This is a genomic window from Arthrobacter ipis (genome assembly GCF_014694315.1).
In the GTDB taxonomy this organism is placed as follows: domain Bacteria; phylum Actinomycetota; class Actinomycetes; order Actinomycetales; family Micrococcaceae; genus Arthrobacter; species Arthrobacter ipis.
The window spans coordinates 672,712-721,140 of the sequence record NZ_JAAOXD010000007.1 but is presented as its reverse complement, the minus strand read 5'-3'; the positions used below and the strand labels follow the sequence as shown (position 1 = coordinate 721,140).

General features: G+C 64.6%; 50 protein-coding genes (1 of these 50 only partly in view). 24 read left to right on the top strand and 26 right to left on the bottom strand.

Annotated features, from left to right (window positions below):
* Positions 1 to 217 precede the first annotated feature (217 nt).
* Complete coding sequence (locus tag G9E11_RS18310) at positions 218 to 757, bottom strand: DUF2306 domain-containing protein (protein ID WP_190608304.1); 540 nt, start codon at positions 755 to 757, stop codon at positions 218 to 220.
* Between the two features lie 99 nt (positions 758 to 856).
* Between G9E11_RS18310 and G9E11_RS18305 the strand changes: the two genes are divergently transcribed.
* On the top strand, positions 857 to 1,480 hold the full coding sequence (locus G9E11_RS18305; protein ID WP_190608302.1) for a MerR family transcriptional regulator: 624 nt from the start codon (positions 857 to 859) through the stop codon (positions 1,478 to 1,480).
* Positions 1,481 to 1,585: 105 nt separating this feature from the next.
* On the opposite strand, the gene G9E11_RS18300 is transcribed toward G9E11_RS18305, so the two are convergent.
* The 9 genes from G9E11_RS18300 to G9E11_RS18260 all read right to left on the bottom strand — a co-directional run bounded on the left by G9E11_RS18300 (position 1,586) and on the right by G9E11_RS18260 (position 15,178).
* Positions 1,586 to 2,671: an inositol-3-phosphate synthase gene (locus G9E11_RS18300; protein ID WP_190608299.1), complete on the bottom strand. Its 1,086-nt coding sequence runs from the start codon at positions 2,669 to 2,671 to the stop codon at positions 1,586 to 1,588.
* 180 nt (positions 2,672 to 2,851) lie between these two features.
* Positions 2,852 to 3,892, bottom strand: coding sequence for an L-glyceraldehyde 3-phosphate reductase (mgrA, locus tag G9E11_RS18295; protein WP_190608296.1), 1,041 nt, complete (start codon positions 3,890 to 3,892; stop codon positions 2,852 to 2,854).
* Positions 3,893 to 3,979: 87 nt separating this feature from the next.
* Positions 3,980 to 5,788, bottom strand: coding sequence for a malto-oligosyltrehalose trehalohydrolase (treZ, locus tag G9E11_RS18290; protein WP_190608294.1), 1,809 nt, complete (start codon positions 5,786 to 5,788; stop codon positions 3,980 to 3,982).
* The gene (treY, locus tag G9E11_RS18285; protein ID WP_190608292.1) at positions 5,788 to 8,112 is read right to left on the bottom strand and encodes a malto-oligosyltrehalose synthase; all 2,325 of its coding nucleotides are present in this window, start codon (positions 8,110 to 8,112) and stop codon (positions 5,788 to 5,790) included. Before treY ends, treZ begins: the two co-directional genes overlap by 1 nt.
* Entirely contained in the window at positions 8,109 to 10,601 is a 2,493-nt protein-coding gene (gene glgX / locus G9E11_RS18280) for a glycogen debranching protein GlgX (RefSeq protein ID WP_190608290.1), read from the bottom strand. The genes treY and glgX overlap by 4 nt, the downstream gene beginning before the upstream one ends.
* Before the next feature lie 111 nt (positions 10,602 to 10,712).
* Positions 10,713 to 12,242 (bottom strand): NAD(P)H-hydrate epimerase, encoded by a 1,530-nt coding sequence (locus tag G9E11_RS18275; protein WP_190608288.1) that lies wholly within the window; start codon positions 12,240 to 12,242, stop codon positions 10,713 to 10,715.
* 20 nt (positions 12,243 to 12,262) lie between these two features.
* Positions 12,263 to 12,610, bottom strand: a complete 348-nt coding sequence (locus G9E11_RS18270) for a holo-ACP synthase (RefSeq protein WP_066277757.1) — start codon at positions 12,608 to 12,610, stop codon at positions 12,263 to 12,265.
* Positions 12,611 to 12,614: 4 nt separating this feature from the next.
* Positions 12,615 to 14,507: a glutamine--fructose-6-phosphate transaminase (isomerizing) gene (gene glmS / locus G9E11_RS18265; RefSeq protein ID WP_190608285.1), complete on the bottom strand. Its 1,893-nt coding sequence runs from the start codon at positions 14,505 to 14,507 to the stop codon at positions 12,615 to 12,617.
* A 47-nt stretch (positions 14,508 to 14,554) separates the two neighbouring features.
* Positions 14,555 to 15,178 carry a signal peptidase I gene (locus G9E11_RS18260; RefSeq protein WP_190608283.1) on the bottom strand — a complete coding sequence of 208 codons (624 nt, stop codon included), beginning with the start codon at positions 15,176 to 15,178 and terminating at the stop codon, positions 14,555 to 14,557.
* Between the two features lie 146 nt (positions 15,179 to 15,324).
* Between G9E11_RS18260 and coaA the strand changes: the two genes are divergently transcribed.
* Complete coding sequence (gene coaA, locus G9E11_RS18255) at positions 15,325 to 16,290, top strand: type I pantothenate kinase (RefSeq protein WP_190608281.1); 966 nt, start codon at positions 15,325 to 15,327, stop codon at positions 16,288 to 16,290.
* Positions 16,291 to 16,300: 10 nt separating this feature from the next.
* Here coaA and G9E11_RS21665 read toward each other — a convergent pair whose 3' ends face one another.
* Positions 16,301 to 16,720 carry a hypothetical protein gene (locus tag G9E11_RS21665; protein ID WP_414635206.1) on the bottom strand — a complete coding sequence of 140 codons (420 nt, stop codon included), beginning with the start codon at positions 16,718 to 16,720 and terminating at the stop codon, positions 16,301 to 16,303.
* Here G9E11_RS21665 and G9E11_RS21660 point away from each other — a divergent pair.
* Both G9E11_RS21660 and mscL read left to right on the top strand, forming a co-directional pair.
* Complete coding sequence (locus tag G9E11_RS21660; protein WP_414635205.1) at positions 16,710 to 17,279, top strand: M15 family metallopeptidase; 570 nt, start codon at positions 16,710 to 16,712, stop codon at positions 17,277 to 17,279. The genes G9E11_RS21665 and G9E11_RS21660 overlap by 11 nt on opposite strands.
* 35 nt (positions 17,280 to 17,314) lie before the next feature.
* Positions 17,315 to 17,716 carry a large conductance mechanosensitive channel protein MscL gene (mscL, locus tag G9E11_RS18245; RefSeq protein ID WP_190608277.1) on the top strand — a complete coding sequence of 134 codons (402 nt, stop codon included), beginning with the start codon at positions 17,315 to 17,317 and terminating at the stop codon, positions 17,714 to 17,716.
* Positions 17,717 to 17,821: 105 nt separating this feature from the next.
* Here the strand turns inward: mscL and glmM are convergent, their stop codons facing one another.
* The 3 genes from glmM to rplM form a co-directional block, all read right to left on the bottom strand.
* On the bottom strand, positions 17,822 to 19,183 hold the full coding sequence (gene glmM, locus G9E11_RS18240; protein ID WP_190608275.1) for a phosphoglucosamine mutase: 1,362 nt from the start codon (positions 19,181 to 19,183) through the stop codon (positions 17,822 to 17,824).
* A 195-nt stretch (positions 19,184 to 19,378) separates the two neighbouring features.
* The gene (gene rpsI / locus G9E11_RS18235) at positions 19,379 to 19,882 is read right to left on the bottom strand and encodes a 30S ribosomal protein S9 (RefSeq protein ID WP_190608273.1); all 504 of its coding nucleotides are present in this window, start codon (positions 19,880 to 19,882) and stop codon (positions 19,379 to 19,381) included.
* A 38-nt stretch (positions 19,883 to 19,920) separates the two neighbouring features.
* Positions 19,921 to 20,364 (bottom strand): 50S ribosomal protein L13, encoded by a 444-nt coding sequence (gene rplM / locus G9E11_RS18230; protein ID WP_011692756.1) that lies wholly within the window; start codon positions 20,362 to 20,364, stop codon positions 19,921 to 19,923.
* A 307-nt stretch (positions 20,365 to 20,671) separates the two neighbouring features.
* On the opposite strand from rplM, the gene G9E11_RS18225 reads away from it, so the two are divergent.
* The 18 genes from G9E11_RS18225 to G9E11_RS18140 all read left to right on the top strand — a co-directional run bounded on the left by G9E11_RS18225 (position 20,672) and on the right by G9E11_RS18140 (position 36,578).
* Complete coding sequence (locus G9E11_RS18225) at positions 20,672 to 21,334, top strand: prepilin peptidase (RefSeq protein ID WP_311764406.1); 663 nt, start codon at positions 20,672 to 20,674, stop codon at positions 21,332 to 21,334.
* A gap of 271 nt (positions 21,335 to 21,605) precedes the next feature.
* Entirely contained in the window at positions 21,606 to 21,833 is a 228-nt protein-coding gene (locus tag G9E11_RS18220) for a Flp family type IVb pilin (protein ID WP_190608268.1), read from the top strand.
* A gap of 87 nt (positions 21,834 to 21,920) precedes the next feature.
* A complete protein-coding gene (locus G9E11_RS18215) occupies positions 21,921 to 22,310 on the top strand; it encodes a TadE family protein (RefSeq protein ID WP_311764405.1) in 390 nt (129 codons plus the stop codon).
* A complete protein-coding gene (locus tag G9E11_RS18210) occupies positions 22,298 to 23,314 on the top strand; it encodes a pilus assembly protein TadG-related protein (protein ID WP_190608264.1) in 1,017 nt (338 codons plus the stop codon). Before G9E11_RS18215 ends, G9E11_RS18210 begins: the two co-directional genes overlap by 13 nt.
* 59 nt (positions 23,315 to 23,373) lie before the next feature.
* Positions 23,374 to 24,102 carry a Flp pilus assembly protein CpaB gene (gene cpaB / locus G9E11_RS18205; RefSeq protein WP_311764404.1) on the top strand — a complete coding sequence of 243 codons (729 nt, stop codon included), beginning with the start codon at positions 23,374 to 23,376 and terminating at the stop codon, positions 24,100 to 24,102.
* Entirely contained in the window at positions 24,099 to 25,304 is a 1,206-nt protein-coding gene (locus G9E11_RS18200) for a CpaE/TadZ family protein (protein WP_190608259.1), read from the top strand. Before cpaB (G9E11_RS18205) ends, G9E11_RS18200 begins: the two co-directional genes overlap by 4 nt.
* Positions 25,301 to 26,791, top strand: coding sequence for a TadA family conjugal transfer-associated ATPase (locus G9E11_RS18195; protein ID WP_190608257.1), 1,491 nt, complete (start codon positions 25,301 to 25,303; stop codon positions 26,789 to 26,791). Before G9E11_RS18200 ends, G9E11_RS18195 begins: the two co-directional genes overlap by 4 nt.
* Before the next feature lie 2 nt (positions 26,792 to 26,793).
* Complete coding sequence (locus G9E11_RS18190) at positions 26,794 to 27,738, top strand: type II secretion system F family protein (protein WP_311764403.1); 945 nt, start codon at positions 26,794 to 26,796, stop codon at positions 27,736 to 27,738.
* A 16-nt stretch (positions 27,739 to 27,754) separates the two neighbouring features.
* Positions 27,755 to 28,633 (top strand): type II secretion system F family protein, encoded by an 879-nt coding sequence (locus G9E11_RS18185; RefSeq protein WP_190608253.1) that lies wholly within the window; start codon positions 27,755 to 27,757, stop codon positions 28,631 to 28,633.
* A gap of 141 nt (positions 28,634 to 28,774) precedes the next feature.
* Positions 28,775 to 29,110: a Flp family type IVb pilin gene (locus G9E11_RS18180; RefSeq protein WP_246469013.1), complete on the top strand. Its 336-nt coding sequence runs from the start codon at positions 28,775 to 28,777 to the stop codon at positions 29,108 to 29,110.
* A gap of 75 nt (positions 29,111 to 29,185) precedes the next feature.
* Positions 29,186 to 29,560, top strand: coding sequence for a TadE/TadG family type IV pilus assembly protein (locus G9E11_RS18175; protein ID WP_190608251.1), 375 nt, complete (start codon positions 29,186 to 29,188; stop codon positions 29,558 to 29,560).
* Positions 29,548 to 30,573: a pilus assembly protein TadG-related protein gene (locus tag G9E11_RS18170; protein ID WP_190608249.1), complete on the top strand. Its 1,026-nt coding sequence runs from the start codon at positions 29,548 to 29,550 to the stop codon at positions 30,571 to 30,573. Before G9E11_RS18175 ends, G9E11_RS18170 begins: the two co-directional genes overlap by 13 nt.
* A 98-nt stretch (positions 30,574 to 30,671) precedes the next feature.
* A complete protein-coding gene (cpaB, locus tag G9E11_RS18165) occupies positions 30,672 to 31,391 on the top strand; it encodes a Flp pilus assembly protein CpaB (protein WP_194718343.1) in 720 nt (239 codons plus the stop codon).
* Complete coding sequence (locus G9E11_RS18160) at positions 31,388 to 32,581, top strand: CpaE/TadZ family protein (protein ID WP_190608245.1); 1,194 nt, start codon at positions 31,388 to 31,390, stop codon at positions 32,579 to 32,581. The genes cpaB (G9E11_RS18165) and G9E11_RS18160 overlap by 4 nt, the downstream gene beginning before the upstream one ends.
* 231 nt (positions 32,582 to 32,812) lie before the next feature.
* Positions 32,813 to 34,165, top strand: coding sequence for a TadA family conjugal transfer-associated ATPase (locus G9E11_RS18155; RefSeq protein ID WP_246469012.1), 1,353 nt, complete (start codon positions 32,813 to 32,815; stop codon positions 34,163 to 34,165).
* Positions 34,166 to 34,170: 5 nt separating this feature from the next.
* The gene (locus G9E11_RS18150; RefSeq protein ID WP_190608241.1) at positions 34,171 to 35,103 is read left to right on the top strand and encodes a type II secretion system F family protein; all 933 of its coding nucleotides are present in this window, start codon (positions 34,171 to 34,173) and stop codon (positions 35,101 to 35,103) included.
* Between the two features lie 7 nt (positions 35,104 to 35,110).
* Complete coding sequence (locus G9E11_RS18145; protein ID WP_190608239.1) at positions 35,111 to 35,998, top strand: type II secretion system F family protein; 888 nt, start codon at positions 35,111 to 35,113, stop codon at positions 35,996 to 35,998.
* Between the two features lie 106 nt (positions 35,999 to 36,104).
* The gene (locus G9E11_RS18140) at positions 36,105 to 36,578 is read left to right on the top strand and encodes an Hpt domain-containing protein (protein ID WP_190608237.1); all 474 of its coding nucleotides are present in this window, start codon (positions 36,105 to 36,107) and stop codon (positions 36,576 to 36,578) included.
* Positions 36,579 to 36,585: 7 nt separating this feature from the next.
* On the opposite strand, the gene G9E11_RS18135 is transcribed toward G9E11_RS18140, so the two are convergent.
* Complete coding sequence (locus G9E11_RS18135; protein ID WP_190608235.1) at positions 36,586 to 37,377, bottom strand: response regulator transcription factor; 792 nt, start codon at positions 37,375 to 37,377, stop codon at positions 36,586 to 36,588.
* A 251-nt stretch (positions 37,378 to 37,628) separates the two neighbouring features.
* On the opposite strand from G9E11_RS18135, the gene G9E11_RS18130 reads away from it, so the two are divergent.
* Complete coding sequence (locus G9E11_RS18130) at positions 37,629 to 39,296, top strand: sensor histidine kinase (RefSeq protein WP_190608233.1); 1,668 nt, start codon at positions 37,629 to 37,631, stop codon at positions 39,294 to 39,296.
* An 82-nt stretch (positions 39,297 to 39,378) separates the two neighbouring features.
* Positions 39,379 to 41,259, top strand: coding sequence for an HNH endonuclease signature motif containing protein (locus G9E11_RS18125; RefSeq protein WP_190608231.1), 1,881 nt, complete (start codon positions 39,379 to 39,381; stop codon positions 41,257 to 41,259).
* Between the two features lie 42 nt (positions 41,260 to 41,301).
* Here the strand turns inward: G9E11_RS18125 and G9E11_RS18120 are convergent, their stop codons facing one another.
* The 11 genes from G9E11_RS18120 to map form a co-directional block, all read right to left on the bottom strand.
* A complete protein-coding gene (locus tag G9E11_RS18120) occupies positions 41,302 to 41,787 on the bottom strand; it encodes a sensor histidine kinase (protein WP_190608229.1) in 486 nt (161 codons plus the stop codon).
* A gap of 142 nt (positions 41,788 to 41,929) precedes the next feature.
* Positions 41,930 to 42,844 carry a response regulator transcription factor gene (locus G9E11_RS18115; RefSeq protein WP_190608227.1) on the bottom strand — a complete coding sequence of 305 codons (915 nt, stop codon included), beginning with the start codon at positions 42,842 to 42,844 and terminating at the stop codon, positions 41,930 to 41,932.
* Positions 42,845 to 42,924: 80 nt separating this feature from the next.
* Positions 42,925 to 43,815, bottom strand: a complete 891-nt coding sequence (gene truA, locus G9E11_RS18110) for a tRNA pseudouridine(38-40) synthase TruA (RefSeq protein ID WP_190608225.1) — start codon at positions 43,813 to 43,815, stop codon at positions 42,925 to 42,927.
* A gap of 31 nt (positions 43,816 to 43,846) precedes the next feature.
* Positions 43,847 to 44,443 carry a 50S ribosomal protein L17 gene (rplQ, locus tag G9E11_RS18105; RefSeq protein ID WP_190608223.1) on the bottom strand — a complete coding sequence of 199 codons (597 nt, stop codon included), beginning with the start codon at positions 44,441 to 44,443 and terminating at the stop codon, positions 43,847 to 43,849.
* Between the two features lie 78 nt (positions 44,444 to 44,521).
* Positions 44,522 to 45,532, bottom strand: a complete 1,011-nt coding sequence (locus tag G9E11_RS18100; RefSeq protein ID WP_190608220.1) for a DNA-directed RNA polymerase subunit alpha — start codon at positions 45,530 to 45,532, stop codon at positions 44,522 to 44,524.
* Positions 45,533 to 45,663: 131 nt separating this feature from the next.
* Entirely contained in the window at positions 45,664 to 46,065 is a 402-nt protein-coding gene (gene rpsK, locus G9E11_RS18095) for a 30S ribosomal protein S11 (RefSeq protein WP_102973678.1), read from the bottom strand.
* Between the two features lie 71 nt (positions 46,066 to 46,136).
* On the bottom strand, positions 46,137 to 46,511 hold the full coding sequence (gene rpsM, locus G9E11_RS18090; RefSeq protein WP_003803743.1) for a 30S ribosomal protein S13: 375 nt from the start codon (positions 46,509 to 46,511) through the stop codon (positions 46,137 to 46,139).
* Between the two features lie 171 nt (positions 46,512 to 46,682).
* Positions 46,683 to 46,796, bottom strand: a complete 114-nt coding sequence (gene rpmJ, locus G9E11_RS18085) for a 50S ribosomal protein L36 (RefSeq protein ID WP_009358722.1) — start codon at positions 46,794 to 46,796, stop codon at positions 46,683 to 46,685.
* Positions 46,797 to 46,865: 69 nt separating this feature from the next.
* Positions 46,866 to 47,087, bottom strand: coding sequence for a translation initiation factor IF-1 (gene infA / locus G9E11_RS18080; RefSeq protein WP_011775571.1), 222 nt, complete (start codon positions 47,085 to 47,087; stop codon positions 46,866 to 46,868).
* 169 nt (positions 47,088 to 47,256) lie between these two features.
* Positions 47,257 to 48,267, bottom strand: coding sequence for a P1 family peptidase (locus G9E11_RS18075; protein WP_190608217.1), 1,011 nt, complete (start codon positions 48,265 to 48,267; stop codon positions 47,257 to 47,259).
* 129 nt (positions 48,268 to 48,396) lie between these two features.
* A protein-coding gene (gene map / locus G9E11_RS18070) for a type I methionyl aminopeptidase (protein ID WP_190608215.1) crosses the window boundary here: on the bottom strand, positions 48,397 to 48,429 show its 3' portion. The gene runs 795 nt beyond the window's last position; the window shows 33 of its 828 coding nt (coding positions 796-828); its start codon lies beyond the right edge, outside the window; the stop codon is at positions 48,397 to 48,399.

Sequence of the window (48,429 nt, the reverse complement as noted above, 5' to 3'; positions counted from 1 at the left end):
CGTGCCGCAGTAACGGAAAGCCCGGCAGCCTCCGCCGCCACCTCATCGGACAACCCGGAAGACCTCGCCTCCCAGAACACCCGCACAACCTCACCCAACACCTCAGGCCGACCAAAACGTCCCACAACAACACCAATCACTCAGGTGTTGCAACGACCCCTTGAACCTGCCCCGCGTGCAGCGACGAAAGATGAGGAAGCGTTTGGGGGTGCGGGTACTACTGGCTTCGGCCCGCCACAGCCCCTGCCGAAGCTGCAGCCACCGTGGCTTGGTCAGCCTTGCGCCCTGTGTCCTGGACGCGACGGCCCTCGCCGCGCCGGAGCGAAATGAAGACGACGGCGACGCTGAGCGCCACCAGCGCGGCAACGTACAGCGCAGTTGGCAGATCCTCGGCCAGAAGGTGAGGAATGGCGCGCCCCGGAGCCGCGACGGCGAAGCCGAACGCCACAGCGATGCCGATGTAGCTGCCGATCATGTTCCCCCTATGCGCCGGGATGTTCCGGCGCACCGCACTGATCAGTCCAAGGGTGACCGTCACGATCGTGAACGCGGACAGCCCGTGAAGCCAGCTGAAATGCCCTTCACTGACGATCCAGAAACTGCTCAAGCAGACGTAGTACATCGCCGCGACCCACAGGTGTCCCATGGTCCGGTGGATGCGGTCCCGGCGGCGGCGAAGGATCTGCACCGGACCAATAGCAAGAACAAAAAGGGCGGCAATGACGTGGCTGGCAAGCAGTACATTCCAAGGCTCCATGCGACTAGGATAGAGCCACTATCCAGTGGGTGTAAATCAAGATAGCCAGCGGCGCGACAGCTATCCAAGAGGCTGCCATCCGTAGAGGAAGGAGCGAGCATGCAGCTGAAGGAACTCAGCGAGAGGACGGGAGTCTCCCCCGCCAGCATCAAGTTCTACCTCCGCGAGGGGCTGCTGCCCCCAGGCCGCTCGGTCCACGCAACCCGGGCGGAGTACTCAGAGCATCATCTGAGCCGGCTGGAACTCATCCAGGCGCTGCGGCGCGTGGTCGGACTGAATATGGCCAAGATCGGTTCCCTGCTCAAAATGGCCGACGACGGCGTCCCCCGCCTTGAGCTTTTGGCTGCGGTCCAGCGCGCGGTGCTGGGGCTCGACGACGTGGGGACGGAGCACGGCGACCTCCGCACTCCGGCGGGCGACGCCGTCGTACGGTTCCGGAACTGGCCGGATGTACCGAGCGACGCCAGAAACTCACTCAATGCCCACCTGGCCCTAATGGAAAGTCTGGGCGTGCCAGTGACCGAAGACCTGCTCAACGCGTACAGCCAGGCGGTGGACGCCATAGCCGCAGTGAATATTTCGGCCACAACGGCGCCGGAAGACGTCAATCAGCTGATCATGACGGCGGCCGTCGGCATGCATCTGCATGGCCAGCTGGTCCTGAAGCTGCTGGCACTCGCGCACGCAAGCCACGCGATTCGGCGCTACGACAAGGACGCTTAAGCGGCGATGCTCCCCCACCAAAGGTGAGGGAGCATCGAGTCAAAACCTGCAGGACCTGAGGACGCGTCCGGTCAAAACCTGCAGGACGTGAGGGAGGGTCCGAGGTCAGCGGTCGAGGTCGCCGCGGATGAAGGCCTCGACCTTTTCGCGGGCGAGGTCGTCGTTGAACTGCTCCGGCGGGGACTTCATGAAGTAGCTCGACGCCGAAAGCAGCGGGCCCCCGATGCCACGGTCCAGGCCGATCTTCGCAGCACGGATCGCATCGATGATCACACCGGCGGAGTTCGGCGAGTCCCAGACCTCCAGCTTGTACTCCAAAGACACCGGCGCGTCACCGAAGTTGCGGCCCTCCAGGCGAACGAAGGCCCACTTGCGGTCATCGAGCCACTGCACGTAGTCGGACGGGCCGATGTGGACATCCTTCGCAGCCAGCTCGGCCTCGACGTTGGAGGTCACGGCCTGGGTCTTGGAGATCTTCTTCGACTCCAACCGGTCCCGCTCGAGCATGTTCTTGAAGTCCATGTTCCCGCCCACGTTCAGCTGGTACGTGCGGTCCAGCGTCACACCGCGGTCCTCGAACAGCTTGGCCATGACGCGGTGCGTGATGGTGGCACCGATCTGGCTCTTGATGTCATCACCCACGATCGGCACACCCGCGGCGGTGAACTTGTCAGCCCACTCCTTGGTGCCCGCGAGGAACACCGGCAGCGCGTTCACGAACGCCACCCCGGCGTCGATCGCGCACTGCGCGTAGAACTCCGCGGCCTCTTGGGACCCGACCGGAAGGTAGCAGACCATGACATCAGCCCGGGCGTCCTTCAGGGCCTGGACAACGTCGACCGGTTCCTTGGTGGACTGCTCGATGGTCTCCAGGTAGTACCGGCCCAGCCCGTCCAGGGTGTGCCCGCGCTGGACCGTCACACCGGTCGGCGGGACCTCGGCAAGCTTGATGGTGTTGTTTTCGCTGGCCAGGATCGCGTCCGCGAGGTCGACGCCAACCTTCTTGCCGTCAACATCGAACGCGGCCACGAACTGCACATCATTGACGTGGTACTTGCCGAACTCCACGTGCATCAGACCCGGAATCGTGGCCTGGGGGTCGGCATCCCGGTAGTAATGGACACCTTGGACCAGCGAAGCGGCACAGTTACCCACGCCGACGATAGCAACACGAATCGGATTTGAAGACACGGAACTCCTTTGAGAACAAACTTCATGTGCCCTGCGCGCGCGTACGTTGTTGTACGACGGCGTCTGACGGGCACCGCGCCACGCGGCGCGCTTATCAGTCTAACCAAACGCCGCCGGGGCCGGCTTTGTTCCCGCCGGCCCCGGCGGCTTGATTACGTGGCACTCTTTGACGTGCCGGGTTCAGACCCGCTGCGCCCAGAGGTTGATGTCGGATTCGACGGCGAACTCATCGATCGCGGTCAGCTCCTCAGCGCTGAACTCAAGGTTGTTGATAGCGGCCAGGGTGTCCTCGAGCTGCCGGACGCTGGACGCCCCGACGAGTGCGGAGGTCACCGGGGAGCCCTTGGGCTGGTCACGCAGGATCCACGCGATGGCCATCTGCGCCAGCGACTGTCCGCGGCCGGCGGCGATGGCGTTGAGCCCGCGCACCCGGTCCAGCTTTTCTTCTGTCAACGAAGATTCGGACAGGAACCTGGCCTTGGCGGCGCGGGAGTCGGCCGGGACACCGTTGAGGTAGCGGTCGGTGAGCATGCCCTGGGCCAGCGGGGAGAACGCGATGGAGCCGGCGCCCACCTGGTCCAGCGCCTCGTAGAGGTTGGGCGAACCGTTCTCGGTCCAGCGGTTCAGCATGGAGTAGCTGGGCTGGTGGATGAGCAGCGGGGTGCCGAGCTCCTTCAGGATGCGGGCGGCCTCGAGTGTCTGCTCCGGGGTGTAGGAGGAGATGCCCGCGTATAGCGCCTTGCCGGAGCGGACGGCGTAATCCAGCGCGCCCATGGTCTCCTCCAGCGGCGTCTCCGGGTCCGGCCGGTGGCTGTAGAAGATGTCCACGTAGTCCAACCCCATCCGCTGCAGCGACTGGTTGAGGCTGGAGATCAGGTACTTCCGGGAGCCCCACTCGCCGTACGGGCCTGGCCACATGTAGTAACCGGCCTTGGTGGAGATGACCAGTTCGTCCCGGTAAGGCCTGAAGTCGTCCTGCAGGTGCCGGCCGAAGTTGGTCTCCGCGGAGCCGTCCGGCGGGCCGTAGTTGTTGGCGAGGTCGAAGTGGTTGACACCGAGGTCGAAGGCGCGCCGCAGGATGGCGCGCTGTTCGTCGAAGCGCTTGTCGTCTCCGAAGTTGTGCCACAGGCCCAGCGAGATGGCCGGCAGCTTCAGGCCGCTGCGTCCGACGCGGCGGTACGGCATGGTTTCATAGCGGGTGTCCGAGGCCACATAAGTCATGTGTTCCATCCTGCCAGCCGCGCCAAGGCTGCGGGGCTGGCGTCCACCATCCGGTCACCGGCGGTGGACGCCGCCCCAGCAGTTCACTCAGTCACTGACGACGGCGGCGCTCAGCGGGCCGAGCTCCGCGCGCTCACCTTCCAGCCGGACGGCGTCGTCGGTGGCCAGCAGCAGGGCCGTCCCCGCACCCTCCAGACTTACCGGCTGCTCCGAGAAGTTGAGCAGCACTTGCACGCCGCCGCGCCGGAACCGTAGCCAGCGGGCATCGTCGTCGAACTCCACCTGCGTGTCCTCAAAGCCCAGCTTGGTGAGGTCCGGCGTGGAGCGGCGCAGCGCGGTGAGCGAACGGTACAGCTCCAGCAGCCGGGCGTGATCGCCTTCGGCGGCCTCCGCCCAGTCCAGCTTGGACCGTCGGAAAGTCTCCGGATCCTGCGGATCGGGCACGACGGCGGGATCCCACCCCATGCGCTCGAACTCCTTGATCCGGCCTTCCGCAGTGGCCTTGCCGAGTTCCTGCTCCGGGTGCGAGGTGAAGAACTGCCACGGCGTGCTGGCCCCGTACTCCTCGCCCATGAACAGCATGGGCGTGAAGGGCCCGGTCAGGGTCAGCACCGCGGCTAGCGCCAGGCTCCCGTACGGCAGGGTCTGCGAGAGCCTGTCCCCGGTGGCGCGGTTGCCGATCTGGTCGTGGTTCTGCGAGCAGACCACGAGGGCGGCCGGGTGGACCGCGCTGAAATCGATCGGCCTGCCGTGGTGGCGTTCCCGGAAGCTGGAGTAGCTGCCGTCGTGGAAGAAACCGTCCCGGAGCACCTTGGCGAGGGCCCCGAGGGAGTCGAAGTCGCTGTAGTAGCCCGTGGTCTCGCCGGTGACGTTGACGTGGACGGCGTGGTGGAAGTCGTCGCTCCACTGCCCTTCCAGCCCGTACCCGTTGACGTCCCGGGGATACAGCAGCCGCGGGTTGTTGAGGTCGGATTCGGCAATGAGCGTCAGCGGCCGTCCCACCTCGGCGGAGATCTGGCTGGCCAGCGCCCCGAAATCCTCCAAAATGTGTACCGCGCGCTCGTCCTTCAGGGCGTGGACGGCGTCCAGCCGCAGGCCGTCAACGCGGTAGTCGCGCAGCCACATGGCCAGGTTGTCCAGGATGAACCGGCGCACATGGTCTGAGCCGGGACCGTCCAGGTTTACGGAGTCGCCCCACGTGTTGCCCTCGCCCTGCTTGAGGTAGGGCCCGAACCGCGGGAGGTAGTTCCCGCTGGGACCGAGGTGGTTGTACACCACGTCCTGGATCACGCCGAGGCCCGCGGCGTGTGCGGCGTCGACGAACCGCTGGTACGCCTCCGGTCCGCCGTACGCCTCATGGACGGCGAACCACTGCACGCCGTCGTAGCCCCAGTTGTGCGTGCCGTTGAACGCGTTCACGGGCAGCAGCTCGATGAAGTCCACGCCCAGGCCGGCCAGGTAATCCAGCTTGCCCGCGGCCGCATCCAGCGTCCCTTCGGGCGTGAACGTACCGAGGTGGAGCTCGTATATGACCGCCCCCTGCAGTTCCCTGCCCTGCCAGCCGTCCTCCTGCCACGTGTGTGCGGCGGGGTCGAAGGTGCGGGACAGTGCGTGGACGCCGTCGGGCTGGCGCCGGGTCCTGGGATCCGGCAGCGGGGTTTCGTCGCCGTCCAGAAGGTACCCGTAGTCGACGTCGCCGCCAGCGGGTGCGTCGGCGGCGGTCCACCAGCCCTCGTTCTCGGGTCCGGTGCCGGACCTGCGCTGCATGGCGTAGCGCTCCCCCCCGGCCAGCAGCGTCACGGATCCGGCGTCCGGGGCCCAGACGTCGAAGCGTTCCGGTCCCTGCACGGGCTTTGCGGCTTCGCGGGGGTAGGTTGCCTGGCCTGTGTGCGTCATCACTCTTCTCCCGTCTGCGGCACCAGCAGCGCCACCGGGTAGGTCCGGAAGATGTCAGTGATCTTCACGGTTCCCGGTGCGAAGCCGGCGCCTGTCAGTTCGTCCTTCATGGCGGTCTCAAGTTCGACGGCGGTGTCCCGCCAGCCGCCGTCGCGTTCCAGTCCGTAGGGAAGCCGGGTCGCGAGCGTCAGCGCACCCGGCGTTGCCGGGGTGCCGCGGTGGAACGCGAGCAGGTGCCCGGCGGCCTGGCCGCTGGCCTGGACCGGGCGGTAGCCGGTGAACAGCTCGGGCCGGTCCCGGCGCAGCCGCAGTGCACGCGAGGTCACCAGCAGCTTGGTCCGCTCATCCGTGAATGAGGGGGGCAGGTCGCCGGCATCAAGCTGCTCCAGCGCGGCGCGGCGGTCGTTGAAACTGAACGGGCGCCGGTTGTCCGGGTCCGTCAGCGAACGGTCCCAGAACTCCGTGCCCTGGTACACGTCCGGGACGCCGGGCATGGTCAGCTGAACGAGCTTCGCTGCGAGGGAATTCGAGGCGCCGTACGGCTCCAGAAGTTCCACGAGCGACTCGACTTCAGCCCGGACCGCAGGGTTGTCGAACGCGGCATCGACGGCGGCGGCCAGCTTCTCCTCGAACGCCGGATCCGGATCGGTCCAGTTGGTCGAGTTTCCGGCCTCCCGCGCGGCCTTCAGCGCGTAATACTGCAGGCGCTCCCGGCTGGCGGGCCAGGCGCCGGCGATGGCCTGCCACAAAAGTGCAGACAGCGGGCCGTCCGGCAGCGGAGCCAGTTCGCGCAGCCGGTTCAGGGTTTTCTCCCATTCGCTGGCAACCTCGGACATGACCGAGATCCGCGCCCGGGTGTCCTCGCTGCGTTTGGTGTCGTGTGTGCTGAGCGTGGTCATGGACAGCGGCAGCTCGGCCTGCCGGCGGGCCATCCGGACATGGAACTCGTCGGGATCCACAGCGAACTCCGTGGGGTCGGCGCCCACTTCCGTAAGGGTGCCCAAACGGTTGTAGCGGAAGAACGCGGTGTCCTCCACGCCCTTGGCCATGACCATTCCCGAGGTCTGCTGAAAGCGCCGGGCAAGTTCCAGGTCGGTGTCCAGCAAAAGAGGCTGCAAAGCCTGGATGGCCTGGTCGAGTTCCGGCCGCCTGCGCGCGGCAAGCTCGCACGCCTCCTTCAGGACTTCCGCACCCTCCGGCAGGTATGTCCGGTAGACCGGGAAGGCGGCGATGATTTCGGCGATCGCGTCGGCCGTGGCATCGGCGGGGAGTTCGGCCTCGTCCGGAACCAGCCGGGCCAGCCGCAGGATCTCAGAGTGGAGGATGCCGTCGGTGATCCGGCGCTTGGTTCCGCGGATCATGTCCTCGTAGTCGGCAGGCTCGCCGCCGCGTAGCGAGGCATCCAGCCGGTCCAGAGCTTCCTGGCCGCGAGGGTCAACGAGAACCCGGTCGACGTCGGCGAGGGCGTCGTAGCCCGTGGTGCCCTCGCATTCGAAGCTGGCGGGCAGCTGCTCCCCCGGCTCGAGGATCTTTTCCACCAGCAGGTAGGCCCCGCCGGTGGCTTCCCGGAGCCGCTTCAGGTACCCCTCGGGGTCGGCGAGGCCGTCCGGGTGGTCGATCCGCAGGCCGTCCGCGAGGCCCTCACGGAACCAGCGCACCACTTCCTCATGGGCCTCGTCGAAGACAGCGGGGATCTCCACGCGGACGCCGGCGAGGGTGTTCACCGCGAAGAAGCGGCGGTAGTTCAGCTCGTTGTCCGCGCGCCGCCAGCCCATCAGTTCGTAGTGCTGCCGGGCGTGGACGTCGCGCGGGGAGTCACCTTCGGTGTAGCTGCCGTCGGCCAGCGGGAAGCGGTGGTCGTAGTACCGGAGCTCCCCGTCCTTGATTTCGAGCTGGTCCAGGTCATCGTCGCTGCCGAGAATCGGGAGCCGGATGCGCCCCCCGCCAAGGTCCCAGTCGACGTCGAACGCCTCAGCGTAACGGGACTGGCGCCCCTCCTTGAGCAGAGACCACCACCAGGGGTTCTGCGCCGGAGTGGCAACGCCGACGTGGTTGGGCACGATGTCGATCAGCACGCCCATGCCGGCGGCGCGTACCGCCTTGGAAACGGCCGCCAGCCCCTCCGGGCCGCCCCGTTCGGGGTCGACGGCGGAGGGGTCGGTGACGTCGTACCCGTGGTCGGAGCCCTGCTCAGCGGTCAGGACCGGAGAGAGATAGACCCAGTCGACGCCGAGCGAGTGCAGGTACGGCACGGTTTCGGCGGCGTCGAACAGCGTGAATCCCTTCCGGATCTGCAGCCGGTAGGTGGAAATTGGCGTTCTCATGCGTCCTCCCCTTCGGGCTTGACCGCCTTCAAGTGGTTGTTCCGCCGCCCGGCAGGCTTTTGCGCCGGTTTCTCCGCCGGCTGCTCCTTCGTGGCCTTCGCAGGCTCCACGGCAGGCCCAGCAGCAGACTCGGCGGCCGGCTCGGCTTTCGCAGGCTCCACGGCAGGCTCAGCAGCAGACTCCGCAGCCGGCTCGGCTTTCGCAGGCTCAACAGCCGGCTCAGCGGCCGGCTCGGCCGCAGACTCTGCAACCGGATCAGCCGGCTGCTTCGTCTTGGCCGGATCCGGGATTGCAGGCGAGGTGAGCGCTGCCGTCTCAGCGGTGGCTGTCTGGGTCAGAGCCGCCAGCGAGGCGGCAACGGAATGATCCGGTTCCTCCTCGGGGGCGCTGTGGGCGCGGAGCACCACGAGGGACTTCGCGGCGACGGACAGCAGGCTGCCCGCGTTGGCCGGCTCAGAGTCGGCGCCTTCACCGGCTGTGTCGATGATGACGTCCCAGGCCGGTGCGTATTCGTCCGGCGGCAGGGTGAACTCGACGTCGCCGTCGTGGGCGTTGAAGTACAGCAGGAAGTTCACGTCGGTGATCCGGCGGCCGCGGTCGTCATGGCCCTGGATGCCGTCACCGTTGAGGAACATGCCCACCGAGCGGCCGAAGCCGCTGTCCCAGTCCTCCGGGGACATGAGGTTGCCGTCGGGATCGAGCCATACGATGTCCGGCAGCCGCTCGCCTTCGCCTCGCCGGACGGGCCGGCCGTCGAAGAACCGGCTGCGCCGGAAGGTGGGGTGCTTGGCGCGCAGGGAGTTGACGGCCGCGGTGAATTCGATGAGCGGCTGGTCCACGCTGTCCCAGTTGACCCAGGTCAGCTCCGAGTCCTGGCAGTACCCGTTGTTGTTGCCCTGCTGGGTGCGGCCCATCTCGTCGCCGTGCAGGATCATGGGCACGCCTTGTGAGAGGAGCATGGTGGCGATGAAGTTGCGCTGCTGCCGCGCCCTGAGCGCCAGGACCTTGGGATCGTCCGAGGGGCCCTCCGCTCCGCAGTTCCAGGAGCGGTTGTGCGACTCGCCGTCCTTGTTGTCCTCGCCGTTGGCGTCGTTGTGCTTCTCGTTGTAGGACACCAGGTCACGCAGCGTGAAGCCGTCGTGCGCGGTGACGAAGTTGATCGACGCCACCGGGCGGCGGCCGGAGTGCTCGTAGAGATCCGCCGAGCCGGTGATGCGCGAGGCGAACTCGCCGAGCGTGGCAGGTTCGCCGCGCCAGAAGTCGCGCACGGTGTCGCGGTACTTGCCGTTCCATTCGGTCCACTGCGGCGGGAAGTTGCCCACCTGGTAGCCGCCGGGCCCGACGTCCCACGGCTCGGCGATGAGCTTGACCTGGGACACCACCGGGTCCTGCTGGATGAGTTCGAAGAACGTGGAGAGACGGTCGACGTCGTAAAATTCGCGGGCCAACGCGGCGGCGAGGTCAAAACGGAACCCGTCAACGTGCATCTCGGTGACCCAGTAGCGCAGCGAGTCCATGAGCAGCTGCAAGGAGTGCGGCTGGCGGACGTTCAGGGTGTTGCCCGTGCCCGTGTAGTCCATGTAGTACTGCTTGTCGTCCTCCACCAGGCGGTAGTAGGCCTCGTTGTCGATGCCCTTGAAGCTCAGGGTGGGGCCGAGGTGGTTGCCTTCGGCGGTGTGGTTGTAGACGACGTCGAGGATGACCTCAATGCCTGCCCGGTGCAGCGAACGGACCATCGCCTTGAAGTCCTGGACCTGCTGGCCGGTGTCCCCGGTGGAGCTGTAGGTGTTCTGCGGCGCGAAGAACCCGATGGTGTTGTAGCCCCAGTAGTTGCTCAGGCCCTTCTCCTGCAGCGTGCCGTCGTTGACGAACTGGTGCACGGGCATGAGCTCGATCGCGGTGACGCCCAGCTTCTGCAGGTGGGAGATCACGGCCGGGTGCGCCACGCCGGCATAGGTGCCGCGCTGCTCCTCGGGAATCTCCGGGTGCAGCTCGGTGAGCCCCCTGACGTGCGCCTCATAGATGACCGACTTGTGGTACGGGATGCGCAGATTCTGGTCGTTGTCCCAGTCGAAGAACGGGTTGATGACCACGCCCATCATCATGTGCGCCGCTGAATCGGCGTCGTTCTTGGATGACGGGTCGCCCATGTTGTACGAGAACAGGGCGGGATCCCAGTCGATCTGGCCAGCGACTGCCTTGGCGTACGGGTCAAGAAGCAGCTTGTTGGCGTTGAAGCGCTGGCCGTTGTCCGGGTCGTAAGGACCGTGGACGCGGTAGCCGTACTTCTGCCCCGGCTGGATCTGGGGCAGGTAGCAGTGCCACACATAGCCGTCGACCTCGCGGAGGGTGACCCGCGTCTCGGTCCCCTCCTCGTCGAAGAGGCAGAGTTCCACCTTTTCCGCGTGCTCGCTGAACAACGCGAAGTTGGTTCCGGTGCCGTCAAACGTGGCTCCCAGCGGGTAAGCCGATCCGGGCCAGATTTCCATTCGTGCTCCTATACCTCGTCCAACACTGCGTCCGGCAGGTCTTCACGCACGACCTGCAAGGAACTTGGTCTTACCGTAGCGGGTGGGTATGACTATTTCGTGACCCACACGCTAATTACTAAGCGTGCTGACTTTATCCCATATTTCGGGTAGGGCGTTACCAATCCGCCCCGCCGTCAGCGGGCCACCGGCTGCAGCCGAGGCTCCGGCCAGGCCGTGCAGGCTCGCCCCCGAAGCCGCAATGGCCGCCCAGCGTTCGTCCGGATCGATGCCCATCCCCCGGAAGCGTCCGACGTCGGACCCCACCTGGGCGAGCAACGCACCGATGATTCCGGCCAGCACATCACCGCTTCCGGCGGTGGCCAGCCACGGCGTTCCTTCAGACTGGCTGTAGAAATCCTGGTACGGCGATGCCACCAACGTGCTGGCGCCTTTCAGCAGCACGGTGGCCTCGGTCAGGCCGGCCGCACGGCGCACGGCGGCGAGGGTGGAGGCCTCGACGGCCTCGCGGTCAAGGTCGGCCCCGAGGCGCTGCAGCAGGGTGGCCAGCTCCCCGGCGTGCGGCGTCAGCACCACCTGCGGGGCCAGCACGTCGGGCAGCACGGGCAGGGCGCCAGCGTCGGCCACGGTGGGCAGGCCGGAATCAACGGCGTCGCGGACGCGCTGCATCTCTTCCTCGTCCTTGCCGTCCATCCCGGAGCCGACCAGCCAGCCCTGGACGTGCGTCTCCGCCACGGTGCCGGTACTGCAGACCACCTCGGGGCAGCTGTGGCGGATGAGGTCCGCTACCTCCGGCGGTCCGACGTAGCGGACCATCCCGACGCCGGCGGCAAGCGCCCCGCGGCAGGCGAGCACGGCGGCGCCGGGGTAAGCCGGGGATCCGGCCACCACACCGAGGACACCGCGCGAATACTTGTGGGCGCGCCGCGAGGGCCGTGGGAGCAGGACGGCCAGGTCGGCGGCTTCCAGGCGGCGCAGGGCGGGCCACGGGAGCGAGTCCTCGATCCCGATCCGGACCACCTCTACCCGGCCGGCGAAGTCCGCTCCCGGGTCCGCCAGCAGACCTGCCTTGGCCCCGCCGAACGTGACGGTGATGTCGGCCGGCAGAACGGGTCCGGCGGCCTCTCCCGTGTCCGCATCCACGCCGCTGGGCACGTCGCACGCCACCACGAGGCCGCGGGTGCTGGCGGCAAGCTGCGACACGAGTTCCGCCGTCGCTCCCCGGAGTCCGCCCTGGGCGCCGGTTCCGAGAAGCGCGTCAAAAACGACGTCGGCCCTGCCGGCCAGCGCTGCCAGCTCACCGGCGTTCGCGTCAGTCAGCGCCAGCACCCGGCCGCCGGCGCGCCGAAAGGCCGCCAGGCCGTCCGGGTGGGCCGTGGCGGAGGCGAGCACCGCCGTCGTCCGCATTCCCCGTCCGGCAAGGTGCGCGGCGGCGAAGAGGCCGTCGCCGCCGTTGTTGCCCTTGCCGGCCAGGACAACAACACTGGAGCCGTAAAGGCGGCGTCCGCGGCTGCGCAGCTCCGCAATGGCGGCGTTGGCCATGCCGCGGGCCGCCCGCTGCATGAGAACAGCGCCCATACCTGAATCCAGCAGGGGCTTTTCAGCCTCCCTGATCTGGGTTCCGGTGTAGGCGCTGATCATCTTGGTCAGTCGGTCCGGGGTCAGCCCTCGGCCAGGACGGTGGCCGTGGCGATGCCGCCGTCGTGACTCATGGACAAGTGCCACCGTTTGACGCCCTTGGCTTCGGCCACGGCGAGCACCGTTCCCTTGACCTGGACGGTGGGGCCGTTCTGGTCCAGCCCGATCCAGCAGTCCTGCCAGTTCATGCCGGCCGGCGCGCCGAGGACCTTGGCCACGGCCTCTTTGGCGGCAAACCGCGCGGCCAGGGAGCGGGTGTTCAGTTCCCGCTCGGCCGGCACGAACAGCCGGTCCCGGAGTCCGGGGGTGCGCTCCAGCTGCCGTCCGAAGCGCTCGATGTCCACTACGTCTACGCCGATGCCAACAATCATGCGCTTACTCTACTGTGACGCTCTTGGCCAGGTTGCGCGGCTGGTCCACGTCGTAGCCCTTGGCGGCGGCAAGTTCGCACGCGAAGATCTGCAGCGGAACGGTGGTCAGCAGCGGCATGAGCAGCGTCGGGGTTTCCGGGACGTAGAAGACGTGCTCGGCGTAGTCCCGGACCGCTTCGTCGCCTTCCTCGGCGATCACCAGGGTGCGGGCACCGCGGGCCCGGATCTCCTGGATGTTGGAGACCACCTTCGAGTGCAGCGAATCGCGGCCGCGCGGGGACGGGACCACCACGAACACCGGCTGACCCTCGTCGATCAGCGCGATCGGGCCGTGCTTGAGCTCACCGGCGGCGAAGCCCTCGGCATGGATGTACGCGATTTCCTTCAGCTTCAGCGCACCCTCGAGCGCCACCGGGTAGCCCACGTGGCGGCCCAGGAACAGCACAGACTTCTCGTCCTTCATGCTCCGGGCCAGCTCGCGCAGTTCCTCGGCCGAGTCCAGGATCTTCTGGATCTTCGCCGGGATCTTGCCCAGGTCAGCCAGCACGTCCTTGACCTGCCCGGAGAAGATGTTCCCGCGCAGCTGCGCCAGATACAGCCCCAGCAGGTACGCCGCAGTGATCTGGGCCAGGAACGCCTTGGTGGACGCCACCGCGATCTCCGGACCGGCGTGCGTGTACAGCACAGCGTCGGACTCACGCGGAATCGTCGAGCCGTTGGTGTTGCAAATGGACACCGTCTTGGCCCCCTGCTCGCGGGCGTACCGGACGGCCATCAGCGTGTCCATCGTCTCGCCGGACTGGCTGATGGAGACCACCAGGGTGTTCTCAGTGACGATCGGGTCGCGGTAACGGAACTCGTGCGCGAGCTCCACCTCCGTGGGGATCCGGCACCAGTTCTCGATCGCGTACTTCGCCACCAGGCCCGCGTACGCGGCCGTGCCGCAGGCAAGCACAATGATCTTGTCGACCTTCTTCAGCAGCTCCGGATCAATCCGCAGCTCATCCAGGGTCAGCCGGCCGTTCAGGTCCGAGCGTCCCAGCAGCGTCTGCGCCACGGCGTCGGGCTGGTCATGGATTTCCTTCTCCATGAACGAGGCGAAGCCGCCCTTCTCAGCAGAGGCCGGGTCCCAGTCAACGTGGTACTCCTTGCCCTCCGCCGGGGCGCCGAAGAAGTCAGTGATCTCCACCGTGTCAGCGGTGATCGTCACGATCTGGTCCTGGCCCAGCTCCACCGCACGGCGGGTGTAGTCAATGAACCCGGACACGTCCGAACCCAGGAAGTTCTCGCCCTCGCCCAGGCCCACCACCAGCGGGGAGTTCCGGCGCGCGGCCACGACGACGTCGGGCTGGTCAGCGTGCACCGCCAGGAGCGTGAACGCGCCCTCAAGCCGCTGGCAGGCCAGCTCCATGGCCTTGGTCAGGCCGCCGTCGGAGACGTCCCCGCCCAGCTTGTTCCGGAAAATGTCGCCCAGCAGCGCCGCGGCAACCTCGGTGTCCGTCTCCGACGCGAAGACAACACCCTTGGCCAGCAGCTCTTGCTTCAGCTCAGCAAAGTTTTCAATGATGCCGTTGTGGATCACCGCAAGCTTCCCGCCATCCGACAGATGCGGGTGGGCGTTCTGATCCGTCGGGCCACCATGCGTGGCCCACCGCGTGTGCCCAATACCGGTCAGCGAATCCGGCAACGGCCGCTCCTCCAGCTCGGCCAGCAGGTTGCTCAGCTTTCCGGACTTCTTCCGCGAGGAAATCTCCCCGTCAGCCACGACAGCGACACCGGCCGAGTCATAGCCCCGGTACTCCAGGCGGCGCAGCCCCTCAAGAACAACATCCAACGCGCCGTGCCCGGCATCAGCCCGGCCCGACGTACGGCCAACATAACCCACGATTCCACACATGGGTATAAGCCTAACCGGCTTTGCGGGGAACTCCCGCCCCGGCTACGTCACGCTTCCCGCCGTCGACGGCGGGCGGTCAGGACGATCAGCAGCGCACTCATGAGGCTCAGACCACCGGCCGCCACCGTCATCCACAAGCCGCGGTCGGCGCTGCCGACCGCCTCGGTCACGTATCCCGCGAACGGAACCGCATACCAGAGCTTTCCCTTAATCTGCCGGGCACGGACAGGGGCGGCGTCGTTGGCCTCGTGGTTGTCGCCCTTGGTGATCAGAGTCCGTTCCCCCGCCTGAACGCGGCCGAAGCCCACAATCCTGTGAGTCGTTACTTCGAAACGGTCCGGCGCGGGCTGGTAGGTAACGAGGTCGCCGAACTTCAGTTGGCTGAAGGCCACGGGTTTCACTACAAGGAAGGTGCCCGGCGGATACTTCGGGGCCATGGATTCGGTGTGCACCGTGTAGGTCCGGGATCCGGTGGCCTGCGGAACTGCGACGAGGACCAGCGCTGCCAAGGCGATAACCAGGAGCACGCTGAAGTTTGCCCAGCGTCTTGCCGCGGCGAACCGGCGCCTGCGCCGTATCTGCAGGACACGCGTGGCCGCTCCCCCACCGCGCCTGCCACCGAAGTCGCGGCCCGTCAGATGGGGCAGCTGCGGTGGAACTACCTTCCCCATGTTGAGACCCCTCGAATATGCATCGGTTCTTCCTTTTCCCTGAACGGTCCCCCGGCAGGCTCAGGAATCGGTATTGCATAGGGTCAAGACTCGCTCAAGAATGGCCGCATTTCGCTCTCGGCGCTGGTCGGGGCAGAATCTCTAGGGTGACTTTGCAACGCAACGAAGCGAACGGAGAGGGTGTTTCCCCGTTCGTGGAGCTGGACAGGCAGACGTGGTCTCGCCTTTCAGCCCAGATGGAGCAGCCCCTTAATGAAGAGGACGTACTGCGCCTTCGCGGTCTCGGCGACCCTCTCAACATCGACGAGGTGCGTGAGGTCTACCTTCCCCTGTCCCGGCTGCTTCACCTGTACGTGGAAGCCGCCGGCCAGCTCCATGCGGCCACCACCACATTCCTTGGCGAGCAGACCCAGCGCACGCCTTTCGTGATCGGCGTGGCCGGTTCCGTGGCGGTGGGCAAGTCCACCATCGCGCGCGTGCTCCGCGAGATGCTGCGGCGCTGGCCGGGCACGCCAAACGTAGAGCTCATCACCACCGACGGCTTCCTTTATCCGCTGGCCGAACTCAAGCGCCGCCAGCTGCTGGACCGCAAGGGTTTCCCGGAGTCCTACGACCGCCGCGCGCTGCTGCGCTTTGTCAGCGCAATCAAGGGTGGCGCCGAGGAAGTCCGGGCACCCTGGTACTCGCATATCACCTACGACATCGTCCCCGGCAAGGAAGTGGTGGTCCGGCGTCCGGACGTCCTCATCGTCGAAGGCCTGAACGTGCTCGCTCCCGCGCGGCCGCGGCACGACGGCCGCCAGGGGCTGGCGGTCAGCGACTTCTTCGACTTTTCCATCTACGTGGATGCCAAGACGTCACACATTGAGGAATGGTATGTGGACCGGTTCCGGAAGCTCCGTTCCACCGCGTTCGCGCAGCCGGAGTCGTACTTCCACCGCTACGCCACGCTTTCCGACTCCGAGGCCGAAGCGACTGCCCGCGACATCTGGAAGCGCATCAACGAACCGAACCTGGAAGAGAATGTGCTGCCCACCCGGGGGCGGGCCCAGCTGGTGCTCACCAAGGAAGCGGACCATTCCGTCCGCCGGATGCTGCTGAGAAAGGTCTAGCACGCATGTGCTACAACTGCCCTTCCGAGCCCACCGCGGAGGCCCGGCCTGGGGATCGGCCCAGCCGCCGCGCGGTGGCGCGGCTGTTGATGGCGGGCGCCGGCCTGTCTGCCCTGGCGGCCTGTACCCCTGGCCCTGCGCCGGAAGCTTCCGGAACCATTTCGCCGGCTTCGGGCACGGCGTCCCCGGCCGCTTCCGGTGACGCCTCTCCGGTCCCGTCCGGGTCCGGATCCGCCTCCACGGGCTCCTCTGCAAGGACCAGCGGCGCGGCCTCCCCCACAGCCCCCGCGTCCCCGGCCAGCGCATCCGCCACGTCGCCGTCCACAGCCGCACCAACCACGACGGCGGCGGCAGCCCCGCCGTCGGCCGCCTCCCGCCTGCCCAAGCAGTACTCGCTCACCGCGCCCGCTAGCCCCTGGGTGATCGTCAATAAGCACCGCCCGCTCAAGCCGGCCAACTACGTCCCGGCCGATCTGGTCCAGCCCGGCGTTGCCCTCGCCGTCACCGGCGAGGCGTCGCAGCTGAACAGCACGACGGCGGCTGCCGCAGAACGGATGTTCGCCGCGGCGGCGGCGGACGGGGTCACAATGACCCTGGCGAGCGGTTACCGTTCCTACGCGACGCAGGTGGTCACGTACAACGGCTGGGTTAGCTCCGAGGGGCGTGCGGCGGCGGACACCGCCTCGGCGCGCCCGGGCTATTCTGAACACCAGACAGGCTGGGCATTCGACATCGGCGACGGCGGCGGCGCCTGCAGCTTCCAGCCATGCTTCGCGGAGCAGTCCGCCGCCGTCTGGGCCAAGGCCAACGCGCACCGCTTCGGCTTTGTGGTGCGCTACCCGTTTATGCAGCACACCATCACCGGGTACTTTTACGAATCGTGGCACTTACGGTACGTCGGTGTGGAGGCGGCCACGGACATGCGGAAACGCGGCATCGCCACCCTGGAGCAGTATTTCGGCCTGGAAGCCGCTCCCGGCTACCGGTAGCCGGCCCGCCGAACCTGTGCGGTAGTTTGGTTGGCATGCTTACCGGATTCAAAAAGTTCATTCTCAAGGGAAACGTCATCGATCTGGCCGTGGCGGTGGTCATCGGATCGGCGTTCAGCGCCGTGGTTGATGCGCTGGTCAAGAGCGTCCTGATGCCGCTGATCTCGCTGCTGGTCGGAGAGCCGAACTTTGACGATTTCCTGGCGTTCGGCGACGTGCGGTTCGGCGTGCTGCTCACCGCGGTGGTCAACTTCCTGCTGGTTGCCTCCGCCCTTTACTTCGTCATCGTCGCCCCGATGAACCGGCTCATCGAGCACCGCAACCGCAAGCTGGGAATCGGGCAGGACGCGAAGAAGGAAGCGGCCGAGGACCCACAGATCGCCCTGCTCAAGGAGATCCGCGACGCCCTGCAGGCACAGAACCAGCCGGCGAAGTAGCGCGCCCGCCACGCGCCAAGCGAAGTGAAAAAAGCAGCCCGCCTCCGTCGGGGAGGCGGGCTGCTTCTTGCTTTTTGGGCGGAGCTTTCCGGGGCCAGGCGGAACCTAGTCGCCGACGAGTTCGAGTGCCAGTTGGGTCTTCACAACCTGGGCGAGGCGCTCGGCGATGAGCTGGGCTGTCTGCTGTTCGCCGGCCTCCACCATGACGCGCACAACGGGCTCCGTGCCAGAGGGGCGCAGGAGCACCCGGCCTGTGTCCCCCAGTTCGGTCTCAGCTGCCTGCACGGCTGCCGCCAGGATTGCGTCACCCTTTACCCGGTTCCTATCCACATCCTTCACGTTGATCAGGACCTGGGGCAGTTTGGTCATGACCGTCGCGAGTTCCTTCAGCGGGCGGCCGGTCAGGGCCACCTGCGCGGCCAACTGCAGGCCGGTCAGCACGCCGTCGCCCGTGGTGGCGTAGTCGGCGAGAATCACATGGCCGGACTGTTCGCCGCCCAGGTTGTAGCCGCCGTCGCGCATTTGTTCCAGCACGTATCTGTCCCCCACGCCCGTTTCCCGGATGGCGATGCCAGCGTCGCGGAGTGCGATCTTGAGGCCGAGGTTACTCATCACGGTGGCCACGAGGACGTCGTCCTTGAGCTTGCCGGCCTTCTTCAGCGCGACGGCGAGGATAGCCATGATCTGGTCGCCGTCCACCTCGTTGCCCTCGTGATCCACGGCCAGGCAGCGGTCGGCGTCGCCGTCGTGGGCGATGCCGAGGTTGGCGCCGTGCTCCACCACGGCGGCCTTGAGCGGGCCAAGGTGCGTGGAGCCGACCCCTTCGTTGATGTTCAGGCCGTCCGGTTCGGCGCCAATCACAATCACGTCAGCGCCCGCATCCTTGAAGACCTGGGGGGAACAGCCGCTGGCGGCACCGTGTGCGCAGTCCAGTACCACTTTGATGCCATTGAGGTTGTGCGGGAGGGTTCCCAGGAGGTGGACGATGTACCGGTCCTCGGCGTCGGAGAAGCGCTGGATGCGGCCCACCTCCCCGCCCACGGGGCGGAAAGGCTCCTTGCCCATCTGGGCCTCGATGGCGTCCTCCACCTCGTCGGGGAGCTTCTGGCCGCCGCGGGCGAAGAACTTGATCCCGTTGTCGGGAGCCGGATTGTGCGAGGCGGAGATCATGACGCCGAAGTCCGCCTTCAGGTCTGCCACAAGGTAGGCGGCCGCGGGAGTGGGCAGGACACCGGCGTCGTAGACGTCGATGCCGGAGCTGGAAAGCCCGGCCTCGACGGCCGCGGCGATGAACTCGCCGCTGGCACGGGGGTCCCTCGCCACTACGGCGCGCGGGCGTGCACCTTCGCTGGTGCGTTCATGGCCAAGCACGACGGCGGCGGCCTGGGCCAGCTGCAATGCGAGCTCGGCTGTCAGCAGGCCATTCGCCAGGCCACGGACACCGTCTGTTCCAAATAATGTAGACATCGCGTCCAAGTTTAGACGATTCAGGCGCCCGCCCCTGCCTTGGACCCGGTCTGGACGGCGTCATCTGACGGCGTCGGGAACGTTTTCCCTGTTCACCGGGGACCATGTCCCGTAACTCTGGTTAACGGCAGAAGCCCGCCCCGCCACATGGCGGAACGGGCTTCTGATCGAGGCGGAACGCCCCGGCAAGCGGATTTAGCGCTTGGAGTACTGCTGAGCCTTGCGTGCCTTCTTGAGACCGGCCTTCTTACGCTCGATGACGCGGGCGTCACGGGTGAGGTAGCCGGCCTTCTTCAGGGTGGCGCGGTTGTTCTCGACGTCGATCTCGTTCAGCGAACGGGCGATGCCGAGGCGCAGTGCACCGGCCTGGCCGGAGGGGCCACCGCCGTGGATGCGGGCAATGACGTCGTAGGCGCCTTCGAGATCGAGGATCTTGAAGGGCTCGTTGACGTCCTGCTGGTGCAGCTTGTTCGGGAAGTAGTTATCGAGCTCGCGGCCGTTGATGGTCCACTTGCCGGAGCCCGGCACGACGCGAACGCGTGCAACGGCTTCCTTGCGGCGGCCAACAGCTGCGCCGGCAACGGTCAGTGCCGGGCGCTCCTTCTTCGGGGCGGCTTCGGTAGCGCCGCTTTCCGAGGTGTAGCTGGTCAGGTTTTCCTCAGCCTCAACGGCTTCGGTGGTCTCTTCGTTCTGAGCCACGGTTCTCCTTGTATAGATAAGTTAGTTGGTGGCCAGGACTACTGGGCGACCTGGGAAATTTCGAAAGTCTTGGGCTGCTGGGCGGCGTGCGGGTGCTCTGCACCGCGGTAGACCTTCAGCTTGCCCAGCTGCTGTGCAGCGAGGGAGTTCTTCGGGAGCATGCCCTTGATGGCCTTCTCAACGGCGCGGACCGGGTTGGATTCCAGCAGCTCCGCGTAGTTGACGGAGGTCAGGCCGCCCGGGTAACCGGAGTGGCGGTATGCGCGCTTCTGCTCCAGCTTGGCGCCGGTGAGGGCAACCTTTTCAGCGTTGATGATGATGACGAAGTCGCCCATGTCCATGTGGGGCGCGAAAGTGGCCTTGTGCTTGCCGCGCAGCAGGATTGCGGTCTGGCTGGCAAGACGACCAAGGACAACGTCGGTGGCGTCAATGACGTGCCACTGGCGGTTGATATCGCCGGGCTTCGGGGTGTACGTACGCACGGTGTTTGCCTCGTTCTTGTTCTGGCGTTCTTGTTTAGGTGTCACGTAAGGGTGTGCACCTACTATCTATGCGCTACCGGAACAGAGGTGAGGGCTCTATGAATCCAGTGGTCCTGGAGTCCCGAATGTGCCCGAGGAGTAGCTATCCTGCAACCGGATTCTCAGCGGGCACGCATCATCGAGATAGGACACGCACAACGACTACCAAGAATAGCGCCAACCGGACGCCCGGGTCAAAATGGGGTATCCGGTGGCGGGGGTCGAGGAGTCCTGCGCCAGCGCCGGGCCCTTCCACCCAGGAGTGCACGTGACTTCAGCAGGTATCGCCAGCGCCGGGCCGCTCTTCGCCTTGGTCATGGGGCTCCTTGGCATTTTACTGAGCCTGCTTGCGGATCTCCTCATCGCCCGCACCCTCCCCCGCCTTGGCGGGCTTCCGGGCGTACGGACAAGAATTACGACGGCGGCACTCACCGGAGTGCTCTTCGGCGCCCTTGGTCTGCGGCTGGGAATGGAGTGGACACTGCCGGCCTACCTGGCGCTGGCCGTCGTCGGCGTGCAGCTGGCCCGAATAGATGTGGCCCACCACCTGCTGCCGAATCCCCTCGTGCTCACACTGCTGGTGGCCGGCCTGGCGCTCCTCTTTCTGTGCAGCTTCGCCACGGCAGAGTGGGCCGAACTGCTCCGCGCGGCCGCTGGGGCGGCCATCCTGTTCGTCATTTTCCTGATTCTGGCCCTGATCTCGCCAAACGGCATCGGCATGGGTGATGTCAAGCTTGCCGCCCCAGTGGGCCTCTACTTGGGCTACTTGGGCTGGAGCCAGCTGTTCTACGGCGGGGCGCTTGGATTTGTTCTAGGCGGGATTTTATCCGTCGTTTTGATTAGGCTGAAACGCGCCAATTTGGGTTCGGAAATTGCCTTTGGCCCCTCGATGCTGGCCGCTGCGCTGGCCACTGTGTTATTGGCATCCTAAAGACCGGTATTTGTGGTGAAACGTTGAATTTCCTGCAATAACCTTGATGATTTCTTGAGATTCCAAGTAGCCCTGTGCTTGCAGTTTTCCTAGTGTGAGTACTTGCTTGGGGGGAATACTTATTTTCTTGAGGGGAAAGTCGGGTAGAGCTACGCCTTGTTGTGCGCATGTTTTCCGGTGGATTCTTTAGCTATCGAAGCACCAGCCCTTTCGCGGTATGGGGGAGGCTGGAATTCGAAAGCATTTATTCCATCGAACCTAAGGAAAAACAATGTCTACTCTCATGGTCTCGGTTCTTGCCTTCGTTTCCGGAATCAAGGACCGACTGGAATCAGAAAAAGGCGCCACCGCAACCGAATACTCGCTGCTCATTGCATTTATTGCGTTCGCCGTCATCGGTGGCGTCACGATCTTCGGCAACAACCTGTCGCTGTGGTTCAACGAACTCGGCGGCACCGTCGCCGGCTGGTCCAATGGAGCCGGTGTGGCTACCCCATAGTCCATCCGTCCAGTGGGGGTGTGTCGCGTCTACATGGATGGACGCTACGCACCCCCAATCCGGCGGCGTTACTCGCGGAGGGGTCAAGTGAAACGCAAAAGTCTACGCTCCACAACAGGAGAGCGCGGTGCAGCGGCTGTCGAATTCGCCCTGGTCGCTCCCGTCCTTTTGGCGCTGGTGGCCGGCATTGTCGAGTTCTCGTATGCCTATAACCTGCAGATTTCCGTCACTCAAGCTGCCCGGGAGGCTGCCAGGGAGATGGCCATCGAGGACGATCAGGGCACAGCAGCCCTTGCCGCAACCGCCGGCGCGCCCGGCCTGAACGGCGCCGATTTTGAGTACGCCTTCTCCCCCGGATCGTGCACGGCCGGCGAGAACATGACCGTCACCATCACCTACCCCGTTCCAACACTGACGGGCATCTTCGGCAGCACCGTGATGGTCACCGGGACAGGAGCCATGCGATGCGAAGGCTAAAGGCTAAACCCTCGGAGGCCGAGCGGGGTGCAGTGGGTGTCCTGGTGGCCGTCATGATGCTCGTGATCATCGGCGCCGGCGCCCTGGCCGTGGATGTTGGTCAGATCTATTCCGAGCGGGCCCAGCTCCAGAACGGCGCGGACGCCAGCGCCCTAGGGGTCGCCCAAGCCTGCCACAAGACAGGCTGCACTCAGGCCGAGGCCCAGGCATTTGCCGACGCACTGGCCTCCGGAAACGCCAACGACGGAGATGCGAACGTCTCCGAAGTTGACCTTTCCGTGGCGGACCAGGTGACGGTCCAGACCACTACGAAGAACGGCAGCAGCAGCGTGCTCGCAAAGCTCTTCGCCAGCGCCCTAACCGCACCGGCAGTCAGCGTGGGTGCTCATGCCACTGCATCCATTGAGGTTCCTGGATCAGGAGGGGGCTTCCCGCTGGCCCTGTCCGAATGCCAGTACGACCTCACCGACGCAGTGGAAACGGGCATCCTTCAACAGATCCGTTACAAGCCTGGAATGGCTGACTGCACGTCGACGTCCGGGCATGCGATTCCCGGCGGGTTCGGCTGGCTGGACCAGAACGGCGGTCCGTGCCGGGCCACCACCGATGTTGAAGATAACGCCGCCTATGATCCTGGCGCGGACTACCCCAGCAAGCCGGCCGAAAACTGCGATTCGGTCCTCCAGGGCTGGATCAACACCATCCAGGCCGGCGACGAAGTACTCGGCGTTTTCCCGGTGTTCGACAATGCCGGCAAGGACAAGGGAAAGGGCTGGTTCCACATCAGGGGCTACGCCACATTTCAAATGGTCGGCTGGAAATTTGGCGGCGGCTCCACGAGCCCTCGGACGTACAACAATTCACCCACTCCGGCTACCGCCTGCGTGGATCCTTGCCGAGGCATCATCGGCGAATTCAAGAAGTATGAGTCCATTGATGCATTCGAAGGAAACTCAGACTCGGGAGACGATCTTGGAACCGTCTTTATTCGCCTCACCAACTAATCACTCTGTAGGGGGATAAAATGAAAACTCGCCTTGTAGGAGGAATTGCCGCTTTATTGGTGGCAATTATTGGAACCGTCCTGCTGGTCAATTATGTGCAGAATGCGGATAAACGCGCCCTCGCGGACACGGAAACCGAATCTGTCTACGTAGTGGAGAAAACCATCGCGGCCGGCACCGGCATCAGTAAGGCGGCAGGCGCCGTAGTCCGGAAAGACGTACCAAAGCTGGCTGTGGCTGCGGGAGCCGTGACGGACCTAAACCAGGTAGGCCAAAAGGTAGCCGCCGTGGACCTGATGCCGGGCGAGCAGCTCCTCACCACGCGGATGGTGGGCGCCGATTCCATCCTCGGGCCAGCCCGCGTCCAAGTTCCTGCGGGCATGCAGGAGATCACCCTCAAGCTGCCGATCGAACGGGTAGTGGGCGGCACCCTGACGGCCGGGGACACCGTGGGCGTCTTCCTTTCCGTCGACGACTCTGCGGCGAAGTCCGGCGGAACGCAACTGACATTTCATAAGGTTTTGGTCACGGCGGCGCAGTTCAGCAACGGCAGCACAGCCACGTCCCAGGAGACCACGGCCGAGCAGGATTCAACGAAGGGCGCCCTCAACTCAAAGAAGTCCGCGTCGTCGAATGGCACCTATCTCATCACCTTGGCCCGCAACTCCGCCGACGCCGAGCGGATTGTCTTCACCACCGAGTTTGGAAGCGTGTATCTCTCAAAGGAACCAGCGAACGCTGTGGAGGGTACTTCAGGCGTAGTGAACACCGGAAGGTTGTTCCGATGAGCCGCTTTGTCCTCATCACCCCAAACGCCGACTTCGAGCGCCGCATCCAGCTGGCCGTGTCTGGCATGCACGGCTCGCTGCGAGTGTTCCAGGCGGACTACCTGCCCGAAAGCCCGCAGGACTTCCTGCGGCAGCTTGTCGGCGAACCTCCTGAGGTGCTGATCCTCGGACCCGGCCTGCCGGTTGACGGCTCCCTGAAACTGGCATCGGTCATGGACCTTCAGTACCCGGAGATCAGCGTAGTGCTGGTGGTTGAGGAGACCACGGAAGTTGTTCTCCAGGCCATGCGCTCAGGCGTACGCGACCTGCTCGATCCTGCCGCGGCCCCTGACGCCATCCGTGTCCTGCTGGAGCGTGCGAGCCTCGCGGCGGCAGGCCGCCGTCGTGGTTTGGCCCCTGGGGCGTCAGAGCACGCCGACCAGGGCGCGGGCGGGCGGGTCATCGCTGTCATGTCCCCCAAAGGCGGGGTGGGCAAGACCACTGTGGCAACCAATCTCGCCGTCGGCCTGGGCAAGTCCGCCCCGATGAGCGTAGTGATCGTGGATCTGGACCTCCAGTTCGGCGATGTTGCCAGCGGGTTGATGCTGGACCCTAAACACACCATCACCGACGCCGTGGTGGGCGCGGCGGGCCAGGATTCCATGGTCCTCAAGACCTACCTGACCGTCCACCCCGCCGGAATCTATGCCCTGTGTGCCCCCAGGAATCCGATCGAGATGGACAGGATTTCCGGTGAACAGGTCACACGTCTCCTCAACCAGCTGCGCGAGGAATTCCACTACATCGTGGTGGACACGGCACCGGGGCTGGGCGAGCACGTCCTGGCAACGCTGGAGCAAGCCACGGACGCCGTCTGGATCTGCGGAATGGACATTCCCAGCATTCGCGGCCTCCGGACAGGATTCCAGATCCTGTCCGAGCTCGGCCTCGTCCCGGAGAAACGGCACGTTGTGCTGAACATGACGGACCGGCGGGCTGGCCTGACGCTGCAAGACATCGAGGCAACCATCGGTGCCCCCGTGGATGTTGCCCTCCCCCGTTCCAGGACCCTGCCCTTCTCCACGAACACGGGAGTACCGATCCTGCAGGACGGCAGCCGGGACACGGCCGGCAAGGGGCTCCGCCAGTTGGTGGAGCGGTTCAAACCGAACTGGGAAGAAAGACCTCACAAGAAGCTGCACAGAAGGGCGGTAGTCCAGTGAACCTCACAGACCGGTTCCAGAACCTCCGGGGGGAGGCCAAACCCGACCCCGGGAAGCCACAGGCCGCCGACGTCTTCAAGCCCAAACCGGCTGCCACAACGCTCGGCAGGAAGCATGAGGAGCAGGCGGCGGGCTCGGCGGCGAGCGCCACCGCAGCTTTGGAGATGCCAGCCGTTGCTTCCATTGCCAGCGAAGCCCTGAATGCGCTGAAGGAACGGGCAACCCAAACGCTCTTTGAACGGCTGGGTTCACGCCTCACCGACTCCGCCCTCGAGGACGAGGAGCTGCACCAGTTTGTCCGCGATGAACTTAAAGCTGTCGTGGACGAGGAGCAGGTTCCACTGTCGGGTCCCGAGAGGCAGCGGCTCATCCGGGACATCATCCACGACGTCCTCGGCCACGGCCCCATCCAGCGGTTCCTAGATGACCCGTCCATTACCGAGGTCATGGTGAACCGCTATGACCAGGTCTATGTGGAACGTCAGGGCCGCATTTTCCCCACGGACACGAAGTTCAGTTCGGATGAATCGTTGCGCCGGGTGATCGACCGGATCGTGTCCAAGGTGGGCCGCCGCATCGATGAGTCCTCCCCGCTTGTGGATGCACGGCTTGCGGACGGCTCGCGCGTCAATGCCATCATTCCGCCGCTGGCCGTCAACGGACCGGCCCTGACCATCCGGAAGTTTGGCAGGGACGCACTGACAGTCCATGACCTAGTGTCCTTGGGAAGCCTCTCCCCCGAGATGGCAGAGCTCCTGAACGCCTGCGTCGTGGCCCGGATGAACATCATCGTTTCCGGCGGCACCGGCACGGGCAAGACCACCCTCCTGAATGTGCTGTCGGGCTTCATCCCGCCGGAGGACAGGATCGTGACCATCGAAGACGCCGTTGAACTCCAGCTCCAGCAGGATCACGTCATCCGGCTGGAAAGCCGCCCGCAGAACATCGAGGGCAAAGGTGAGGTGTCCATAAGGGACCTGGTCCGGAACTCGCTCCGTATGAGGCCGGACAGGATTGTGGTGGGCGAGGTCCGCGGCGGCGAATGCCTCGACATGCTGCAGGCCATGAACACCGGCCACGACGGTTCCATCTCCACCGTGCACGCCAACTCGCCGCGGGACGCCATCGCCCGCCTTGAAACTCTGGTGCTGATGGCCGGCATGGACCTTCCGCTCCGGGCAGTGCGCGAACAGCTGGCCTCCGCGGTCAACCTGATCGTCCACATCACCAGGATGCGTGACGGCTCCCGCCGCGTCACCCACGTCACGGAGGTGCAGGGCATGGAGGGCGACACTGTCACCCTCCAGGACGCCTTCGTGTTCGACTACTCGGCGGGCCTGGACGCCAACGGCCGCTTCCTAGGGAAGCCGGTGCCGACGGGCGTCCGGCCACGGTTTACGGAGCGTTTCGCCGAGCTCGGCATCGAGATCTCGCCTGCCGTGTTCGGGGCATCCCTCCCCGGCGTTGCGCCGGCAAGGGGGCGGTGACGGTGGCAGGCGACTCCGGCGTTTTCGTGGTGGCGCTGGTACTGCTATACCTCGCGCTCTTCCTGGTCTTCGGCGTGGCCCTCAGGCCACATTCGGGCATTCCGCTGTCCCGCCGCCGGCCCGACGTCCCAGCCCAGACCTCATCGCTGACCAGGCTCACCGACCAGGCCGTGGGGGTGCTGAACAAGGGCCTCAGGAAGCGGGGACCTGGCCTGCTCAGCCAGGAGCGGCTGGATGAGTGCGGCCTCAAGAAGGAACCGGGCGACTACCTGATCATGGCGGGGGTCATAACCCTGACGGCCGCCGTCGTCGGTTTCTTCCTCGGCGGCCTTTTCGCCGCTGTCCTCCTGGCTCTGCTATCCCCGCTGGGACTGCACCTGCTGCTAAACGCCCTGGCGGGGCGCCGCCGTCGGCAGTTCGACCAGCAGGTACCGGACACGCTGCAGATGTTTTCCGGCGGCCTGAGGGCCGGGCACAGCCTGCTTCGGGCTGTGGACGCGGCCGGGCAGGAGGGTCAGCCGCCGATGTCGGAGGAACTGGGCCGGATCGTCAATGAGACCAGGATCGGGCGCGACCTCGGCGAATCGCTGGCGGACGTGGCCACGCGGACGCAGAGCGAGGATTTTCACTCCATCTCGCAGGCCATAGAGATCCACCGGGAGGTGGGCGGGGATCTGGCGGAGGTGCTGGACCACTTGGGCGATACCGTCCGCGACCGCAACCAGGTGCGCGGCCAGATCCGGGCGCTGAGTGCTGAGGGCCGGATGTCGGCGATCGTCCTCATGGCCCTGCCAGTTGTGATGTTCATCGGACTGACGCTGTTCAACGAGATGTACTCCCGCACCTTCACCAGCACCCTGCCCGGTTACCTCATGATCGCCGCGGCAGTCGTGCTGCTCACCGCCGGCGGCTTCTGGCTCAGCCGGATTGTCAAACCCAAGTTTTAGAAAGAAGGTGGTCAATATGCAGCCTGTGGCTTATGCGGCGATTCTGGCGGTAGTCGCACCTGTGACTGTCGTGACGTGGTTTGTCTTCACCGGTGACCGGGCGGGGCTTCGCAATATCCAGGCAAACCTTGGCCGTGTGTCCAAAGCTAAGGGTCCCGCGCTGAGCGTCAACGAGAAACTGATGCTGGCCAGCCAGCGCATCATGCCGAAGGGCTATGGCGCGTGGCTGGACCGGCAACTCGCGGGCGCTGGCCGGCCCAAGGACTGGCCCTTGGCCCGGCTCATCCTGGTCAAGCCGCTGCTTGCCTTCGGAGGCGCCGTCCCCGGGTACCTGTTCTTTGCCGGCAGCCCGTCGGCCCAGCGGTTCCTGATCCTGTTGGGTGTGACGGCGCTCTGCTACTTCACTCCCGACCTGCTGGTGCGCAACCGGGCGCAGAAGCGGCGGGAGGCCATCCAACTGGACCTGCCGGTCACTCTGGACCACATGCTGATCTCAGTCCAGGCCGGCCTCGGGTTCGAAGCGGCGATGGGACGCGCCGGCAGCAGCGGCAACGGTCCAATGGCCGAAGAGCTGATTCGCACGCTCCAGGACATCCAAGTGGGCCGGTCTCGGAAGGACGCCTACCTCGCGATGGCAGAGCGCGTGGATGTGCCGGACGTCCGCAGCTTCATCCGGGCCGTGGTCCAGGCGGACGCGTACGGCGTTGCCATCGCCGGCGTCCTCAAGACCCAGGCCGAGGACATGCGGATCAAACGGAAACAGCGCGCCGAGGAACACGCCATGAAGATGCCGGTGAAGATGCTGTTCCCGCTGATCTTCTTCATCCTGCCCACGCTGTTCATCGTGGTCCTTGGTCCGACCGTGATGAGCATTATTTCGATGTTTGCGGGGTAGGTTTCGCTTCTCGGGGGCCCTTCGGTTCGTGGAACCGGAGGGTCCTTTTGCGCGATTACGCCTCCAAGGAGGCACACCATATCCGCATGAATACCGCAGGATCTGTACAGCAAACGCAGTAACAACAACGTTCGGCAAGGCTTGTCACAGGAAGCTGCAAGTTCCATATTTTGGGCGAATTGGCTTGCTAACTTTTTTGCAGAGCTGGTGATGGACCAGCTTCCCAACACTCGCTCAGGAGTAAAAATGCTGGCTTTCTTCTCTAACGCTGCTGCCAAGGTCCGTCGCGACGAAAAAGGCGCGACCGCTGTCGAATACGGCATCATGGTCGCCCTCATCGCCGTCGTCATCATCGTCGCCGTGACCTTCCTCAGTGGTGGTCTTTCCAAGACCTTTAATGAAGTTTCTTGCAAGGTGCAGGGCAAAACCACCTACGTGGCGCCTGTCGCTCCTGCTACAACGGGTACCTGCAGCTAAGCATCGTTCGCTGGCAGTGGGTGGTACAGGTCCTTGGCTTTCGCCACCCACTACCGACGTTAGGAAGGCACCTCGATGGACAAGGCCTCCGAACGTGGAGCAGTGGCCGTTGAACTGGCCCTTCTGGCCCCTGTCCTGGTCATGATCTTGCTCGGAATCATGGAATTCGGACGGGCCTACAACGTGCAAACCACATTGACCAACGCCGCCCGTGAAAGCGTGCGGTCGATGGCCATAAACAATAGCCTGACCACCGCACGTACCGCGGCGAAAAACGCTGCAACGCAACTGAACCCGACCTTGGCCGACGGCAACATCGCATTCAGCGCCGCCGATTGTACGGTCGGGTCACAGATGACAGTCATCGTGAGCTACAACCTCAGCACGCTGACGGGGATCGCCGGCCCGTTTGCGATGACAGGGAAAGGCACCATGCTTTGCGGCGGCTAAGGGTTTCTTCTGATGAGGAGCGCGGCGCAATTGCCGTCATCGTCGCAGTTCTGATGGTAGTGATGCTCGGGTTCGCTGCGATCGCTATTGACGTTGCAAAGCTTTACTCCGAACGCGCCCAGCTCCAGAACGGCTCTGATGCTACCGCTTTGATGGTGGCTCAAAAATGCGCCAAGAACGAGGCGGATACCAACTGCTCCGCAACGGCGCCAATGGCAGCAGACCTGGCCAATAAGAATGCGCTGGATGGACTTAGCAATATCAAGTCCATAGCCCTCGACAAACCCAACCGCACTGTCCAAGTGACGGCCGGGGCAAAAGAAGCTGGAAGTACCACGAACAGCGTCTCCCTTTTCTTTGCCGCAGTCCTCGGAATCCCCAGCTCCGAAGTAGCGGCCACGTCCGGGGTACGCTGGGGAAGTCCTGTCGAGGGCACCACACCCTTCCCCCTGGCATTTTCGGTTTGCCAGGTTTCAGGCATGGTGGACGGTGCAACCCAGTTGCTGCAGATCCACACTTCCAACGAGAACACTGATTGCAGCCTTGGCCCTGCCGGAAAGACAGTACCCGGTGGCTTTGCTTGGATCGTTCAGAGCACAGACCAGTGCGGCGGCTTTGTTAACCTGACTGTCAACCAGAGTGGTAGCGACACCGGTAACGATGGTCCCTCGAACTGCGGTGCGATCCTGAATAAATGGGCGGCTGAACTTGGCGCAGGCAAATCTGTCACCGTCTTGCTCCCGGTTTATGAGGACGTCTACGGCACCGGCTCCGGGGCCTCCTACGACTTGGTGGCCTTCGCCTCTTTCAGCGTCCAGGGATGGGCCTTCAGCGGTGCCGATAAGCTCCCGTTGGTCTACAACAACGCCTCATCATCCGACAAGAACCTGCAGTGTAAAGGTGACTGCCGCGGCATCATCGGCAATTTCGTCAGTTACGTCTCCTTGGCGGACGGCTACAAGCTTGGCCCCGTCAGCCCCTACGGCGCCGCTGTCGTCGAACTAACCAGCTAAGCATTGCAATTTGGTGATTCAAAACCCCTCAGGAGCAGTTCGTGAAGTCTCGGTTGTTGGCAGGAGCCGCAGCAGTAGTCCTGGCCCTCGTGGGCGCCATGCTGGTAATTTCGTATGCCCAAGGTGCGGACCAGCGAGCCGTTGCGGACCTTGAACCCGTGGATGTCCTGGTGGTCAAGACGGCGATTCCTGCCGGCACGCCTGTTGAATCCATGGCTGCCTCACTCGCTACCAAACATGTTCCGGCATCGGCTGTGATGGGGTCGTCGCTGAAGTCGCTAGATTCTTCCGAAGGCAAGGTCGCTGCGGTGGATTTGGTTCCCGGCGAGCAGCTGGTTTCCGAGCGTCTGGTCGCCCCGGAGGATCTCAAAGTTGCTGGATCAGTGAATATCCCGACTGGTTTACAGGAGGTTTCCTTCAAGCTCGAGCCAGACCGGGTGGTCGGCGGCCGGTTGGCTCCTGGTGACCATGTGGGCGTGTTCGTCAACCTGGAAAAGGGCGGGTTGGATGACAAACTGGACCCCGAGACGACCAAACTGACGGTCCGCAAGGCCCTTGTGACAGCTGTCCAACGCGCACCCGAACCGGCAGCCACTGCTCAGCCCGCACCCACCGCTAGCGCCGATCTAAACGCTGCCGATCCGCAGGACACCACCCTCCCCAGTGGCTCCCTTATGCTGACTGTTGCTGTCAGTGATGTGGACGCGGCAAAAATAGTCTTCGCTGCCGAATATGCCAAGATGTGGCTGAGCAAGGAGCCCACCAACTCCAAGGACAGCGGGCCCCGGATCATTCAGCGGAGTGAGGTGTACAAGTGAGCCGCTTCGTCCTCATCACTCCTAGCACGGATTTTGACAACCGTTTGCGGCAGGCGGTTGCGGGCGGGCTACAGGGCGGCGTGCAGACGTTCCTCACGAACATCCTGCCAGCGGGGCCCTACGATTTGTTCGCGCAGCTCAACCAGGAACAGCCGGAGGTCCTAATCCTTGGACCGGAAGTCGCTATCGACGAGGCCCTGCGTTTAGCCACGGTGCTCGACGTCCAAGTGCCGGACCTTACGGTCCTTCTCGTCTCCGAGCCCGACCCGGATCTCATCCTGCAGGCCATGCGTGCCGGCGTCCGCGACATCCTCAGCCCGTCGGCCGACCCCGCCCAGCTGCGGGTGCTGCTTGAGCGCGCCTGCCAGTCCTTCGCCAGCCGTCACCGGTTAGATCAGCCCCGCCAGGCTGAAAGCAGCAAGGGACGGGTAATCGGCGTCTTCTCCCCCAAGGGCGGAGTGGGTAAGACCACCATCGCAACCAACCTCGCTATAGGCCTGGGCAAGGTCGCGCCGATGAGCGTGGTGGTGGTGGACCTTGACCTGCAGTTCGGCGACGTCGCGTCCGGCCTGTACCTCAACCCGGAGCATACCGTCACGGACGCAGTCTCCCCCGCCGCCAGCCAGGACAGCCTGGTGCTCAAGGCGTTCCTCACTGTTCACCCGTCGAGTATCTATGCCCTGTGCGCACCAAACAATCCTGTTGAAGCCGACCACATCGCGCCCGAGCAGGTTACCCGCCTGTTGGAGCAGTTGGCGGAAGAATTCCAATACGTAGTTGTTGACACCGCCCCAGGCCTACCGGAGATAGGACTTGCCGCAATGGATGCTTGCACTGACGTGGTTTGGGTCACCGCCATGGACATTCCCAGCGTCCGCGGCCTACGCTCCGGCCTGGACATCCTCCGTCAACTGGACATTCTTCCCGAGGGAAGGCACGTGGTTCTGAACATGGCGGACGCCAAATGCGGGCTCTCCGTTCAGGATATTGAATCGACCATCGGGGCTCCTGTCGACGTAAGCGTCCCTCGCTCCCGTGCCGTTGCATTCTCCACCAACCGCGGCGTGCCGGTACTTCAGGAAGCCAAAAAGGATTCTGCCGTCAAAGGGCTCAACCAGCTTGTAGAGCGGTTCGGCCCCGGAGGCCACGCGAAAAGCCAGCGGAAAAGTCACCGGCGAGTGGTGGTTTAGTTGAAGCTGTCGGAACGCATTCAGGCGGCCCAGACGAAGCCACAGCCAGCTGCTGCCATTCCCCCGGCCGCATCAGTGGCACCGGCTGCTTCTTCCTCGTCGACTCGTGCAATAACAGCCCCTCGCCCCGGGACCGCGAGGAACGCGCCGGCGGCACAGGCAGAGACGGCAGGTGCACCTGCAGTGCGCCGCGAACCCGGCCAGCCGAGCCCGGCTCGGCAGGAGACGGCAATGCAACCTAAACATCCTTCAGCCTCCCAGAAGGACGCCTTCAGACCCAAAACTCAGCAGCCGGTTGACGTCTTTGCTGCTCTGAAGCAGCGTGCCGCGACTGCTCTCTTCGAACGGATGGGAGCCAGGTTCAACGACTCGGCGATTACCGAGAATGAGCTACAGAGCACCGCCCGGGAGGAGCTCATCCGCATCATCGATGCGGAGCAGGTTCCGCTTACCGTTGATGAACGCTCCCGCCTCGTCGCAGATGTGGCCGACGACGTGCTGGGTTACGGTCCATTGCAGCGGCTGCTTGATGATCCGGCCGTCACGGAAATCATGGTGAACCGGATGGACCAAATTTATGTGGAGCGCAAGGGCCAGCTGACCCTGACAGAATCCCGGTTCAGCTCTGAGGACCACCTGCGCAAGGTCATAGAGCGAATTGTTTCCAAGGTGGGCCGGCGCATCGACGAGTCCTCACCGCTGGTTGACGCGCGCCTGGAAGACGGCTCACGTGTCAACGCTGTGATTCCTCCGCTGGCAGTGGGCGGTTCCTCCCTGACCATCCGTAAGTTCAGCAAGGTGCCGTTGACCGTACAGAACCTCATCGATTTCGGAACGCTGACGCCGGAGATGGCCGAGCTGCTCGACGCGTGCGTCAAGGCCAAGCTGAACATCATTGTTTCGGGCGGCACAGGGACAGGGAAAACAACCCTGCTCAACGTTCTTTCATCGTTCCTCCCTGCCAACGAGCGCATCGTGACCATCGAGGATGCGGTAGAACTACAGATCCAGCAAGAACACGTTGTGCGCTTGGAGAGCCGGCCGCCGAATACGGAGGGCAAAGGCGAAGTCACCATTCGCGAACTGCTCCGGAACTCGCTCCGAATGCGCCCCGACCGCATCGTGGTGGGCGAGGTCCGCGGCGGGGAATCCCTCGACATGCTTCAGGCGATGAACACGGGGCACGACGGTTCGCTGTCCACGGTGCACTCGAACTCGCCCCGCGACGCCGTCGCGCGTCTGGAGACCCTGGTCCTCATGGCGGGAATGGACCTGCCGTTGCGGGCCATCCGCGAGCAGATCGCCTCGGCCGTCAACCTCATCATCCAGATTTCCCGTCTCCGAGATGGTACCAGGCGCATCACGCACGTAACTGAGGTCCAGGGCATGGAGGGCGACATTGTCACGCTCCAGGATGCCTTCGTCTTCGACTATTCCGCCGGCGTGGACCAGCACGGACGGTTTCTGGGCTCACCCATCCCCACAGGCATCCGTCCGCGGTTTATCGACCGCTTTGAAGATATGGGCATACACGTTTCGGCGGCTGTCTTCGGCGCCCCTTTAGCCCTTAGCGGAAAGCACTGACGTTCATGGTCCTGACCTTAGGAATCATCCTCGTGGTTGCCGCCATCGCCCTCGCCGGGGTCGCGGTGACAATTCCCCCCACCCCCACCGTGCCGTTGGACCGCCGTCGTCCGTTCCGGATGGAGGCAGACTCTCAACTCACCCGATTCGCCGGCAACGCGGTCCTCTCCATTGACCGACTCCTTGCGAATAGGAATGTCCGCTACTTCAACCGTGAACGCTTGGAAAACGCGGGCCTTCGACTGAGCCAGGCAGACTTCCTGCTCTTGGTGCTGATCGGCGCGTTCGTTGGCGCACTGGTGGGCTTGGTGGTGGCAGGGCCTTTGCTAGCCATTCTCGCAGTAGTGGCGGCGCCGTTTGTAGGCCATCTGGTGCTGGGCTTCCTGACAGGCAAGCGGCGCACCAAGTTCGGAGACCAGCTAGGCGACACCCTGCAATTGCTGTCCGGCAGCCTCCGGGCGGGGCACAGTATCCTGCGGGCCATCGATGCAGCGGCCAACGAATCGCAGGCGCCGACCTCCGAGGAAATGCGCCGGGTCGTCTCGGAGACCAGCCTCGGCCGGGACCTGCTCGTGTCACTCAACGACACTGCGGAGCGCATGCAGAACGAGGACTTTGTTTGGATCTCCCAAGCCATCCAGATCAACCGTGAAGTGGGCGGCAACTTGGCTGAAGTCCTGGACCAGGTCAACGAGACGATCCGCGAGCGCAACGAGATCAAGGGCCATATCAAGTCCCTCGCCGCAGAAGGGAAATTCTCCGCCTACATCCTCATGGCGCTCCCCATCGGCATCGTTGCCATGCTCATGGTGGTCAGCCCGGGTTACATGGACAAGATGGTTTCCACCGTTCTGGGCTGGATCATGATCGTTGCCTCGATCATCCTGATGACCATCGGCGGTCTCTGGATGCGCAAGATCATCGACCTGAAGTTCTGAGGCGGCCATGGATCCCTTAATTCTCCTTTCCCTCCTCCTGATCTGTCTTCCGCTCGGCTACCTCGCCTGGTCCCTGCTCTCCACAGACAAAAAAGGCCAAGCGGTTGCCCGCAAAATTCTTTCGAGCGGCGCCACCCACCGGTCTGAAGTGGAGAAGAAAACCAGCACCGGCCGGCTTGAACAAATTGGCCGCAGGCTCACTCCTGCCAGCTACGTGCAGAAGCTCGACCACCTGCTCTCCCTCGCTGGCCGCCCGGCAAACCTTCCGCTGGGCCGCGTGCTCGCGGCCAAGCCCGCCCTGGGTCTGGTGGGCGGTCTCGTTGGACTGTGGCTGAGCTCCATCGGGACGACGCCGATCATCAAGCTCGTGGGCATCTTTGTCCTATTCCTGGGATACTTCATCCCGGACCTAATGCTTTACAGCAAGGGACAGGAGCGGCAGAAGGCCATGCAGCTGGAGCTCGCCAATACCCTGGACCAGATGCTGATTTCCGTTGAGGCCGGCCTCGGCTTCGAAGGCGCCATGTCCCGCGCCGGCGAGAACGGCAAGGGACCCTTGGCGGAGGAACTGGTCCGTACCCTCCAGGACATGCAGGTGGGCCGGAGCCGCCGTGAGTCCTATCTTGCACTGGCCGAGCGCACAAACCTCCCTGAACTGCGCAGCTTCGTGCAGGCCGTCGTGCAGGCGGACACGTACGGCATTGCCATCAGCCGCGTGTTGCGCGTGCAGGCCAAGGTGATGCGCGTGAAGCGCCGCCAGCGTGCCGAGGAAAAGGCAATGAAGCTACCGGTGATGATCCTCTTTCCGCTGTTGTTCTTCATCTTCCCCGTCCTCTTCATTGCCATCCTCGGCCCCGCTGTCATCAACACCATCGAGACCTTCGCCAACCAGTGAGGTTGTGGCTTCCGCAGGTTTACAACCACCACAAGGTACCCGCAGGGTTTCCACAAGATCCAAGCTCAATCAGGGTTTTCCCAACCTCAGAAAGTAGCCTTAAGTCATGTCCATTTCAGGTTCCGGAGCAGCCGAGAGCAACGCCAGCGGCGTCTGCGTCCCGGCGTCTGGCGTCCCTGATGGCATGCTTCACAACGAATCGGAGAGTGCCGCCTTGCCCGTCTTAAACCTGGATGTCCTTCACGACCTCGAAGAAGACATGGGCAGCACTGGAGTGGCACATAACTTCGCCAGGGACTACATCAGGATCTGGGACAAGCGCCGCACCTACCTCGAGGCCTCGGTCGAACACGACGACGCTGACGCAGCCATGGATGCCGTTCTCAGCCTGAAGAACTCGGCCATGATGGTGGGTGCCTCACGGCTGGCCCAGCTGGCGGTAAACCTGGAACGCCTCGTCAAGAGCGGAGACCTGCCCGCCGTCCGCCGGCTGCTGCCCTTTGTGGCGCTTACCGGCGACCAAACCGTGTGTGGCCTCAAGGACGGTTACCTCCCGCCGGAGGCATACGAGCCAACGTAACGCTCCCCTACTCCGCCCGCTTCGGCGCCAGCCGGTAGCCCACGCCCCGCACGGTTACGAGCCAGCGTGGATCCTGCGGGTCCTCCCGGAGTTTCCGGCGCAGGTTGCCGATGTGGACCTCGACTGCCCTTTCGTCGGCTTCGCTGATGTAGGTGTCCTCGCCGTAGTACTCGCCCCGCACCACACGCACCAGATCGGCCCTGGTGCGCACCGCGCCCGTTCCCTTCAGCAGCTCGTGCAGCAAGTCGAATTCGCTCCGGGTCAGTCCCAGCGGCGTGCCGCCCAGGGCAACGGTCCGAGTTTCGGTGTCGAGTGCCAGCCCGTTGTGCTGCAGCACGGTGCCCCGGCGCGAACCGGCGGCAGCGGCGGGACCGGCCGAGCCAACCGGCCCGGACTCCTCGGAAGACGGAGCATCATCACCGGAAGCGACCCGGGGCCTGCGCAGCATCGCCGTTATCCGGGCCCGCAATTCGCGCGGCCGGAAGGGCTTGACGATGTAGTCGTCCGCTCCGCCCTGAAGTGCCGTGATGGTGTCAAGCTCCTCATCCCGGCCGGTCAGCATCACAATGTAGGCGTCACTGAACTGCCGAATGCGCCGAAGGACTTCGAACCCGTCAATGTCCGGGAGACCGACGTCGAGCGTTATAACGTTCGCCTGACGCTGCCTGGCAACATCAACCCCGTCACGGCCGGTCCCTGCCGAGTGCACCTCAAAACCAGCCTGCTGCAAAACCGCGTCGAGGAGATTCCGCACGTCGACATCATCCTCGATGACCACGGCAACACCAAGATCACCCACCACTACCTCTATCCAGGCAAAACCACCGCACAGCCCAGCGCAATGCGGTAAGCGTTACCAGATTACCTACGCTACAACGTAGAAGGGCTCAAAGAGCGAAAATTACCCATATCTTTTGGACGTACACTCGACGGCGGCGCCGCCCCCTCCAAATACCGAAGAATAGGTGTGCATAATGGGCATCATGTCTTCGTATAAACACGAGCGGTCTCCGAATATGGAAGAGCAGGCCAGTACCGGGCGCAGCCGCATTGGGTGAGCACGTGCTGGTCCGCGACACGGACCGCTTCTTCCGGCGCCTGCGGCCCCGCGTCCAGGTGGCGCTCTGCCAGCTCCCGGTGACGGTCATCCTCGCCGCGCTGGCCATTGCCGCGCCCGCAGTGTGGCCCACACTGATCGAGAGCCCAGTATTCATTGCCGCCATCGCCATGATGGTGACGACGTTTCTCGCCTGCTTTCTGGTTCCCTGGGAGCGGCTACCGCCCAACGCCTACTTGGTTATTCCGATACTCGACATGGTGGTCATCGGGCTCGCCCGCAACGGCGCGGTTCCCGCCGTTGCGGGGCTGGGAGTTCTGGCGATATTCCCGGTGATCTGGCTTTCCAGCTCCGACAACTTCCCGCGCACCACCATATTCCTGAGCTTTTTCGGCACCCTCCTCATCGGCATTCCCACGCTGGTGCAAAAGTTTCCCAAGATTTCACCTTCGGACATTGCCACTGCAATTCTGCTGCCGCTAATGATGCTGGCCGTATCGCTGGCAATCAGGTTTGCCAGCGCCAACGTCCGCCTGCAGCGCCAGCGGCTGGAAAAGAAGGACGCCGAGCTCCGCGAACTGCTCGTGGAAAGCAGGCACCGCGAACGGCTGCTCAAGACCATCCTGGACACCACCGACGTCGGCATTGTGGCCGTGGATGCGGACGGCCAGAAGGTACTGGTCAACAACCAGCAGCAAACCTTCCGGCAGGCGGCGGCCCCCTCCGGCACGGACCAGCCGCTGGAAGCCCAGCAGCTCATGTTCGGGCAGGACCGGGTAACTCCGCTTCCTTTGGACAAGCGCCCGATCCGCCGTGCCGTTGCCGGTGAGACCTTCGCCGACTACCTGGTGTGGATGGGCGAGGGACCCTCGCAGAGGGCGGTCGCCACTGCTGCCCGGATCATCAAGAACGACGACGGCGGGTTCAGTGGGGCCGTCGTCGTCTACAGTGACGTCACGGGCCTGGTGGAAGCACTCTCCGCCAAGGAAGAGCTGATCTCCAACGTCTCCCACGAGTTCCGCAGTCCCCTGATGTCAGTGCTCGGGAACGTGGACCTTGTGCTGGATGAAGCAGACGCCCTGAGCTCCGATGCCGTACGCCGGCTGGAAGTGGTCCAGCGCAATGCCGAGCGGCTGCTCTCCCTCGTCTCCGAGCTTCTGGTGTCGGCGTCGGCCGTCCTGGCTGTGCATCCCCGCCGGACCGACCTCGCGGGCCTCATCGAGAACAGCATCGGCTCCGTCCAGGCGCAGGCAGATGCCAGCAACGTTTCCCTCACCACCGACGTTCCCGCGCCCCTCTGGGCGCACGCTGACCCGCTCCGCATCGGTCAAGCTCTGGACAACCTGGTGTCCAATGCCATCAAATACTCTCCCGACGGCGGTAAGGTCACCGTGAGTGCCCGGCGTAGCGAATCGTGGGTGCAGCTAAAGGTCCAGGACACGGGCATGGGCATCAGCGAAGAAGAAACATCGCGCATCTTCACCCGGTTCTTCCGCACCCAGGCCGCGCGCCAGGCCGCCATTCCCGGGGTGGGGCTGGGCCTGTCCATCACCAAGACCATTGTTGAGCGGCACGGCGGGGACATCTCCTGCCAGAGCAAACCCGGGGCTGGCACCACTTTCACCCTCACGCTGCCGGCTGAGGGCGCCCCGGAATCCTGACCCGGTTTTAGGTCAGATCCGGTTATCCACATAGCCCCGGGACAACGTCGTTTTTGTCAAAGGCCGATGGCATGCTTTGGGTATGGATAACGAGGCAGTTGCAGAGACGTTGGAGGCCATCGGTGCCTCCGCTCTTGCACTGGCTGCTGAGCTCCGCAGGGCGGCTGATCCGGGCCCGGCGGGGACGGAATTACTGCAGGGTGAGGCGGATCCGCTGGGGGATCAGGCGGAGGCGTGCCTGGGCGGGCTTTCGGAAGTGGCTGGGATGGAGGCGCGGCTGGCGGCCGTAAAAGTGCACCTAGCCGCCGGCTTTACCGCGGCGGAGGAGGCCATGACTCCGCCTGGCGCGTCCGTGCAGGACCGCACCGTCCGGCAGATGTCCGTGACTGCGGAGGTTGCTGGTGCGCTGACCGTGAGTGAGGGGTCGGCGGCACGGCTGCTGGTCGAATCCGCCACGCTAACCAGCGACCAGCCGTTGACGCTCGCCAGCCTTCAGGCGGGGACTATTTCCTGGCAGCACGCGCGCATCGTGTGCGATGAAACGGACGGGCTGGATCCGGCGGCTGCGGCGGCGTTTGAGGCACATTTCCTGGACCCGAACGCGCCCGGATATGCGCGGGGGTGCCCGGCGGGGAAGCTGACTCCGGCGAGGTTCCGGGCCAAGGCCCGTTATTGGCGGGAGCGGCACCATCCGGTGAGCATCGAGAAACGCCATTGCAAGAGCGTGAAGGACCGGCGGCTGGAGTATGTCCCGGACCGGGACGGCATGGCCTGGTTCTCGGCCTATCTGCCCGCCGACCAGGCGGCGGGGATCTGGAACCGCACCACCGCCGCCGCCCGCGCCATGCAGGGCCCGACCGAAACGCGCACCCTGACCCAGCTCCGCGTCGACGCCTTCGCCACGTGGCTGCTCACCGCAGGCCACCCGGTTGTCCGCGCGGTTGACGGCCCGGTTGACGGCCCGGTTGACGGCGCGGTTGACGGCGTGGTTGACGGCCCGGCCACAGAGTCGGTTCCCGCAGACTCCGTGCCGGCAGGTTCGACGCGTGCAGGTTCTGTCCCCGCAGGTTCCGGCCCCGTAGCTGATGCGCCGTCCGGTCTTGTGCCGGTCGGTGAGGTGCCGTCCCCCACGGCGCAGGTCCTGGTCACCGTTCCGGTGTTCTCGCTACTCGGCCTGTCCGATGAGCCGGCAACACTCGACGGGTACGGGCCGATCCCGCCGTCGATGGCCCGCCGGCTCGTCGCCGACGGCGCAACATCGTTCCTCCGGGTCCTCACCGACCCGCGAGACGGGGCGCCCCTGGAGATCGGACGCACCAGCTACCGGCTGACGAAGCCGATGCGCCAGTGGTTGCGGCTCCGCGACGCGAAGTGCACATTCCCGAGCTGTAACAACCACTCGCTGGACAACGAGGCCGACCACATCCTGGCCTGGGCAGACGGCGGCGGTACCGGTGTCGCCAACCTTGGCCAGCCCTGCCCGAAACACCACAGACTGAAACACACCACGGCGTGGAGACCGGTCAGCGCTACCGCCCACGAATCGCCCGGCTGGATTTCGCCGGCGGGACGTTCCTACCCCAGCGAACAACAGGACTGGGAACCACCCCAATGGCCACGACAAATCCAAACCATGCTCAGTAGTGATGACCGAGCCGGACGCGAACAGCTCAGCAGGCCCGGCAGGCCGGGCCTGCCCGACCTGCCACCCGACCAAGACTGGCGCACGCCCCCGGACTGTCCGGAACCGGCCGGCTGGCCCGAGCCGATGGACCAGCCAGACGGGCCGGAGGAATTCGAAGGGTTCGACGATGACTACGGTCTCGTCGGTTTCGAAGGTCGCGAATGTCCGGAAGCTTATGGCGCCCCGGACGGTATCGACGGCCAGGGATCCTTCGTCGGCACGGGATCATCACTGCCGATGGATCCCTGGCCCGACCGAACATCAGTCACAGCCGCGTAGGAAACGGGCGCAAGGAGGGAGACGTGCCCTCGTCCCTTGCCCTTAATCCAGCGGGAGGGTCACGGTCACGCGGGTTCCCGTGGCGGGACTCGACTCGATCGCCATGTTGCCTCCCGCCGAACCGACGGCAAGGCGCATGAGCCTCAGACCCATGCCCGAGTGCCTGCCGTGCGTGGCGGCCTCAACGTCGAAGCCCCTGCCGTCGTCGGTAATGCGGAGCTGGACCGCATGGTTGTCCCCGGAACGGCAGACACAGCAGAGCCGGACGGTCACGGAGGACGCGTCGGCATATTTATGGATGTTGCTCAGGAGCTCCTGCGCCGCCCGGTAGAGCAGCGTGGCGGACTTCCTGTCCACTTCCATTCCATGATGGGGCGCCTCAAGGTGCACCGCGATCCCACGTCCGCGCAGCGGGAGGGCCAAACGGTCAATCGCCCCCGCGACGCCAAGCACGTAGAAATCGACCGGATGCGTATCGGTAAGAACGCCACGGACTGCGACGACGTCGTCGCTTGTAAGTGATTTCATGACTTAACCGTGCGCCCGGCGCCTTGTTATTTTCTTGTAACCTTGACGGCGTGTCCCCCGTTTGCAGGGCCACATTTTGAGCGTCCCCAACGGCGCGGACGCCGCCGCGCCCTGACCTGCGGACACACCCCGACGCCGGCAGCTATGCCAGGGTGTAGCCGGACCCGCGGACGGTCTTCAGCCAGCGGGGCTGCCTCGCGTCGTCCCCCAGCTTCCGGCGCAGGTTGCCGACGTGGGTTTCAACAATCCGGCCGGGGTCCCGCGCACCGGCATTGCCGCCGCCCATGGTGCCTGCTTCCCGCTTCGCGACACCCAAAAGCCCCGCGAGTTCCGCCTTGCTGACCACGCCGCTTCCGCGCTGCAGCAAGATATACAGGAGGTCGAACTCGGTACGGGTCAGCTGCAGGACACGGCCCCCGAGCGTTGCGGCCCGCGTTGCGTTGTTGATCTCCAGCCCGTTGTGCTCAAAGGCATCGGCAGCTTCAAGGCCCTGCGCTGCTGCAAGGCCCTGGGCGGCTGGCGTGCCCTGCGCTGCGGCAAGGCCCTGAGCTGCCGGAAGGCCTTGGGCGGCTGGAAGGCCGTGGGCCGGAGCGCGTGCCGGCACGCTCTTCGCCTTGGCCGAGGCACGCAGCCGCGGTGAAATCAGCGGCGCTTGCCGCGGCGTCACGATCGGTGGCACGGTCAGCTGCCGGGGCCGGCGCAGCATGCCGTCAACACGGGCCCGCAGCTCCCGCGGCCGGATGGGTTTGACCATGTAATCGTCAGCCCCGGCATCGAAGCCCTCCAAGGTCGCTCCAAGGCCACTTCGCGCGGTGATGATCAGGATGTAGGTGTGGCTGAATTCGCGGATGCGCCGCAGCACCTCATAGCCGCCGATGTCCGGAAGCACCAGATCCAGCGTGACGGTGTCCGGCTGCTTGGCGCGCACCAGCGCAAGCCCGGCTTCGCCGGTGGCAGCGCAGTGCACTACGAAACCGGCCTCTCCGAGCGTGGTCCGCAAAAGGGACCGGACTTCCTCGTCCCGATCGATAACGACAACGACCCGACGGTCATTCATCCCTTACCCCCTGTAAGGACCGCATGATTTAAGACTGCGTCTCAGCCTACTAGCCGCGGTGCGAAAACCGGTGCAGGGTATTACTGGCGCACCGCCCGTGTGAGCTCTGCCCGGGCCAGCAGTTCGCCGTCAGAGGGGTAGGCCACTTCCTCGAACACCAGGGGGTGCGGTGCGGCGAGGACGGAACGGGCGTCGCGCTTCCTTGCCAGCAGGCGCTCGTGTAGCCACTCCGGACGTTCCTGCCCCTCCCCCACGTACAAGGCCGAGCCCACCAAAGCTCGCACCATGTTGTGGCAGAAGGCGTCGGCCTGGACCGTGACGACGATGACGCCGTCCTGCCCGCGGGCAAACTCAAAGCGCTGCAGTTCCCGGACGGTGGTGGAACCCTCCCGCGGCTTGCAGAAGGACAGGAAGTTGTGCAGGCCCAGCAGCTGCGCCGAGCCCTCGTTCAGCAGGTCCAGGTCCAGCGGCGTCTTGTGCCAGAGCGTGTCGAACCGGCTGAGCGGATCCCACTTCTCGGGGCCGTCCGCGATGCGGTAGCTGTAACGGCGCCACAGGGCGGAGAAACGGGCGTCGAACCCTTCAGGGGCAACGGCGGCGTGATGCACCATGATGGCGCCGGTCTGGTCCCCCAGCCCGCGGCTGAGCGTGCCCCGCAGGCGGCGCAGGAGGGCGACGGCGGGATCGACGGCCGCACCACGGTTCAGTCCCAGCCACTCGGCTTCGGCGAGGTCGAAGTGGACCACCTGGCCGCGGGCGTGCACGCCGGCGTCGGTGCGTCCCGCAACCGTGACACGTATGGGGCGGCGCAGCAGCAGCTCCAGCGCCTCTTCCAGAACTCCCTGGACGGTACGCCGTCCCGGCTGCACTGCCCACCCGCTGAACGGGCCGCCGTCGTACGCCAGATCCAGCCGGATACGCAAAAACCCGCCGCCCCCCAAAACGGGGGCAGCGGGTTCCTGGTGGGTCATAGACTCAAGTCTATGCGAAGGATTTAGCGAATTACTTCGCGTCCTTGGCCTCGTCGGCTGCGGCCTCGTCAGCGGCAGCTTCCTCGGCAGGAGCCTCTTCAGCAGCAGCTTCTTCAGCCGGAGCTTCCTCAGCGGCCGGAGCCTCTTCGGTTGCAGCTTCGGTCTCAACGACCTCTGCCTCGGGAGCTTCCTCAGCAGCCGGAGCAGCCTTGTCTGCATCGCGCTTGGCAGCGGCGGTGGCCTCGGCTACAACAGCCTGCTTGGCGGAAACCGGCTCGAGAACCAGTTCGATGACAGCCATGGGAGCGTTGTCGCCCTTGCGGTTGCCGATCTTGGTGATGCGGGTGTAGCCGCCATCGCGGTTCTCCACAGCCTGCGCAATGTCGGTGAACAGCTCGTGGACGACGCCCTTGTTGCTGATCAGGCCGAGAACGCGGCGGCGGGATGCGAGGTCGCCGCGCTTGGCGAAGGTGACCAGGCGCTCTGCGTACGGCTTCAGGCGCTTGGCCTTGGTGACCGTGGTGGTGATCCGCTTGTGCTCGAACAGTGCTGCTGCCAGGTTCGCGAGCATGAGACGCTCGTGAGCCGGGCCGCCTCCGAGGCGCGGACCCTTAGTGGGGGTAGGCATAATTGTTTCTCCTCATATGGAAGCCGGGAGGCTGCGCACTACGCGGTGCGGGCCAGCCCCTCGGCCAAGATCTGCTTGTTAGAGCTCGTCGTCGCTGAACGCGGCGTCGTCCTCTTCGATGGCTGCGGCGCGGGCTGCCAGGTCGAAACCGGGAGGGGAGTCCTTCAGGGACAGACCCAGTTCAACCAGCTTTGCCTTGACCTCATCGATGGACTTCGCACCAAAGTTGCGGATGTCCATCAGGTCAGCCTCGGAGCGGGCAACGAGTTCACCCACGGTGTGGATGCCCTCACGCTTGAGGCAGTTGTAGGAACGGACGGTGAGGTCCAGATCCTCGATCGGCAGAGCCATGTCTGCTGCCAGGGCAGCATCCGTCGGCGACGGGCCAATCTCGATACCCTCAGCTGCGGTGTTCAGCTCGCGGGCCAGACCGAACAGTTCCACCAGGGTGGTGCCAGCGGAAGCAACGGCATCGCGCGGGGCGATGGCCTGCTTGGTCTCGACGTCGACAATGAGCTTGTCGAAGTCGGTGCGCTGCTCAACACGGGTGGCTTCCACGCGGAAAGTAACCTTCAGCACCGGCGAGTAGATGGAGTCAACCGGAATACGGCCGATCTCTGCGTCGCCGGACTTGTTCTGAGCTGCCGAAACGTAGCCGCGGCCGCGCTCGATGGTCAGTTCGAGCTCGAACTTGCCCTTCGAGTTCAGCGTGGCAATGTGCAGATCCGGGTTGTGGAACTCGACGCCGGCCGGCGGAGCGATGTCCGCGGCGGTGACGACTCCGGGGCCCTGCTTGCGCAGGTAAGCAACAACCGGCTCGTCGTGCTCGGAGGACACAGACAGGTTCTTGATGTTGAGGATGATCTCGGTGACATCTTCCTTGACACCCGGAACCGTCGTGAACTCGTGCAGCACGCCATCGATCCGGAGGCTGGTTACAGCGGCACCGGGGATGGAGGAGAGCAGGGTACGGCGGAGGGAGTTTCCGAGGGTGTAACCGAAGCCCGGCTCCAGCGGTTCAATGATGAACCGGGAGCGGTTTTCGGAGACGACCTCTTCGGAGAGGGTGGGGCGCTGTGCAATGAGCACTTAGGTTTCCTTTCGGCGAGCATCCGCTATATGACGCAACACAGGTGGTGGAAAATCGGTCTGAGGACTTAACGCGGCGGGCTTGCCCGGACCCGAAACGGGTCCGGGCAAGCTCCGGCTGCGGAAAATACTTAGACGCGGCGGCGCTTCGGCGGACGGCAGCCGTTGTGCGCGGCGGGGGTGACGTCCTGAATGGAGCCAACCTCGAGGCCGGCAGCCTGCAGCGAACGGATGGCGGTTTCGCGTCCGGAACCCGGTCCCTTGACGAACACGTCAACCTTCTTCAGCCCGTGCTCCTGTGCACGCTTGGCGGCGGCTTCGGCAGCCATCTGCGCAGCGAACGGGGTGGACTTACGCGAGCCCTTGAATCCAACTTCACCGGCGGAAGCCCAGGAAATCACAGCACCGGACGGGTCCGTGATGGACACGATGGTGTTGTTGAACGTGCTCTTGATGTGCGCCTGGCCAAGCGCGATATTCTTCTTGTCCTTCTTACGCGGCTTGCGAACCGCGCCACGAGTCTTCGGGGGCATTTCTTCTCCTACAGAAAGTTATTTGGGGGAAGGCCTTGCTGGTCCCACATTTGCCGTTAGGCAAGTGCGGTTTAGCGGGCCTTCTTCTTGCCGGCGACGGTACGCTTCGGGCCCTTGCGGGTACGAGCGTTGGTCTTCGTACGCTGACCGCGTACGGGCAGGCCCTTGCGGTGACGCAGGCCTTCGTAGCTGCCGATTTCAACCTTGCGGCGGATATCTGCTGCTACTTCGCGGCGAAGGTCACCCTCAACCTTGTAGTTGCCTTCAATGTAGTCACGCAGCTCTACCAGCTGCGCATCCGTCAGGTCCTTGACCCGAACGTCAGCGCTGATGCCGGTGGCAGCCAGGGTTTCGTGTGCACGGGTCTTGCCCACGCCGTAGATGTAAGTAAGCGCAATTTCCAGCCGCTTTTCGCGGGGAATGTCTACGCCAGCGAGACGAGCCATAGTGGCGTACTCCTTGAATAAACCGGAGGTCGTAGGCAGTACACCCGCACTTTCAGTGCGGCCCCAGCCTCCGACCGGGGGTTAGCTGTCCGGGCCCATATGTCCCAGTTCAGCTTGTGCTGCCTTTATTTACTTGCGTGGGTTAGCAACCCAGGGATTCCCTGACGGGAATTAGCCCTGGCGCTGCTTGTGGCGCGGGTTCTCGCAGATCACCATGACCCGGCCGTTACGGCGGATCACTTTGCACTTTTCGCAGATCTGCTTGACGCTCGGCTTGACCTTCATGGCGTTCCTTTGCGTGATAGCAGTTGGGCCGATGGAGCGGCCTTGGCAATTGCCTTGGCCGCCCAACGTTTACTTGTAGCGGTAGACGATACGACCACGTGTCAGGTCATAAGGGCTCAGCTCCACCACTACGCGGTCCTCAGGAAGAATCCTGATGTAGTGCTGGCGCATCTTCCCAGAGATGTGTGCGAGGACGACGTGCTTGTTGGTGAGCTCAACACGAAACATCGCGTTGGGCAGCGCCTCAGTCACTACGCCTTCGATCTCAATGACCCCGTCCTTCTTGGCCATATCCTCCGCTAACTGTTGTTTGCCACAGACCTCCGGCTGGCGCCGGGCATGACTGCGGACGTTTTTGATTTGATTGACTGTCGCCCTCCGGCCGCAAATGGGCGTGGCAGGGCAGACAACCAACATGCAACTCTACGGCATTAGGCCCGGAAAGTTAAATCCAGCCATGTTAGCGCAGATCGCCCGGGTATGCACCAAATTCACCCGCCGGAGTTGTTACCGCCTGGGCACTGCTGATTCCGTCAAGGATGGCCAAACGCACGACGTCGGCTGCCGCACTCTGGAGGGTTATGAGACTTATCTGCCGGGCGGCTTCCGTACTCCTGTCCAGCTCCTGGCCACCGGTGGCGAGGCAGAACACGGTGTCCCCGTCTGCCAGGGTGTGGCTCGGATTCAGCGCCCGCGCCAGCCCCGCGTGGGCAGCAGAGGCGGTCCGCTTGCACTCGGCCACATCGAGCACTGCGTTCGTGGCGACGACGACGAGCGTGGTGTTCAGGGCTGGCGGAGCATCCCGCTGATTGAGCTTGTCGTCCCGCTGATTGAGCCCGTCGAAATCACCGGCCTTGGTTTCGACAGGCTCAACCCCCGGCTGGCCCAGCGCGTTCACCACCGCCAGAGCTCCGACCACGACACCGTTCTCCAGGAAGACCGACGCGGTGCCGACTCCCCCTTTGTATTTCCCCCGTCCGATGACTGCTCCGGTGCCGGCACCCACGTTGCCCCGTTCGACGTCGTGCCCTTCCGTTTGTGCACCGGCAGCCGCCGCCGCCGCGTAGCCCATGGCCTCATACGGGCGGGCGCTGAAATCGCCGCCGCGGCCGAGATCGAAGATGGCGGCTGCCGGAACAATGGGAACCACCCCTCCGGCCACGGCGAAGCCTCGGCCCTGCTGCTCGCACCATCGCTGGACGCCGTGTGCGGTAACCAAGCCGTAGGCACTGCCGCCGGTGAGCACCACGGCGTCCACAGTCCGCACCAGTGTGGTGGGGTCCAGCGCATCGGTCTCATGGGTGCCGGGTCCTCCCCCGCGGACGTCCACCGAACCCACTGTCCCCGCAGGGGGCAGCACCACGGTCATCCCGCTCAGCCACCCGCCGTCGGACTTCTGCTGGTGCCCCACCCGCATGCCCGGCACATCGGTGATCTTTCCCTGCGGACCAGCACCACTGCTCACTCCCATGGCTCCCATTCTGCCCCGGAAGCTGACATGGCGACGCAGACAACTGCCCGTGACGTACAAAATCCCTGGCGACACCGGAATTCCGGTAGCGGCAGGGATTTTGCGAGTCGCCCAGCTAAATGCGCGTCCTCAGGGGATCGGGACCGGCACCACACCAAGGGG

Excerpts from the sequence above, each read along its gene's own strand:
- glmS (WP_190608285.1), bottom strand. The coding sequence starts at position 14,507 with ATGTGTGGAATCGTGGGTTATGTTGGCCGTACGTCGGGCCGGGCTGAT.
- glgX (WP_190608290.1), bottom strand. The coding sequence starts at position 10,601 with ATGGAAATCTGGCCCGGATCGGCTTACCCGCTGGGAGCCACGTTTGAC.
- rpsM (WP_003803743.1), bottom strand. The coding sequence starts at position 46,511 with ATGGCTCGTCTCGCTGGCGTAGACATTCCCCGCGAAAAGCGGCTGGAA.
- mscL (WP_190608277.1), top strand. The coding sequence starts at position 17,315 with ATGCTTACCGGATTCAAAAAGTTCATTCTCAAGGGAAACGTCATCGAT.
- G9E11_RS18125 (WP_190608231.1), top strand. The coding sequence starts at position 39,379 with ATGGATAACGAGGCAGTTGCAGAGACGTTGGAGGCCATCGGTGCCTCC.
- G9E11_RS18210 (WP_190608264.1), top strand. The coding sequence starts at position 22,298 with ATGCGAAGGCTAAAGGCTAAACCCTCGGAGGCCGAGCGGGGTGCAGTG.
- treZ (WP_190608294.1), bottom strand. The coding sequence starts at position 5,788 with ATGACGCACACAGGCCAGGCAACCTACCCCCGCGAAGCCGCAAAGCCC.
- G9E11_RS18200 (WP_190608259.1), top strand. The coding sequence starts at position 24,099 with ATGAGCCGCTTTGTCCTCATCACCCCAAACGCCGACTTCGAGCGCCGC.
- infA (WP_011775571.1), bottom strand. The coding sequence starts at position 47,087 with ATGGCCAAGAAGGACGGGGTCATTGAGATCGAAGGCGTAGTGACTGAG.
- G9E11_RS18305 (WP_190608302.1), top strand. The coding sequence starts at position 857 with ATGCAGCTGAAGGAACTCAGCGAGAGGACGGGAGTCTCCCCCGCCAGC.
- rpsK (WP_102973678.1), bottom strand. The coding sequence starts at position 46,065 with ATGCCCCCGAAGACTCGTGGCGCGGTTCGCAAGCCGCGTAAGAAGGAC.
- G9E11_RS18145 (WP_190608239.1), top strand. The coding sequence starts at position 35,111 with ATGGATCCCTTAATTCTCCTTTCCCTCCTCCTGATCTGTCTTCCGCTC.
- G9E11_RS18115 (WP_190608227.1), bottom strand. The coding sequence starts at position 42,844 with ATGAATGACCGTCGGGTCGTTGTCGTTATCGATCGGGACGAGGAAGTC.
- G9E11_RS18075 (WP_190608217.1), bottom strand. The coding sequence starts at position 48,267 with ATGGGAGTGAGCAGTGGTGCTGGTCCGCAGGGAAAGATCACCGATGTG.
- G9E11_RS18120 (WP_190608229.1), bottom strand. The coding sequence starts at position 41,787 with ATGAAATCACTTACAAGCGACGACGTCGTCGCAGTCCGTGGCGTTCTT.
- G9E11_RS18310 (WP_190608304.1), bottom strand. The coding sequence starts at position 757 with ATGGAGCCTTGGAATGTACTGCTTGCCAGCCACGTCATTGCCGCCCTT.
- cpaB (WP_194718343.1), top strand. The coding sequence starts at position 30,672 with ATGCTGGTAATTTCGTATGCCCAAGGTGCGGACCAGCGAGCCGTTGCG.
- G9E11_RS18150 (WP_190608241.1), top strand. The coding sequence starts at position 34,171 with ATGGTCCTGACCTTAGGAATCATCCTCGTGGTTGCCGCCATCGCCCTC.
- treY (WP_190608292.1), bottom strand. The coding sequence starts at position 8,112 with ATGAGAACGCCAATTTCCACCTACCGGCTGCAGATCCGGAAGGGATTC.
- G9E11_RS18275 (WP_190608288.1), bottom strand. The coding sequence starts at position 12,242 with ATGATCAGCGCCTACACCGGAACCCAGATCAGGGAGGCTGAAAAGCCC.
- G9E11_RS18220 (WP_190608268.1), top strand. The coding sequence starts at position 21,606 with ATGTCTACTCTCATGGTCTCGGTTCTTGCCTTCGTTTCCGGAATCAAG.
- G9E11_RS18175 (WP_190608251.1), top strand. The coding sequence starts at position 29,186 with ATGGACAAGGCCTCCGAACGTGGAGCAGTGGCCGTTGAACTGGCCCTT.
- truA (WP_190608225.1), bottom strand. The coding sequence starts at position 43,815 with ATGACCCACCAGGAACCCGCTGCCCCCGTTTTGGGGGGCGGCGGGTTT.
- G9E11_RS18155 (WP_246469012.1), top strand. The coding sequence starts at position 32,813 with ATGCAACCTAAACATCCTTCAGCCTCCCAGAAGGACGCCTTCAGACCC.
- rpmJ (WP_009358722.1), bottom strand. The coding sequence starts at position 46,796 with ATGAAGGTCAAGCCGAGCGTCAAGCAGATCTGCGAAAAGTGCAAAGTG.
- mgrA (WP_190608296.1), bottom strand. The coding sequence starts at position 3,892 with ATGACTTATGTGGCCTCGGACACCCGCTATGAAACCATGCCGTACCGC.
- G9E11_RS18270 (WP_066277757.1), bottom strand. The coding sequence starts at position 12,610 with ATGATTGTTGGCATCGGCGTAGACGTAGTGGACATCGAGCGCTTCGGA.
- glmM (WP_190608275.1), bottom strand. The coding sequence starts at position 19,183 with ATGTCTACATTATTTGGAACAGACGGTGTCCGTGGCCTGGCGAATGGC.
- G9E11_RS18260 (WP_190608283.1), bottom strand. The coding sequence starts at position 15,178 with ATGGGGAAGGTAGTTCCACCGCAGCTGCCCCATCTGACGGGCCGCGAC.
- G9E11_RS18185 (WP_190608253.1), top strand. The coding sequence starts at position 27,755 with ATGCAGCCTGTGGCTTATGCGGCGATTCTGGCGGTAGTCGCACCTGTG.
- G9E11_RS18140 (WP_190608237.1), top strand. The coding sequence starts at position 36,105 with ATGTCCATTTCAGGTTCCGGAGCAGCCGAGAGCAACGCCAGCGGCGTC.
- rplQ (WP_190608223.1), bottom strand. The coding sequence starts at position 44,443 with ATGCCTACCCCCACTAAGGGTCCGCGCCTCGGAGGCGGCCCGGCTCAC.